General features: G+C 40.0%; 54 protein-coding genes, 5 tRNA genes and 1 pseudogene. 22 read left to right on the top strand and 38 right to left on the bottom strand.

The window, feature by feature from the left end; genetic code table 11:
- Nucleotides 1–35: 35 nt before the first annotated feature.
- On the bottom strand, nucleotides 36–1,451 hold the full coding sequence (locus tag N475_RS09010; protein WP_063357147.1) for a sodium:solute symporter family transporter: 1,416 nt from the start codon (nucleotides 1,449–1,451) through the stop codon (nucleotides 36–38).
- Nucleotides 1,452–2,530: 1,079 nt separating this feature from the next.
- On the opposite strand from N475_RS09010, the gene N475_RS25950 reads away from it, so the two are divergent.
- Nucleotides 2,531–2,782 (top strand): hypothetical protein, encoded by a 252-nt coding sequence (locus N475_RS25950; RefSeq protein ID WP_196765604.1) that lies wholly within the window; start codon nucleotides 2,531–2,533, stop codon nucleotides 2,780–2,782.
- A gap of 234 nt (nucleotides 2,783–3,016) precedes the next feature.
- On the opposite strand, the gene N475_RS09005 is transcribed toward N475_RS25950, so the two are convergent.
- From N475_RS09005 to trhO, 3 genes are all read right to left on the bottom strand, one after another.
- Complete coding sequence (locus tag N475_RS09005; protein WP_063365081.1) at nucleotides 3,017–3,859, bottom strand: LytR/AlgR family response regulator transcription factor; 843 nt, start codon at nucleotides 3,857–3,859, stop codon at nucleotides 3,017–3,019.
- 14 nt (nucleotides 3,860–3,873) lie between these two features.
- The gene (locus N475_RS09000) at nucleotides 3,874–4,980 is read right to left on the bottom strand and encodes a sensor histidine kinase (protein ID WP_063365080.1); all 1,107 of its coding nucleotides are present in this window, start codon (nucleotides 4,978–4,980) and stop codon (nucleotides 3,874–3,876) included.
- A gap of 252 nt (nucleotides 4,981–5,232) precedes the next feature.
- Nucleotides 5,233–6,219 (bottom strand): oxygen-dependent tRNA uridine(34) hydroxylase TrhO, encoded by a 987-nt coding sequence (gene trhO, locus N475_RS08995; RefSeq protein WP_063365079.1) that lies wholly within the window; start codon nucleotides 6,217–6,219, stop codon nucleotides 5,233–5,235.
- A gap of 265 nt (nucleotides 6,220–6,484) precedes the next feature.
- On the opposite strand from trhO, the gene N475_RS08990 reads away from it, so the two are divergent.
- Both N475_RS08990 and N475_RS08985 read left to right on the top strand, forming a co-directional pair.
- Nucleotides 6,485–7,813 carry a DEAD/DEAH box helicase gene (locus tag N475_RS08990; protein ID WP_063365078.1) on the top strand — a complete coding sequence of 443 codons (1,329 nt, stop codon included), beginning with the start codon at nucleotides 6,485–6,487 and terminating at the stop codon, nucleotides 7,811–7,813.
- A gap of 3 nt (nucleotides 7,814–7,816) precedes the next feature.
- Nucleotides 7,817–8,644 carry a CvfB family protein gene (locus N475_RS08985; RefSeq protein ID WP_063357152.1) on the top strand — a complete coding sequence of 276 codons (828 nt, stop codon included), beginning with the start codon at nucleotides 7,817–7,819 and terminating at the stop codon, nucleotides 8,642–8,644.
- Nucleotides 8,645–8,693: 49 nt separating this feature from the next.
- Here N475_RS08985 and N475_RS08980 read toward each other — a convergent pair whose 3' ends face one another.
- The 9 genes from N475_RS08980 to hutH form a co-directional block, all read right to left on the bottom strand.
- Complete coding sequence (locus N475_RS08980) at nucleotides 8,694–9,797, bottom strand: serine hydrolase domain-containing protein (protein WP_063365077.1); 1,104 nt, start codon at nucleotides 9,795–9,797, stop codon at nucleotides 8,694–8,696.
- Between the two features lie 209 nt (nucleotides 9,798–10,006).
- Complete coding sequence (locus N475_RS08975; RefSeq protein ID WP_063357154.1) at nucleotides 10,007–10,429, bottom strand: hypothetical protein; 423 nt, start codon at nucleotides 10,427–10,429, stop codon at nucleotides 10,007–10,009.
- A gap of 138 nt (nucleotides 10,430–10,567) precedes the next feature.
- Complete coding sequence (locus N475_RS25430) at nucleotides 10,568–10,744, bottom strand: DUF6435 family protein (RefSeq protein WP_155732557.1); 177 nt, start codon at nucleotides 10,742–10,744, stop codon at nucleotides 10,568–10,570.
- Between the two features lie 236 nt (nucleotides 10,745–10,980).
- Entirely contained in the window at nucleotides 10,981–11,337 is a 357-nt protein-coding gene (locus N475_RS08970; RefSeq protein WP_063357155.1) for a VOC family protein, read from the bottom strand.
- A 277-nt stretch (nucleotides 11,338–11,614) separates the two neighbouring features.
- On the bottom strand, nucleotides 11,615–13,249 hold the full coding sequence (locus N475_RS08965) for a methyl-accepting chemotaxis protein (RefSeq protein WP_063357156.1): 1,635 nt from the start codon (nucleotides 13,247–13,249) through the stop codon (nucleotides 11,615–11,617).
- 468 nt (nucleotides 13,250–13,717) lie between these two features.
- On the bottom strand, nucleotides 13,718–14,332 hold the full coding sequence (locus tag N475_RS08960; RefSeq protein WP_063357157.1) for an HAD family hydrolase: 615 nt from the start codon (nucleotides 14,330–14,332) through the stop codon (nucleotides 13,718–13,720).
- 234 nt (nucleotides 14,333–14,566) lie between these two features.
- Nucleotides 14,567–14,737, bottom strand: a complete 171-nt coding sequence (locus N475_RS25425; protein WP_155730895.1) for a hypothetical protein — start codon at nucleotides 14,735–14,737, stop codon at nucleotides 14,567–14,569.
- A gap of 483 nt (nucleotides 14,738–15,220) precedes the next feature.
- Nucleotides 15,221–17,221, bottom strand: coding sequence for a urocanate hydratase (hutU, locus tag N475_RS08955; RefSeq protein WP_063357158.1), 2,001 nt, complete (start codon nucleotides 17,219–17,221; stop codon nucleotides 15,221–15,223).
- 11 nt (nucleotides 17,222–17,232) lie between these two features.
- Complete coding sequence (gene hutH / locus N475_RS08950) at nucleotides 17,233–18,732, bottom strand: histidine ammonia-lyase (RefSeq protein ID WP_063357159.1); 1,500 nt, start codon at nucleotides 18,730–18,732, stop codon at nucleotides 17,233–17,235.
- A 217-nt stretch (nucleotides 18,733–18,949) separates the two neighbouring features.
- Between hutH and N475_RS08945 the strand changes: the two genes are divergently transcribed.
- Nucleotides 18,950–19,846 (top strand): LysR family transcriptional regulator, encoded by an 897-nt coding sequence (locus N475_RS08945; RefSeq protein ID WP_063357161.1) that lies wholly within the window; start codon nucleotides 18,950–18,952, stop codon nucleotides 19,844–19,846.
- Nucleotides 19,847–19,929: 83 nt separating this feature from the next.
- Here the strand turns inward: N475_RS08945 and N475_RS08940 are convergent, their stop codons facing one another.
- The 4 genes from N475_RS08940 to N475_RS08925 form a co-directional block, all read right to left on the bottom strand.
- Nucleotides 19,930–20,322 (bottom strand): hypothetical protein, encoded by a 393-nt coding sequence (locus N475_RS08940; RefSeq protein ID WP_063365076.1) that lies wholly within the window; start codon nucleotides 20,320–20,322, stop codon nucleotides 19,930–19,932.
- A gap of 65 nt (nucleotides 20,323–20,387) precedes the next feature.
- Nucleotides 20,388–20,801: a GNAT family N-acetyltransferase gene (locus N475_RS08935; protein ID WP_063365075.1), complete on the bottom strand. Its 414-nt coding sequence runs from the start codon at nucleotides 20,799–20,801 to the stop codon at nucleotides 20,388–20,390.
- 215 nt (nucleotides 20,802–21,016) lie between these two features.
- Nucleotides 21,017–21,472 carry a hypothetical protein gene (locus N475_RS08930; RefSeq protein WP_063357164.1) on the bottom strand — a complete coding sequence of 152 codons (456 nt, stop codon included), beginning with the start codon at nucleotides 21,470–21,472 and terminating at the stop codon, nucleotides 21,017–21,019.
- A 530-nt stretch (nucleotides 21,473–22,002) separates the two neighbouring features.
- Complete coding sequence (locus N475_RS08925) at nucleotides 22,003–22,464, bottom strand: pyridoxamine 5'-phosphate oxidase family protein (protein WP_063365074.1); 462 nt, start codon at nucleotides 22,462–22,464, stop codon at nucleotides 22,003–22,005.
- A 370-nt stretch (nucleotides 22,465–22,834) separates the two neighbouring features.
- On the opposite strand from N475_RS08925, the gene N475_RS08920 reads away from it, so the two are divergent.
- Nucleotides 22,835–24,007, top strand: a complete 1,173-nt coding sequence (locus tag N475_RS08920) for a beta-propeller fold lactonase family protein (RefSeq protein ID WP_063365073.1) — start codon at nucleotides 22,835–22,837, stop codon at nucleotides 24,005–24,007.
- Between the two features lie 9 nt (nucleotides 24,008–24,016).
- Here the strand turns inward: N475_RS08920 and N475_RS08915 are convergent, their stop codons facing one another.
- Together N475_RS08915 and N475_RS08910 are read right to left on the bottom strand one after the other, a co-directional pair.
- Nucleotides 24,017–24,730, bottom strand: a complete 714-nt coding sequence (locus N475_RS08915) for an alpha/beta fold hydrolase (RefSeq protein ID WP_063365072.1) — start codon at nucleotides 24,728–24,730, stop codon at nucleotides 24,017–24,019.
- A 44-nt stretch (nucleotides 24,731–24,774) separates the two neighbouring features.
- On the bottom strand, nucleotides 24,775–25,479 hold the full coding sequence (locus N475_RS08910) for a hypothetical protein (protein ID WP_155732556.1): 705 nt from the start codon (nucleotides 25,477–25,479) through the stop codon (nucleotides 24,775–24,777).
- Between the two features lie 825 nt (nucleotides 25,480–26,304).
- Here N475_RS08910 and N475_RS08905 point away from each other — a divergent pair.
- Nucleotides 26,305–27,111 carry a hypothetical protein gene (locus N475_RS08905; protein WP_063357169.1) on the top strand — a complete coding sequence of 269 codons (807 nt, stop codon included), beginning with the start codon at nucleotides 26,305–26,307 and terminating at the stop codon, nucleotides 27,109–27,111.
- Between the two features lie 176 nt (nucleotides 27,112–27,287).
- On the opposite strand, the gene N475_RS08900 is transcribed toward N475_RS08905, so the two are convergent.
- A complete protein-coding gene (locus N475_RS08900) occupies nucleotides 27,288–28,529 on the bottom strand; it encodes an amidohydrolase family protein (RefSeq protein WP_063357170.1) in 1,242 nt (413 codons plus the stop codon).
- 10 nt (nucleotides 28,530–28,539) lie between these two features.
- Nucleotides 28,540–29,925 carry an amidohydrolase gene (locus N475_RS08895; RefSeq protein ID WP_063357171.1) on the bottom strand — a complete coding sequence of 462 codons (1,386 nt, stop codon included), beginning with the start codon at nucleotides 29,923–29,925 and terminating at the stop codon, nucleotides 28,540–28,542.
- 456 nt (nucleotides 29,926–30,381) lie between these two features.
- Between N475_RS08895 and N475_RS08890 the strand changes: the two genes are divergently transcribed.
- Nucleotides 30,382–30,735, top strand: a complete 354-nt coding sequence (locus tag N475_RS08890; RefSeq protein WP_063357172.1) for a DUF3718 domain-containing protein — start codon at nucleotides 30,382–30,384, stop codon at nucleotides 30,733–30,735.
- A 65-nt stretch (nucleotides 30,736–30,800) separates the two neighbouring features.
- On the opposite strand, the gene N475_RS08885 is transcribed toward N475_RS08890, so the two are convergent.
- On the bottom strand, nucleotides 30,801–31,493 hold the full coding sequence (locus N475_RS08885; RefSeq protein WP_063357173.1) for a hypothetical protein: 693 nt from the start codon (nucleotides 31,491–31,493) through the stop codon (nucleotides 30,801–30,803).
- Nucleotides 31,494–31,622: 129 nt separating this feature from the next.
- Between N475_RS08885 and N475_RS08880 the strand changes: the two genes are divergently transcribed.
- Together N475_RS08880 and N475_RS08875 are read left to right on the top strand one after the other, a co-directional pair.
- Nucleotides 31,623–32,477 carry a fructosamine kinase family protein gene (locus N475_RS08880; protein ID WP_063357174.1) on the top strand — a complete coding sequence of 285 codons (855 nt, stop codon included), beginning with the start codon at nucleotides 31,623–31,625 and terminating at the stop codon, nucleotides 32,475–32,477.
- Between the two features lie 77 nt (nucleotides 32,478–32,554).
- Entirely contained in the window at nucleotides 32,555–32,758 is a 204-nt protein-coding gene (locus tag N475_RS08875) for a CPXCG motif-containing cysteine-rich protein (RefSeq protein WP_063357175.1), read from the top strand.
- Here N475_RS08875 and N475_RS08870 read toward each other — a convergent pair.
- The gene (locus N475_RS08870; RefSeq protein ID WP_063357176.1) at nucleotides 32,755–33,396 is read right to left on the bottom strand and encodes a riboflavin synthase; all 642 of its coding nucleotides are present in this window, start codon (nucleotides 33,394–33,396) and stop codon (nucleotides 32,755–32,757) included. The genes N475_RS08875 and N475_RS08870 overlap by 4 nt on opposite strands.
- 137 nt (nucleotides 33,397–33,533) lie before the next feature.
- On the opposite strand from N475_RS08870, the gene N475_RS08865 reads away from it, so the two are divergent.
- The 6 genes from N475_RS08865 (at nucleotide 33,534) to N475_RS08840 (ending at nucleotide 36,333) form a co-directional block, all read left to right on the top strand.
- Nucleotides 33,534–34,892 carry an MATE family efflux transporter gene (locus tag N475_RS08865; RefSeq protein ID WP_063357177.1) on the top strand — a complete coding sequence of 453 codons (1,359 nt, stop codon included), beginning with the start codon at nucleotides 33,534–33,536 and terminating at the stop codon, nucleotides 34,890–34,892.
- Nucleotides 34,864–35,847: a DUF3080 family protein gene (locus N475_RS08860; protein ID WP_063357178.1), complete on the top strand. Its 984-nt coding sequence runs from the start codon at nucleotides 34,864–34,866 to the stop codon at nucleotides 35,845–35,847. Before N475_RS08865 ends, N475_RS08860 begins: the two co-directional genes overlap by 29 nt.
- A 102-nt stretch (nucleotides 35,848–35,949) precedes the next feature.
- Nucleotides 35,950–36,026 (top strand) — tRNA-Val (locus tag N475_RS08855).
- A gap of 29 nt (nucleotides 36,027–36,055) precedes the next feature.
- Nucleotides 36,056–36,132, top strand: a tRNA-Val gene (locus tag N475_RS08850).
- Between the two features lie 31 nt (nucleotides 36,133–36,163).
- A tRNA-Val gene (locus N475_RS08845) sits at nucleotides 36,164–36,240 on the top strand.
- A 16-nt stretch (nucleotides 36,241–36,256) separates the two neighbouring features.
- Nucleotides 36,257–36,333: transfer RNA gene (locus N475_RS08840), tRNA-Val, on the top strand.
- Between the two features lie 90 nt (nucleotides 36,334–36,423).
- Here N475_RS08840 and N475_RS08835 read toward each other — a convergent pair.
- Nucleotides 36,424–36,789, bottom strand: a complete 366-nt coding sequence (locus N475_RS08835) for a hypothetical protein (protein ID WP_063365070.1) — start codon at nucleotides 36,787–36,789, stop codon at nucleotides 36,424–36,426.
- Nucleotides 36,759–36,995, bottom strand: coding sequence for a hypothetical protein (locus N475_RS08830; RefSeq protein WP_063365069.1), 237 nt, complete (start codon nucleotides 36,993–36,995; stop codon nucleotides 36,759–36,761). Before N475_RS08830 ends, N475_RS08835 begins: the two co-directional genes overlap by 31 nt.
- A gap of 218 nt (nucleotides 36,996–37,213) precedes the next feature.
- On the opposite strand from N475_RS08830, the gene N475_RS08825 reads away from it, so the two are divergent.
- From N475_RS08825 to N475_RS08815, 3 genes and pseudogenes are all read left to right on the top strand, one after another.
- Nucleotides 37,214–39,433, top strand: coding sequence for an amidohydrolase (locus tag N475_RS08825; protein WP_063365068.1), 2,220 nt, complete (start codon nucleotides 37,214–37,216; stop codon nucleotides 39,431–39,433).
- A 77-nt stretch (nucleotides 39,434–39,510) separates the two neighbouring features.
- On the top strand, nucleotides 39,511–39,825 hold the full coding sequence (locus N475_RS08820) for a hypothetical protein (RefSeq protein WP_063357181.1): 315 nt from the start codon (nucleotides 39,511–39,513) through the stop codon (nucleotides 39,823–39,825).
- 433 nt (nucleotides 39,826–40,258) lie between these two features.
- Nucleotides 40,259–40,522: pseudogene (locus N475_RS08815) on the top strand (hypothetical protein); the annotation flags it as partial.
- A 41-nt stretch (nucleotides 40,523–40,563) separates the two neighbouring features.
- On the opposite strand, the gene bioD reads toward N475_RS08815, so the two are convergent.
- Genes bioD through bioB form a run of 4 tightly spaced genes read right to left on the bottom strand, consistent with a single transcriptional unit; the run spans nucleotide 40,564 to nucleotide 44,167 of the window.
- On the bottom strand, nucleotides 40,564–41,241 hold the full coding sequence (gene bioD, locus N475_RS08810) for a dethiobiotin synthase (protein ID WP_063357183.1): 678 nt from the start codon (nucleotides 41,239–41,241) through the stop codon (nucleotides 40,564–40,566).
- On the bottom strand, nucleotides 41,241–41,993 hold the full coding sequence (locus N475_RS08805) for a methyltransferase domain-containing protein (RefSeq protein WP_063357184.1): 753 nt from the start codon (nucleotides 41,991–41,993) through the stop codon (nucleotides 41,241–41,243). Before N475_RS08805 ends, bioD begins: the two co-directional genes overlap by 1 nt.
- A complete protein-coding gene (locus N475_RS08800) occupies nucleotides 41,990–43,123 on the bottom strand; it encodes an aminotransferase class I/II-fold pyridoxal phosphate-dependent enzyme (protein WP_063357185.1) in 1,134 nt (377 codons plus the stop codon). The genes N475_RS08805 and N475_RS08800 overlap by 4 nt, the downstream gene beginning before the upstream one ends.
- Nucleotides 43,124–44,167 carry a biotin synthase BioB gene (gene bioB, locus N475_RS08795; protein ID WP_063357186.1) on the bottom strand — a complete coding sequence of 348 codons (1,044 nt, stop codon included), beginning with the start codon at nucleotides 44,165–44,167 and terminating at the stop codon, nucleotides 43,124–43,126.
- Nucleotides 44,168–44,281: 114 nt separating this feature from the next.
- Here bioB and bioA point away from each other — a divergent pair, with 114 nt between their 5' ends.
- Nucleotides 44,282–45,571 (top strand): adenosylmethionine--8-amino-7-oxononanoate transaminase, encoded by a 1,290-nt coding sequence (gene bioA / locus N475_RS08790; protein ID WP_063357187.1) that lies wholly within the window; start codon nucleotides 44,282–44,284, stop codon nucleotides 45,569–45,571.
- Nucleotides 45,572–45,792: 221 nt separating this feature from the next.
- The gene (locus N475_RS08785) at nucleotides 45,793–47,130 is read left to right on the top strand and encodes a KamA family radical SAM protein (RefSeq protein WP_063357188.1); all 1,338 of its coding nucleotides are present in this window, start codon (nucleotides 45,793–45,795) and stop codon (nucleotides 47,128–47,130) included.
- Nucleotides 47,131–47,162: 32 nt separating this feature from the next.
- On the opposite strand, the gene N475_RS08780 is transcribed toward N475_RS08785, so the two are convergent.
- Complete coding sequence (locus N475_RS08780; protein ID WP_063357189.1) at nucleotides 47,163–47,597, bottom strand: AAA family ATPase; 435 nt, start codon at nucleotides 47,595–47,597, stop codon at nucleotides 47,163–47,165.
- 349 nt (nucleotides 47,598–47,946) lie between these two features.
- Between N475_RS08780 and asnS the strand changes: the two genes are divergently transcribed.
- Nucleotides 47,947–49,344 (top strand): asparagine--tRNA ligase, encoded by a 1,398-nt coding sequence (gene asnS / locus N475_RS08775; protein ID WP_063365067.1) that lies wholly within the window; start codon nucleotides 47,947–47,949, stop codon nucleotides 49,342–49,344.
- Between the two features lie 81 nt (nucleotides 49,345–49,425).
- Here asnS and N475_RS08770 read toward each other — a convergent pair whose 3' ends face one another.
- The 5 genes from N475_RS08770 to N475_RS08750 all read right to left on the bottom strand — a co-directional run bounded on the left by N475_RS08770 (nucleotide 49,426) and on the right by N475_RS08750 (nucleotide 53,759).
- Nucleotides 49,426–50,649, bottom strand: a complete 1,224-nt coding sequence (locus tag N475_RS08770) for a glycoside hydrolase family 18 protein (RefSeq protein WP_063357191.1) — start codon at nucleotides 50,647–50,649, stop codon at nucleotides 49,426–49,428.
- A 171-nt stretch (nucleotides 50,650–50,820) separates the two neighbouring features.
- Nucleotides 50,821–51,240, bottom strand: a complete 420-nt coding sequence (locus tag N475_RS08765) for a globin family protein (RefSeq protein WP_063357192.1) — start codon at nucleotides 51,238–51,240, stop codon at nucleotides 50,821–50,823.
- 313 nt (nucleotides 51,241–51,553) lie between these two features.
- The gene (locus tag N475_RS08760; protein WP_063357193.1) at nucleotides 51,554–52,138 is read right to left on the bottom strand and encodes a cytochrome P460 family protein; all 585 of its coding nucleotides are present in this window, start codon (nucleotides 52,136–52,138) and stop codon (nucleotides 51,554–51,556) included.
- Nucleotides 52,139–52,148: 10 nt separating this feature from the next.
- Entirely contained in the window at nucleotides 52,149–52,757 is a 609-nt protein-coding gene (locus N475_RS08755) for a cupredoxin domain-containing protein (RefSeq protein WP_063357194.1), read from the bottom strand.
- A gap of 9 nt (nucleotides 52,758–52,766) precedes the next feature.
- Nucleotides 52,767–53,759, bottom strand: a complete 993-nt coding sequence (locus N475_RS08750) for a cytochrome-c peroxidase (protein ID WP_063357195.1) — start codon at nucleotides 53,757–53,759, stop codon at nucleotides 52,767–52,769.
- Between the two features lie 196 nt (nucleotides 53,760–53,955).
- On the opposite strand from N475_RS08750, the gene N475_RS08745 reads away from it, so the two are divergent.
- On the top strand, nucleotides 53,956–56,373 hold the full coding sequence (locus N475_RS08745) for a methyl-accepting chemotaxis protein (RefSeq protein ID WP_063365066.1): 2,418 nt from the start codon (nucleotides 53,956–53,958) through the stop codon (nucleotides 56,371–56,373).
- A gap of 63 nt (nucleotides 56,374–56,436) precedes the next feature.
- Here the strand turns inward: N475_RS08745 and bamJ are convergent, their stop codons facing one another.
- From bamJ to N475_RS08730, 3 genes are all read right to left on the bottom strand, one after another.
- Nucleotides 56,437–57,054 carry a BamJ family beta-barrel-assembly machinery protein gene (gene bamJ, locus N475_RS08740; protein WP_063357197.1) on the bottom strand — a complete coding sequence of 206 codons (618 nt, stop codon included), beginning with the start codon at nucleotides 57,052–57,054 and terminating at the stop codon, nucleotides 56,437–56,439.
- Nucleotides 57,055–57,161: 107 nt separating this feature from the next.
- On the bottom strand, nucleotides 57,162–57,530 hold the full coding sequence (locus N475_RS08735; RefSeq protein WP_063357198.1) for a hypothetical protein: 369 nt from the start codon (nucleotides 57,528–57,530) through the stop codon (nucleotides 57,162–57,164).
- A gap of 50 nt (nucleotides 57,531–57,580) precedes the next feature.
- A tRNA-Ser gene (locus N475_RS08730) sits at nucleotides 57,581–57,671 on the bottom strand.

Raw genomic sequence — 57,671 nt, 5'->3', positions numbered from 1 at the left:
TAATGAGAAGTAAAAGCTGTTCGGATATATACATACTATTTACCGCATTGGCTGTGCCATTCAAACATAATGGGTTTAAATCGCATAAAGTACTGACAAACCAAAAGTGAAATAAAGCAAGAACTTAGTGCAGCGGTATAAAAACCAATTTGAAAGTAACAGATCAAACCAGTAATTGTACCCATTACCATCGCGATAAAAGCGCCACGACCCGATAGACTCTTACCATACAAACCATAAATAATTGGCCAAATCGTTGATGCAACAAACGCTCCGGTAAAGTTAAGTAACGCGCCAAGCGTTGCCAATTTGGGCAAACAAATCAGCCAAGTAATCACACCTAGCAAAATAATCATGGCCTTATTAAATGCCATGGTCTGCTGACTAGATGCATTCTTCATGAGTGTATTTTTATATACATCATTTGAAATTAAGTCTGCTGTTGCAGCTAATAAGGAATCCATGCTCGAAGCAAGCGCTGAAAAAATAATAATAAACACCAAAATTGCCCCTGATGCTCCAAGCACATTTGCTGCAACTAGTGGGCCGACCATATCTGGCGATTCAGGGAAAATACCAAGTGAGTAGGCTGATAGCGCAATAAATCCGGTTACAATTGGTATCGGGAACCACAATAAGCCTGAAACCAAGAACGATTTTTTGCCAACACCTTGTTTAAATGCGAATGCTCTGGACCACCAAACATTTGAATGAAATATTTCACCAATACCAAAGAAGATATTATTAAAGAAAAACATAATTGCAGCTGGAAAAAGCAAATTAAGTAATTCTGGTTGGTGCTGTTGAACATCTTGGTAGACATTTTCAAAACCAGCTTGGTTAATGCACGCATAAGCGATATATACAACGCCAGATATAATGATAATAGTTTGCGCAAAATCCGTTGCGATTACCGCTCTAAGACCCCCTAATAGCGTATAAGCGACACAAACAAAAATAATCACTGTCATGCCTGTGTGATAACTAACAGGGCTTAAACTTGATAATAGTATTCCGCCAGCCATTCCCAAACTAATAAGCCACCCAAGCGCATAACATAACGAAATAATGAGAAAGGCGATCCAAGCCGCTTTACCATATCGTGTAAATATAAAGTCACCGCTAGTGTACCCAGTTGGTAATAGCTGCTTAATTTTATTAGCCAGTGGCGCGAATAAGATCAGCCCCAAAGCGGCCATACTGTAACCAAGCATCCCCCACACTCCAAATTGGAAGGTTAATTGTGGAGCTACTAATGTGGTATTGCTGGTAACCCAAGTTGCCATCGCCGTAGCAGTCGCTAAAGCAAAGCCAACATTGCGCCCGGCTAAAACAAACTCATCGTGAGATTTAGAACCTTTGCCAAGGTACCACCCCCACAGTATCCAAAGTATCGAAAAGGCGGTTAATATAACGATCGTTGTATGAAAATCTATTTGAGTGGATGTCATGCTAACGCTTATACCTTCGAATACTAATTATAAGAACACAAAACAATACAAAACCTAGAGCAAAGAAAACTACAGAATTGACAAGAGGGTAATGCTGCACAGTAAAACGCAGGGTAGCCCCTTTACCAGCCTCATTATTGAAAAATTGTATTGTGTATTTACCGTTTGGTAACCCTGAAAGAGTGAGGTGACTTTGATCGCTCATTCGACCTGAATTTACAACCTTCCCTGCATTTATTAGACGAAAAATTTCACAATGGCCGCCACAGTCTTCATGGGGTATAGCAAAACTGCCATACCCTTCTTTTAATTCATCAGCTTTGGTTAGGTGTGCTGAAAACAGGCATAAAAATAAGATAACTAATTTGATAGCGCTTAACGACTCTATTACTTTGTATTCTAATTAAATTAGCATCGGTTTGAGTACTAATCAATCGATTACCTTCTAAATTGTAAATGCACGGTGTTAAATTTGTTTTATTTATGTGCATAGAACAGAGCCACTCTTTACATTTGAACGTATTGGCCGCTAATCGTTCTTAGCAGTCTGTCTGGTGAAGTCTAAATTATTCATCAAAGCTTTAAGACCTGATATATACAAGTTTGTCGTACTTTAATTACCATGTGATTCTGTCGTAGGTGCTAATTACAACTTTCACCAGAAGCAACAGGCCTGTAAAGAGATAGGAATTGAAATCATCTTTGCCAGTTTTCCTCAAGGAAAAGGTCGTATTGAAGGTGTCTTCGATACTCTGCAAGTCAGATTGACACCCTGACGACTTAACAATATTACTGAATATAACGGGCGCAACTAGCTGCTTCCAACACGTCTTCACCCCGCAGTTCTGGCGTAAAAATTCTGATTGTAAAATCAATCTAGAACATCAGACAGCGAATATACGCCTGTATCACGATACACCAATCTTGATGAAACCTGCATCTCCAAGGTCTACCGGAAAACCCGCAACAACCATACGTTTAGTTTCAGGGGAGAATTCTACTTCACCGACTCACCGCTTAAGCACGTAATCGCATACCAGAAAATTGAAATTCGTACGGATAAAAACAAGCGGTTCTATGTGCACTTCGCCGAACGAAAACTACAGTTAACCGAAGTCAGGGAGCGTGAAGTATTGGCACAGGCTGAAAAGCTAGAAAATGTGGCAGAAGCTTCCCGTCTAAGTAGTGTCTCCCACAATACTAGTTACCGCCATCATGAACGGATAAAACAAGGCGGAGTAAAGTCGTTGAAAAGTGAGCAAATGCAAGTTCTTAACCACAGAGCCTTACTGTCAGAGCCATTAAGGAAGTTGTCATCGAATTCTCCTTAGTTAACCCACACATGGAACAATCCAATGTATCACGGCTACTTAAGCCTGAAAGAAACTTCGACATACGTGCTAGCTGCGCGCGCAATATCTGGCTAAGGATAAATATCAATACCACTTCGTTACGGTTAGCAAAACTTAGTGAAGCTCGGTAACATTGATAGTGTGATTATGTCAAAACCGCTTGTTATTTATGCCGTCAGTATCCCTTCACAATCATAACAGTACACATTATGGCTACAAAAATGTATCTCCCACCCGAGATCTCAACAATGACTTCAATGTGTCACTATAATTCCGACTCACTTTGAGCCTGATATCCCCCCCTAAATCCAACATCGATTCATTGTTCTTTAGTGTGGTAAAGCTTTTCACAAAATTCACATTTACTAAGGTCGATTTATGGATACGTGCAAACGTACCATTATCAAGCTCTTCACTGAGTCGTTTGAGCGTGATCCTGACAATATAGTTTTCCTTATCTGTATGAATACACATATAATCCCCAGCGGCATCAACCCACATAATCTCATCCACGCATAAGAAAACTTGCTCATTGTCATGATTTTTAATCAGTAATTCATGTCTTGGTTTTTCTGGAAATGGCGCACTTTCTTTATCTAACCACTCTTGCAGCTGCGAGATACTTAACCCTGAAGACTCACCTAGTGCTTTTAAGAGTTTAGCTTTCTCTTCACTTTTTTGGGTATGCTTAGAGTCGGCAAGCGAATGACGTATTCTGTCTACCGATTTTTTAAGCCTACCAAGGTTCACAGGCTTCATTAAATAGTCCAACGCATTGAGTTCAAAGGCTTCTATGGCATAGTCACTATATGCACTTACAAACACGACTAATGGCATTGTGTCTGACTGCAAACCTTGAACGACTTCAAGCCCACTGAGCCCGGGCAACCTTAAGTCGATAAACAACACATCTGGCTGATGCTCATGACACAAACGAATTGCATCGTCACCGTCAAACCCTTCTCCCACTATCTGAATATCAGATATGTTTTCAAGTCGCAGCCGTAACCCCTCTATTGCTAAAGGTTCATCATCAACCAGTACCGCAGTAATCATATTATTTCCAATTCTTATTTTACTTTCACAAAAGGTATCACAATCGTGACGCGTGTTTTTGTATTGCCATCTTCCACACTCAGCTGGCACGGCGTACTAAAAAAGGTTTCTAAGCGCTCCTTGGTATTGCTTAAACCTATCCCAAAACCTTTTTCATTAGAGCTATTTGATGCCCCGCCTTCGTTTTCTACAAAGATCCGTAAATGCTCATCTTGCTTGATCACCCGAATATCTATTACGTTTTGTTTTTTTCTTGCTTCAACGCCATACTTAATCGCGTTCTCTACGATCGGCTGCAAAACCAAAGGTGGAATTTTGGCCGGCCTAGCCTCGTCGCTAACTTCAAAATTTACCTTGAGGCGTTCACCAAACCGCACCTTCTCAATACTCAAATACAAATCAAGCAGCTCTAGTTCTTTGCCAAGATGGCTGGCATCTGACGTGTCATGCTGAAGTGAAGCTCGAAAGAAATCGCAGAGTTTATCCAGCATTTCCTGCGCCAAATCATTTTCACTTTTCATAATCAAAGTAGAAATGGCATTCATTGTATTAAACATAAAGTGGGGATTTAACTGGTATCTCAACATTTGCAGTTGAGCATCTTTAGCCGCAGTCTGGGCCCTGAGCAACATTTCATGCTCTTTTTGTAAGCGCGCGTTGTATAACATAATGAAGAATATCGCTGTCCACACAAACATGGTAGAAACCGAAAACAAAAACCAGCCGCCAAATTCGAGCATATTAAGCTCTTGGTACCATACTTGGTTGTACACAATTGTTTTGTATGAGGCCAATTTAATTATATTAAACATCAAACCTAGTACTGCAGCACTGACGAAGCTCGTTATCAAAGTACGCTTGAGCGGCCAGTGCACAATACGCCTTATAATCGACCACTGTATAAATGACAGAACAAAGCCACAGCTTACCTCTACAGACAAATTCAACAGTTGCCCTTTTAAGTTAAAGTCGCTGTCATCAAACTGAGGATGAATAATAGAAATATAAACAACCACAGTGTAACCAAGCCAACCAAGGATCTGTAGTGACCAAAATTGATGACTTTGTTTTGAAAAAGCTTGGAGTGAAATTGTTAATTCTGACTGGGTCTGCGCATTCATTATTGTTGTACGGTATAAACTTATCCTACGTCAGTATAAGCGCACATTTCCTAGAACCCCAAATCAGCAACAACATTTTTGAGCATGCTCATATTTATTTCTTGAGAAGAAAGCTGAGTTTTAATCCATTGAATTTACTTGGCTTTGTAAGGGTAGAAATAGGAATAGGTATTGAACCACACAAACAAAAACGCCCTCGGCCAATATAACCGAGGGCGTTAAAACCGAATAATTTTTAAAAGCTAGGGCAAATTAAGCTGATTGCTTACGCTGCGCATCTTTTTGAGCTTGCTTTTGCTCTTTGCGTTGACGAAGCGCTTCTTGTGCTTCATGACCAATATGACCTTCACCACGCTCTTTTGCTAGCTCCATTTGCTTCTGGCGCTCAGCAAAACGGGCTTTTTGCTCTTCAGTCACATTGTCGTAGCAGTGGTGACAAGAAACCCCTTCCATGTACTGCTCTAACTTCATTTCTTCTTCAGTGATAGGCATGCGGCACGCGTGACACTGCTCGTAAGAGCCTTTGTTTAGGTCATGATCAACCGCTACACGGTTATCAAATACAAAGCACTCACCTTCCCACATCGTTTCTTCTTTTGGCACGTCTTCTAGGTATTTAAGAATACCACCTTCAAGGTGGTACACCTCTTCAAAGCCTTGCTCTTTCATATAAGCGGTAGACTTTTCACAGCGAATACCGCCAGTACAGAACATTGCTACTTTTTTATTCTTCTTAGGGTCTAGGTTTTTTTCAGCCCATTCAGGGAATTCACGGAAAGTTTTAGTTTTTGGGTCAACCGCATTTTTAAATGTGCCGATTTCAATTTCGTAATCGTTACGTGTATCAACTAATACCACTTCTGGATCAGAGATTAGTGCATTCCAATCCTCTGGCTTAACATAAGTACCAACCACTTTCTTAGGGTCAATACCATGCACACCCATGGTCACAATCTCTTTTTTCAACTTTACCTTAGTACGGTAGAACGGACATGTTTCGTCAAAAGACTCTTTATAAACAATGTTGTCCAAACCAGGTTGCTTGTCCAACCATGCAAGTAACGCATCGATACCTTCGCGTTTCGCCGCCACAGTACCGTTAATACCTTCTTCCGCAAGTAGCAAAGTACCACGTACCTCGTTCTCTTCCATAACTTGCAATAAAGGTTGACGGATCTGCTCAAAGTTAGGCAACAAAACGAACTTATACATTGCACAAACAACATAAGGTTTAGTCATAATAATTCTCTTTTATAAGCTTTAAAACAACCTACACTTAAACACGACGCGTAGGCACAAACCGAATCGTAAATCCGGCGCTGAGGCGTGTATTTTACGGATTTATAAAACAAATGCAAAACACGCAGAATCAAGTGCTGAGTTTTTATTCCAAGTGATTAAAACAAAAGCAAAAACAATTTTAAACTGAGATTTATATAGTGCCTTTGTCTGGCTCTTTGCTATAATGGCGCGTTTTTTAGAATAATGACTGGAGAAAGTAACTTTGAGATTTTCCGAACTCGGCCTTGACCTTCGCTTTGAAAAGCAACTACAACATCAGGGAATTAATGAGCCTACTGAAATTCAAGCACATGCCATCCCTACCGCTTTAGCAGGCCACGATGTTTTTGCACAGTCAAAAACCGGTTCAGGAAAGACCTTAGCGTTTTTGTTACCTGCTGTGCAGCGTGTAATGAAGCAAAAAGCGCTGAGCAAACGAGACCCTCGTGTACTCATCGTTGCCCCTACTCGCGAGTTGGCCAATCAGGTATTTGCGCAGTGCCGCTTGTTAATTGCCGGTACCTCAATGACAGCTACCAAAGTACTTGGCGGCGAGAACTTTAACGACCAAGTTAAAGCACTACGTAAAAATCCGCATTTTGTTATTGGCACACCAGGTCGAATTACCGACCATTTAGAACAACAGTCATTACATCTAGCTGGCCTTGAGCTACTTATTTTTGACGAAGCCGACCGTATGTTAGACCTTGGCTTCGATAAACAGCTAAACGCTATCAACAGTCAAGCTGACCACCGCCTGCGTCAAACTATGGTATTTTCTGCGACGCTAGAACATGCCCAAGTAGAGCTTACAGCAAAAGCGCTGTTAAAATCTCCTAAAAAGATCCTACTCAGTGGCAGCAATGAAAAGCATGAAGACATTCAGCAGGCACTGTATTTTGCAGACCATCTTGATCACAAAGAAGCATTACTTAAACATTTTGTGCAACAGGACGAGGTTGGACAGTGCATTATCTTTACTGCAACCCGTCAAGATACAACACGCTTGAGTGACTTACTTAACGAAATGGGCATTAAAGCCATTGGTTTAGCTGGTGACTTAGCTCAGAACAAACGTCTTGATATTATGGATGCGTTTAGCCGCGGTATTTATAAAGTGCTAGTCACAACAGACGTTGCTTCTAGAGGCCTTGATCTGTTAAATGTCACTCACGTAATTAACTTTGATTTACCAAAACAAGCGGAAGAATATGTACACCGTATCGGTCGTACAGGTCGCGCGGGCTTTAAAGGCACCGCCGCTTCTTTAGTTGGTCCAAAAGACTGGAAGAGCTATCAAGCAATTGCGCAGTATTTAAAAGAAAAGCTCACCTTTCATACCGTGGAAGGTCTTGAAGGTAAATTCAAAGGCTTTAAAGAAAAACCTAAAAAGCCAGTCTACAAAGGTAAAAAACCAACCACTGGTAAAAAGACTGAACAAAAGCGTAAGTTTACTAAAAAGCCTAAAGCGCCTAAAAAACCTATCGCAGCACCATTTGATGTAGATGGTAATGCACCACTTCGCAGAAAACCAAAGCCAGCTGAGGAGTAAGCCATGCTAGGTACAAAGCAATTTTTAATGATTGAAGAGATCAGCGCTGAAGGCGCATACCTAGACGGTAAAGAACTAGGTGATGTATTTTTGCCACTCGACGAAAAGCCTGAGTATTTAGAAGAAGGCGATAATGTTGAAGTGTTTATCTATTCAGATAACCAAGGGCACCCTTGTGCTACGACAAAAGCACCATTGGCTCAAGTTGGTGAATTTGCCTTACTTCGTGTAAAACAGATTAATAAAGTGGGCGCGTTTATGGACCTGGGCATAGCTAAAGATGTACTTGCGCCTTACAACGAGCAAAAGCCAAAAATGCGTGAAGGCTATAGCTATCTTGTAAAGCTTTACTTAGACAATGCCAGCAAACGTTTATGCGCTTCGAGCAACCTAAATAAGTTTGTTAATAAAACACCTGCTAATTACGAGAAAAACCAAGAAGTCGATTTAATCGTGGCTGCTAAAACAGATCTTGGCTACAAAGTGGTTATTAATGAAACGCACTTTGGTATGGTGTTTTTTAACACGGTATTCAAGCGTATGTACATTGGCCAGCGTATGAAAGGTTATGTTAAGCAAGTACGTGAAGGCGACAAAATCGACGTGCTGCTCGAAAAACCGGGTATAGAAAAAATTTCTGGATTAGGTGAGCAAATTCTTGCAAAGCTAGAAGAAAACAATGGCTTTTTACCACTGGGTGACAAGTCAGACCCACAACAAATAAAGCAAGCCTTCTCTACCAGTAAAGCCAACTTTAAAAAAGCCATTGGTGGTTTATTTAAACAAGGTAAAATTGACATAGAAGCAACGTCTATTTCCCTTCGCAAGTAATAGAATTGGGTGATTAGAGCTGGTTTCTCAAATCACCCGACAACCCTAATTAAAGCTTAAATCCTTCAATGTAATGCGCTGCAATATCATCCACAAATTGAATTGGTAGTGCGCCAACCAAGTTTGTTAGCACAACAATTGAAACATTGCTTTGTGGATAATGGATCATGGTTACGGCATTCCCGCCACTTGCGCTCACCGCAGAATGGCGCTCTCGGTCTAACACTTGCCAGCCAATAGCATAGCCATTTTCTAATCTGTTAAACCCCTGTATTTCGCCGCTTTCTAATTGCACCGGAGTCCAAAGCATACCAAGGTTCTTTACCAACTTTTTAGATTGCAATGCGATTAGGTATTGAGCCAATTCTGTTGCTGTTGAGTTCATTCCGGCAGCGGTTCTCATCATATATGAAAAATTTCCATAAATATTAATGAAACGTTTTTCGCTTTCCTCGAAAAGATATTGCCTAGCTTGGTTTTTAATTACCGGAGTCATATATTCAAACCCCGCTGCCGCCGTCAGGCTCATACCAACTGGGTTCAGTTGATGCTGGGTTATAAAATTGACAAAATTACCATCAACATATTTATCAATGATTTTGCCAACAATAACATAGCCTGTTTGATTATAATCAAAACGGGAATTAACAGCAGATACCATGGGTAACGTTTGTACCTTTTCCCAAGCAGCTTTTGGGTTACCTCTTACAATTAAATCAATATAATGACCACTTAAGATTTTTGGCAAACCCGATGTATGAGCCATTAGGTGTTTGATTTTAATCTTGTGCCACGACTTGGGTAGCTCTGGAAGGTGTTGACCAATTTCATCGTCTAGTGTTAACACGCCTTTTTCCACCAACTGAACCAGCGCAACGCCAGTAAATGCTTTTGTCATAGAGTTGATCGAAAAAACAGTGTCGTTTTTCACTTTGATATCATCTTGTAGGTTTGCAAAGCCGTAACTCTGAGCCTTAACAATCTTGTTATTTTGTACTACGGCCAGCTGCAAGCCAGGTATATTACCCTTCGCCATTGACTTTTTTATGAGTAGGTCAACTTCGTCGGCACTGGCGAGCCAAGTTGTAAAAAGGCATGTAACAGTAAAAAAAGAGAGAGTGAGTTTTTGAAGCAGGCCAAAACGTGTTTTCATAGTTATTCTTATTTTTAGAATTTTTAATTTGCTAGATTAACTGCAGAAACAACTCATTTAGTCACTGTCTAGCAAGAAATGGATATTCAAGCCAAACGATACCAAAAGTTGAGAGGTGTGAAAATAAAATAAGGTGAGTAATGAGCTTAAGTCAAAATTACTCGGTAACTTAAGCCCACTGCTTGTATTTTGTTGTGACAGCTTAAAAATTAGATCTCTTGGATCTGGTCAAGCGAGTCAATAGTAATGTGTGTTTGGAAGTAGTATTTACTTGTTTTCTTGCCTCTAGAGAAAAAGGCTATTTTCTCTCTTTTAGCTTCCCCTGTTACTTCGACTTTTTTACCAATAAAGTATACGTTTGGGGTTAACCCCTCTTTTCGAATAAACTCTTTGACCACTTCAGGTGTTAACGCAATTGTAATGGACCTTCGATCTCTATAGTCTTCTTGCGTATTCAAAAAAACTTCGCCTCGAATTTTGTCACCGGCCTTAATTTCAAATTGAAATGTGCCTTGAACGCCGTTTGGAGCATTTTCTTCAGTTGCTGCTATCAAATCCATTGTTTGATCCAGATTATAAGTCGAGCTACATGCACCAAGCAGTAGCGTTGACGCCAATACTAGATATTTCATTTTATGAGTCCTTTTATTTATATTGTGTCCCCGTATAATATACATTGATAAACTATTTTCCATAACCCATTCATTTAAATTTAATATTTGGTAATTAATAGGCAAATAAATAGGCTTAGCTCTTAGGAGCTCACTGCGCTATTTATTATTACTTTCAATTTGTTCGATGCGTTGCCAAACTGACTCAGTTTCTGCAGTCAACATTGCGTACCCGCGAATGTCACCATTTCTTTGCGCATGCATTGCTTTTTCTAACAAAATCCCATGCTCTTTTTTTAGCTTTTTGGTAGGGTCGGATTTAAAAATACCAAACATATATTTGTCCTCAGAAGATTAGTCAAAGACATAAACGTATTGAGGCGTAAAAAAGATTAGAGTATGAAAAAATTTTGCGATGCATGTTTTCAAAACAACTTACCCGAATTTCATCCCGATGACCGATTGATGGTAAGTTAGAACACCGTAACATCATATGAAAGCAATGCCTTGCCCCGCTTTATAGTAAACCCGTTGCAAAGCAAAGCCATAACATTAGAAATGTGTAACGTCTCCTAGCTGTTTTCTGACCAAACTGCGAATTCGTTGCCACTTGGCTCTTTAAAATGAAAACGGCAGCCGCCAGGGAAATCAAAAATGGGTTTTACAATCTCTCCACCGTGCTCTTCGACTTTGGCAAGTGTTGCCTTTATATCGTTACTATAGAAGACCAATAGGGCCCCGCCATTACTCGCTACAGTACACATATCTGCCCGATAAAAGCCACCATCTAACCCTTGGTTAGAGAATGCGGTGTACTCTGGTCCATAATCCACAAACTCCCAACTAAAAACGGTTGAGAAAAATGATTTTGTCGCCGCTAGATTTATCGCGGCAAACTCTACATAATTTAACTTTTCATGCTGGTTCATTTTACGCCTTTTATTCTTGTTATGATCTTTGAGTCATGGTTGATAATACCGATGTCTATTATTTAAAGAAATACTAAATCTGTAACTCATGATAGCGATTTTTGGTCAAAGAAAATACTTAGATTTTATCGTTTTTGAACTACTAGAAAGACACTAGCAGATAACAAAACCCAGCATTAATTAATACGCGCTTGTTTTACCTCTGCCTTCACGGCTCCAATAACAATCACAGCGGGCTTACAGATAAAATTTATTATGGATGCTTTGCAGTTTAGCTTCAATCTAGTTTAAACCCACCCACAGCTTGCCTTAATCTGTTTGCGCTCGCCATTGCTTGCTCAGCGACTGACTCGTTTTCAACTGCCGTGTCAAAGTTTTCACGTGTTCCCTCTGACATATGAGTTAAATTATTACTGATATCATCTGTAACTTTACTCTGCTCTTCTGTTGCCGTCGCTGTTTGCATCGCCATATCTGACACTCGTTGAGAGGCCGTTGCAATCTGACTCAAAGACTCGAGCGTTTGCGCTGAACATTCGACTGTAGACTGAGTCGATTCATTGCCTTTTTCTATAGAGGTAACTGCTTGGCCAACACCTTGTTGTAAGTTAGCTATCATTTCTTGAATATTTTCGGTTGACTGCTGAGTCTTGCTAGCAAGCGTCCTAACTTCATCAGCAACAACTGCAAATCCCCTTCCTTGCTCTCCCGCCCTTGCCGCTTCAATCGCGGCATTAAGTGCAAGTAGGTTAGTTTGCTCTGCTATTCCACGTATTACGTCTAATACCGAAGTAATATTGGTCGAGTCTTCAGATACTTTAGAAATAGTTTGAGAAGCATTAGCAATGATGTCTGAAAGATGATTTATTTCGGACACAGTTTTGTTTGTAACTTTTGAGCCTTCGTCAGTAAGTTGGTTCACATCAGAGAGATCTTGTGCCGTTAAACTTGCATTTTCTGCAACTTCTTTAATCGCATAAGACATCTCATTAACTGCGGTTACTATGACTTCTATCGCCTGCAATTGATTAGAACAAGTATCATGAATGCTCTTAGAACCTTTTTCGAGTGCTTCGACTCCGTTTGTAACTGCCATCGACTCATTGACAATGGTTCTAATTAAGTCTGACAACCCCGCCACAAAGTTATCAAACTCTCTGGCAACATCCCCTAATTCGTCTTCACGAGTTGAGTTAATTCGCTTTGTTAAGTCTCCATCTCCCTGGCTCATATCCCTAAGTTGATAGGCCAAGTCATTTAACGCATCTGCCATTTTTTTCGGTGCAACCAGTCCGATTGCTATAATTGTACAGATGACAATCGCGCTGAAAATTAATATAACGATTAGAGTACTATTCACTTCGCTAATAGATTCAGAGCTGACTTGCTCACTAATACTGTCCGCTGACTCACCAGCCACATTAAAATAATCACGTAACGCGTTAAAGCTCTGAGTCGCACTTCCTTCACTTTGCAAAATGGCTGCGTTTATATTACCTTGCCTTACAAAATCAAAGACCTTTTGAGAATCGGCTAGCCAAGTACGATATTGGTTATCAAAACCTCTAAGCGGTGATAGTGCACTAGGATAGTCCGACATAAGGTCTCTGTATTTGTTCATTCTATCGAGTGCTTGCTTCGCATTCTCTTGGTGATCCGCATAAAGATTCTGATAATTTTTATCTATATTGGTTGCAAACAGTAAGTGTTGCTCTGCTGCGAGTGCTTGATATAAATCTCTATCAGCGTTGATAACAGCAGAAATGGCTGGATTGAACTTATTACCAACTTCATTCAAACTGCTCTCTGTTTTGGAAATAAGGTACAAATTGATTAGAACAACAACTACGAAGAATATGGATATCGCAATGAATAGAAAAGAATATTTAACCTGCAGACTCTTGAAGCTCATATAAGACCACTCTAGTTCTCACCCTCTTACAACTATAGTAATCAATATCTAGCTTTTTGCATTGTTGATTTATCATCCAATATAATTTTGTATTACTCGTATTTTTATATGAATTGTTTCGCCAAAATGCCGAAGGCCCATAAGCGCTAAGCTTTCCACAGTTTAAAACAATACGCTAGAAATAATAAAACAGCTACAAGCCTATGATTTATTGCTTTGTTTAGATTTACTAACCAGCCAATAAACCTTTCTTTTGCACTTGCTACACTTAGCATACGGAGCGGACTATTGTAGAGAATGCCAAACAAAAACCCATGAAACAGGTAAAATCAGTAATAGCAACGTGTCATCAAAGAAATCCTGTTTTAAATCAACACCTTAATAAAAGGAAACAAAAATAGTGCCCCAGTTTTGACAGTGCCTAAAAACAGGGTAACTAGCATGCACTATTTATCGCTCGTTATCTGGCTAAAATTTAAGCCCAAAAGTTTTAAGCGCACTTTCACATTGCTTAGCATCTGTAAATTGAATCGCTTCAATGCCCATCGCTTTAGCACCTGCAACATTTGGGGCCATATCATCTATAAATACGGTTTCGCTTGCGGTTAGGCTAAATTGAGTTAATAACGCATCATATATGGCAGGCTGTGGCTTCAATACTCCAAGATCGGCCGATACAATTGTGCCTTCAAATAAAGGCCAAAATTGGTAAGTTGATTTCAAAAAATCGACTATTTCATGGACATTATCGGTTAGCGCGTAAACTTTATAGCCTGCTTTTTTAACTCGTTCGATCAAAGCTACGGAGTTATAGACTGGTATTAAAGAATGCTTAATGTAATGGAACAAGCGCTCGCAATCATCTTGGCTCAAATCAAGCGCCTTTTGGTACCTAAGTTTTGTTTCTGCCTCTGTCGTCAAGCCTTTGTTTAAATCTAGCCAAATTTCAGAGTGAAATACGCTCTCGACTAATTCAGAGTGAAGGCGTGTCTTACCAAATGTCATGCATATAATGTCTTCTGGGGACCAGCGAACCACAACATTCCCTATATCAAATACAACATTTTTAATCACTGTTTCCATTTAAATTCCTTTTGAATAATTGGCTTACTGAGGTACTCATCGATACTACTTTACATACCATAATCCTGCCACAAGAAATAAGTATGAATGCGAGTATTTACGCTTCAAATTAGTTTGGATTTTCTAGGTGGTTCTTTGTAGACAAAGCTAAGTTCAGGCAAGGAGCATATACGATAGTAGGCCAATTAAGGCCTACAACAACAAGGGTTAAGGACTGTTAGTAGTGTTGATATTTTAGCAGTCGTCCGAGTAACACTGCCAAGAAACAGGACACTTAACAGTGGGTAGACAACCTAAAGAGTCTAGGCCTTGACCACCACCTACTTGTGGAGTTTGCTGTAAGTTAAGCGACTTATTTGAAGTGCTTAGGTTTTTCACTTTCTTTTTACTAAGTTTAAGTAACATCTTAATTTCCTTTGGTTAGTTACATTCAACAAGGCAACTTTACCAGGTTTTTATATTCACTCAAGATCTTTTTACTGAAATATTTATTTAAATCAAGCAATGTTTGAGAATTAAACAGTCAGTATAATTTAGTTATTTAGCATTAAATATATTATAAATGTTTTCATTTTGAACAGTTTTAACATTCATATATCTTATTTCGTCAGTTTTAGCTCAACATCGGCATAAGCTCTTGCAATAAAACAAACGTTATTGAAAGTGCAACAGGGAATTTTTTTTAGTTATTTCGATATCAAAAGTTTGGTTGGAAGGTTACTTAGCTGGCTAGTAGCCTATTTGAGGGCAGCAAACCAATTTGGAATGTCATCACCCTATTCATTAATATTGAATAAGGTTTGCTCTCGATTTTATATTACAAAGGGGTGATCTAATGACAAGAGGGAAAAGCTGAGCATTATTTATGCCCAGCTTTTTTGCAATGACTTATAGAGATAGGCCTTTTAAAAGTGCATCATCAACATTGTTAGCCAATGTTACTTTTAACTTAGGTGTTCTCTCCATTTCACGTTTGATTGCGAAATTAGCTTCTTCGTTGCGCGCCCAACTACGGCGTGCAATACCATTGTTCACATCAAATAATAACATTGACTTGAGACGACGCTCAGCATCACTTGAACCATCAAGCAACATACCAAAGCCACCGTTAATTACTTCACCCCAACCAACACCGCCACCATTGTGGATTGAAACCCAAGTAGCGCCACGGAAGCTATCACCAATTACGTTATGAATAGCCATATCCGCCGTGAAGCGACTGCCATCGTAAATGTTTGACGTTTCTCTGAACGGTGAGTCCGTACCACTTACATCATGGTGGTCACGACCTAGCACTACAGGACCAATCTCACCGCGCTCAATCGCATCATTGAAAGCTTTCGCAATTTTCATGCGGCCTTCTGCATCTGCATATAAAATACGTGCTTGTGAACCAACAACTAGCTTGTTTTGCTTCGCATCGTTGATCCAAGTAATGTTATCTTGCATTTGCTGCTGAATTTCTTCAGGTGATTCTGCCATGATTTCTTCAAGAACTTTTGCGGCAATTGCATCTGTTTTGTCTAGATCGTCAGGCTTACCAGATGTACAAACCCAGCGGAATGGACCAAAGCCATAGTCAAAACACATCGGGCCAAGGATATCTTGTACATATGAAGGATATTTAAAGTCGATACCATTTTCTGCCATAACATCGCCACCAGCGCGTGATGACTCTAGCAAGAATGCATTTCCATAATCAAAGAAATACGTACCTTTGGCTGTGTGCTTATTTACAGCGTCAGCATGACGCTTAAGCGTTGCTTGTACTTTTTCTTTGAATACTTCTGGCTCTTCACGGATCAGTCGGTTTGACTCTTCGTAGCTAATATCAACTGGGTAATAACCACCTGACCAAGGATTGTGTAATGATGTTTGGTCAGAGCCTAAATGGATGAAGATATCTTCTGCTAGGAAAGATTCCCATACATCAACCACGTTACCAATAAATGCGATTGAAACGACTTCTTCTCCAGCTTGTGCTTTTTTAACACGCGCAACAAGATCAGGCATGTTGTCTACTAGCTCATCGACCCAGCCCTGCTCATGGCGTTTAATTGCTGCTTTTGGATTTACTTCAGCACATACGGTAATACAGTTAGCAATATTACCGGCTTTAGGTTGAGCACCACTCATACCACCAAGGCCCGCAGTTAAGAAGATCTTACCTTTTGGACTTTCGCCTTTCTCTAGCACTTTGCGGAATGCGTTCATAACGGTAATTGTCGTGCCATGTACAATGCCCTGAGGACCAATGTACATGAAAGAACCAGCAGTCATTTGACCATATTGAGTTACACCAAGTGCGTTGAACTTTTCCCAATCGTCTGGCTGAGAATAGTTCGGGATCATCATACCATTTGTAACAACAACACGAGGAGCGTCTTTCGAAGATGGGAATAACCCCATTGGGTGGCCAGAATACATGTGAAGCGTTTGGTCTTCTTCCATCTCACTTAAGTATTTCATAGCAAGTAGGTATTGTGCCCAGTTTTGGAAAACCGCACCATTACCACCATAAGTGATTAATTCTTCAGGGTGTTGTGCTACTGCAGGGTCTAGATTATTGTCAATCATTAACATGATTGCTGCAGCTTGTTCGCATTTAGCTGGGTAATCCGAAATTGAGCGCGCTTTAAGTTCGTAGTTAGGCTTAAAACGGTACATATAAATACGACCGAAGTCTTTTAATTCTTTCGCAAACTCAGCCGCTAACTCGTTATGCCACTCTTTTGGGAAGTAACGTAAGGCATTTCTGATTGCTAACTGCTTTTCGTCAGCACTTAGGATATCTTTACGCTTTGGCGCGCGATTTGCGCCTGCCGGATAAGGCTTTGCTTCAGGTAATTCGCTAGGGATGCCCTGCTTTATTATTTCTTGAAAATTCATGTCGGATTTCCTTAGTTCACTGTAACCGTAAATGCTTGTGACTTAACAAACTCAACCATCGCATCGATATCTGGCTTAAGTAGTCTGTCTTCTTCAAGTTTCGCGACCTTTGTACGGATCAAGGCGTGATTCTGTTCAATAATCTCTGAACAAGAATTTGGCCTTCTAAAATCAACTGCTTGAGCTGCGTACATCAATTCAATCGCGAATATTTTTTCAAGGTTACCCAAGATTTGATTGAATTTACGGCCTGAAATACTACCCATTGAAACATGATCTTCTTGGCCCATCGACGTTGGTACACTGTCCGCTGATGGAGGGAAGCAAAGTGATTTGTTTTCAGTAACCAACGCAGCGGTTGTATACTGCGGGATCATCATGCCCGAGTTAAGACCACCTGATGTTGTTAGTAGTCGAGGTAAACCGTGCAAACCTTCAAGTAGTAAGTAACAACGGCGATCTGAAATGTTACCAAGCTCTGCGGCTGCTATCGATGCGTAATCAAGCACCATCGCCAAAGGCTGACCGTGGAAACTACCACCCGAAATGGCTTCTTCTTCACTGATCACAATTGGGTTGTCTGTTACTGAGTTCATTTCAGTTTCAGCAAGTTCTTTTAAGTGGTTGTATGCGTTACGAGATGCACCATGAACTTGTGGAATACACCTTAGAGAGTATGGGTCTTGTACACGGTCACACTCTTCGTGATCAGCCATGTTTTGAGAATCTTTGAAAAGAAGGCGCATACGCTTTGCGACAGCAATATTTCCTTCAAACGCGCGAATAGCATGAAGCTCTTCACGGAATGGCTGCTCACTACCTTGCATCCCCTCAATACTCATAGCACCAGCAACATCTGCTAGATCAAGCAAGTAGCGCATTTTAGTCAGGCCGGTTATGGCATGAGATAAAATAAACTGAGTACCATTAATCAGTGCAAGGCCTTCTTTTGAATCAAGGTCCATTGCTTCAAGGTTGTTGTCAGCAAGTACTTTAGCTGCAGGTTGGATTTCCTCACCTACCCAAAACTCACCCTCACCTAATAGTGGTAAAAATAAATGAGAAAGAGGCGCTAAATCACCCGATGCACCAACCGACCCCTGCTCTGGAACGACTGGAATAATATCTAGTTCAATAAACTTAAGCATGCGCTCAACTACAGCCAAGCGGATACCCGAAAAACCTTGGCTCAGTGCATGGACTTTAGTGATAAGCATCAGTTTAGAAATAGACTTGGCGATTGGATTACCAACACCAACGGCATGCGTTATAAGTAGATTTTTTTGCAGTAACTTAGTTTCTTCAGGGGAAACTTGCGTATCACACAACGGACCAAAACCGGTATTAATACCATATACTGCTTTATCAGATGCTGCCATCTTGTCTACACGTTGACGGCTCTTATTAATTTTATCTAATGCTTCTTGACAAAGTTCCGCTTTAATACTGCCATCGGCAATGCCGTTTACAATATCAAGGTTCAGACGATCAACACCATATCTAAACGTCATCTTTTTCTCCTAAATATTTGTGTTTTATGAGCAACTACGTGCTTTGATGGCGCAATGTTAGCTTGTGCAAGATGTTTTATAAATGCATAATAATCGTAATTCATTCCGGAATTATCAAACTTTAAAGTTTGACGTTTTGGAATCAAACGAAAGTTGGACAAATGATGCTCAGTAGCCTGCTTTTAAATTCGTAACTCATTATAAAAAGAGAGGACTAATGCAAGTTCATGACGTTGATTTAAGGTTGCTTAGAATTTTTGTGGCCATTGTTGAATGTGGTGGACTTTCAGCAGCTGAATCACGGCTCAATATTGGCCGCTCAACAATTAGCTCACATCTATCTGATCTCGAAGTGAGGTTGGGTATTAAGTTGTGTAAACGTGGTAGAGGTGGCTTTGAATTAACCGAACCAGGTCGTGTAACTTATCAAGCGTCACTGGAACTGCTTCAACAGTGTGAAGCTTTTGCAACTACAGTCGCAAGCTCTAAAAATGAACTCTCCGGTCGTGTAACTATTGCGACTATTGATACCATGGTAAGTGACCCTCGCTGTGGAGTGGCACGTGCTATCTCTAGGCTAAAGGCCAAGGGGGGTAACATTCAATTTGAAGTAAATGTATGTGAAGCCAGGGAAGTCGAAACGTCAGTTATAAATGGCCGGTCTCTGGTTGGACTTGGTGTAAGTCGCCATCACTTGAGAGGACTGGACTACTATCCACTGCATGATGAAACCAACTTTTTATATTGCGCCAAAGGGCACCCGTTATTTGACTGTAAAAATTCCGACGTTATTAAATTACTCAAAAAAGCTGAAGTAGTTACCAGTAACTATATGCGTGATAGAGAGACGCGAAACGATGGATTAAACTATCAAAATAGCGCTATAGCTTATCATGACGAGGGGATCGCACACTTAATTTTGTCTGGCGAATTCATCGGATATTTACCCCAGCATTATGCCAGCTACTGGGTTGATAAGGGCTTGTTTAAGGCTATTTTACCAAATAAATATTCTTATAAAATTCCAGTGGTTTTAATTACCGCAAAAAACAGTACCACCTCTCCCCTAGCCGAAGCGATTATTGAAGAATTAAAACGGAGCCATTACGCCTGACTACAAACTTAATCCATTTAAACAATCTATTGAGATTAGTCAAAAAACCAAGAAAACAATGCGCCTCCCATAGTTAACGGCAATCAATATTCGATTGCCGCGCGACCTTTGGGAGAGAATGCTGATAAGTGCGACGGCTGTATGCCTACCGCTAGTTCTTTAGGTGTTAATACCTTAATGTACGGATAGTGATGAGCTATCAGTGACTCTAATGTGGCATTTTGTTCAAATAAAATACCACGTTCTCTGATCACTCCAAATGCTACGAGTGGGCTGTAGCAATTCATGAAAATGCTGCAACTACTTCCCTTTCCTATAAAAGTAGCGCTGTAGTAATTTTTTGGATATTCATAGCCTTGAATAGTTTTGATTTGTACTTGTCCCAAACGCCCTAACATATAACAAAGTTCAGTAAATTGTTTAATATCAGTTGGCTCTACGTTATAACCCATAAACTCTTCTGGCAAGAATCTCATATTTCCCCTTACTACCTTAGCCAATTCAATAACTGCTTAAGTGCTCATTAAACTCGCCTATTGACTTACTTCAGTACTTTAAATTTTTTAGTCATCCCTTGGCTTTTCGGTGCAACTAACCTATAACCAAGTTTCTCATAAAATACAGGTTCATCTGCAATCATTGATACATAAGAACCTTCAAATACAGCCGACTCTAAATAATTATCGATAGACTCCATTACTTTTCGTCCCAATCCAGCTCCTTGAAAAGCAGGGTCCACCGCAACATCGACTATTTCAAAATTGCAGGCACCATCTCCCACTACTCTTCCCATGGCAATTAATTCGTTGTTTTCATTTCGTATACTTACACCGTACAAGGAGTTTTTTAGGCCAATTTGAGCAGCTTCTAGCGACTTGCCTGATAACCCCGCTTTTAAGCGCATTTCACAATACTCTTGGGGTGTTGGAACTAAGTTTTCAATTTTGTGTGTCATACGACTCTCCTTACAAACGTTAATGTATGATACACAAATACTGTATGTATAAACAGTTATTAAATTATCTTATTAGCTAGGGAAAAGTGTCGTAAAAAATTCAATAAAGCAGTGCCTACAGAAATCCAACGTTCTTAGGCTAATCTATAAAGGGGGAGCGCAGTAAACAACGAAAGCGGTTCGCCAATCGCAGAACCACTCTCGCCTTTAATTAATTAGTTAAGGTGACTTGCACTAGAGGAAAGTGACTCTTCAGACACTTCTATATCAAATTGTTTTAAGATTGGACCATTTCCATACCAATATGTACCGTAAGCGCATGAATTTAAGCTCTCCCAAGTGCCATCAGTGTATAGTACACGACGCGCACATGCTTCTGCATTTCCACTTGGTTGCCGGCTACTGTTGGTAAATCTACAGTATTGCCCATTGTTACAGTCCCAACGACCAGAACTGCCGTAGTAAGACCAAGTCACTTCAGCAATTGGTTTGCTAGCATTCAGCCTAAATACCACTGAAGATACCGGTGAAACAGTTGGGCTAGAACAAAAATTGGCTGACCATTCCTGAGGGGTTGGCGTACCACTAATTACACATTCCACAACCGCAGCTTGGCTTGATATGCTTGCAATACTAAGTCCAATAGCAGCAAGTATTGAATAAGTTTTCATATTAATTTCCTTTTTGATTATTGTTACTTATTAAAAACCTCAATTAAGCTTGCAGCTTTTTAAGTACCCGTCAACTTTCAAAAAATAAACGAAAAAACAAATGAAAAAACAAAATTTACTGCGAAAATCACAATACAATTACCAACATGGTTAAATTAGCAAACTGTAATTACTGAATTAAATACAAAAGTTTATGATGATTGTCATTTTATAAAGCTAAACCAGTTACAAAAGTACAACAATTTACAATGTAGCTAATTTTAGTTCAGAGTTTTAAAAAGCGATGTGGTAACCAAATCTGTTAGAAAATTTTCTATGCTATGATTTTGCTAAAAGGCCACCTCTGCAATGACAAATAATTAATTCAAATAGATATTTAAATTTAAAACCTTTATTCCAAGCTGTCATTCTAAAGTATTTAGAATTAAGCGGTGATTTTTTGTGATGATATATGAACTTTTGTGATAATACGCCAAGCTGCACCTGCGCCCTCTTTCATCACACTATCCATGTCGCTATTTCGAGTCCAATTAACGTTTATGTAAATAGTCAGAAACTTGATAAGTCTTTAATGCATTTTTAATTTGACTGTCCGTTGTGGTATCTGGAAACAAGAAATAACTGGGTGCTACTATCTTGGCTTTTGACTCGATACGGATCTCAAATATGTTTTTTACAGGGTAACTTTCATCTGCAATATCTCTAATTGCCTTTAGATATCTTTGGCCAAGATCAGACTCAATGTCTATCACGTCGGCAGTACCTTTGACTTTAAACCCTCTCTGCTCAAAAACATCCACCAGCGATACACACACATTAGAATTTACTAGAATGTTACCTTCGCTAATTGGAGATGCAATATTTGCAATCAATAAGATATCTTCACTAATTAAGGTGAAGACTTCTTTAGGAGAAACATTGGGCACTAAATCTTCACCTACTGTCGCTAACCAACACAGCACACTTTTATTTACATAGCTTTTTAAATCCATATCCGAGGCTCTCCCCATAACTCATTAAGTTCAATCTAATTCATTGCCGAGAAGCTAGCTACCTTGAATTAGTTTGTATTAGTATTTTTCATAAGGTCACGCCTTGCTCTTAACCTTAAATAGTCATTCAATCAACTACTGGCCTTTTTCGAACCACTCTAATTACTGTGCTCTTTTATACTTTACCGCTGATTTACGAGCGACGTTTATGCCTTGAGTTTTCGTTATTTTTAACTGACATACCTTTAAACCTCGTACAAAGTAAGCCTTTTAATAAGATAGCTAGTGTCTATTTTGCAAATACGCCCAAAGTGGCTTCTATTACGAATTTAGAAGTGATAATTTACAAAACAAAAAAGTGTAATATAACGTGACTAAATACCTCTATTTCTTGATTTTGTGGCCTTGGGTATTTTCTGCCAATGTTGAAGCATCAAATAGTGCTCTCAGGTTAAAGCAAGTTTTGCAAAATAACCTCCGTGGCGTAAGTGGAATTTCGAACCCAAGGGACATAGCGATTGCCCAAAAACGAGGCATGGTGTTGGTAGTTAGCGGGGATGATGATGCTCTGACTGTTTTTAGCGCAGATGAAGATTTTAAATTATCACTCTCTCAAAGCTTTTCTGATAAAAACTTCCCAGAACTGAGGTTAAAAGGCGCATCAAGTGTAAGTTACTCAAAAAGACATCATAGCGCTTATACCACATCGTTTTATAGCGGCGCACTTACCTCGTTTTCTTATAAAGACGAAGCACAGCTTTTACCAACGACAACTCTTTCAGATAACATAAATCACAACCTTGTTTTCAAGTCATTCGATTCTATAAAAACACAAGACTCCCTTGGCTTATTAGGGGCTTGGAGTTCAGTCATTACTAATGATGGACAGTATTTATTGACGGCTAGCTACCAAAGCAATACTGTTTCTGTTTTCAGCCTTGCTCCAAAGGGAGTGGCGTCGTTCAAAACAAAGTTGCTACCAAATCATGATTGGGGACACCCCACTTCTATAGAGCAGACTGCGGACAGTAACACTATTTTTGTAGCTGGGTTCGAGAGCAACCAAATCTTTATTTTAAATAGAACATCTGACCATCATTTCGTTTTAAAGCAAACACTCTCACATCCGACACTACTTAATCCACAAAAACTCTCAGTGTCTCGCAATGGCGAGTACTTATTTGTTGCAGCAGCCAAAAGTAAATCGCTTATTATTTATAAACAAGATGCAGATGGTCAGTACCTCCACCACCAAAGCATTTTAAATGATCAACTCCCTTCTGGTGGATTAAATGGAGCATGCTGTATTGCAATGTCATTAGACGAAAGCTTATTGTTTATCAGTGGAGAAGCTGACAAAGGGATTTTGATATTTAATAAATCAAAAGAGACCGATCAAATTACGTACCAGCGACATATCAAGTCAATCGGGGGGATTGCGATAGAAAACGTGTCTGTGTTAAAAACAACTGATGATGGTAAACATTTAATGGTTGGCACCGGGAAGAACAACCAGCTATTAATTTTAGAAATAGTTGAATGATATTTAAAGTCAAATGTTATTGACAGGCCGACTCACCCAATTCAACAACAAGCGAACAAATTCAGCCTCCTGCTCTATTGGTAACATATGACCGCTGCCCGGTGTGATACAGATTTCGCAGTTCGGGAGGCTTTCAAAAACATCGTCAAACCAGTCGGTGTTCACAAGTACGTCACTTTCGCTATACCAAAAAAACAGCGGAATTTTCATAGAGAGTAATCTTGCCTTTAAACAATGTCGCTCTGAAGTATGCGTGTATAGGCTTATAAACTCTTCACCACCTAGATCACGATCCATCTCTTGAAGTAAATCTATATTTTTTTGATTCACATTATTAGCGTCTAATAACAACCTTGCTCTGCTAGCACTCAACCCACCGTACCCAAAGTTTTTGATAAAGGCGAGCGTTTGGTTTCTTTGCTTTAGTTCATTTTCTGATAACTTCGTGGGGCTATTTGAGATAATAAATAATCTACTTACCTTATTTGGATACAAGGTGCTAAAATAGCCAGCAATATACCCACCTAACGAAAACCCCAACAAATTAACTCTCTCTTCAGTGATTGACTCATTGAGGAGTCTACAGATTTCATCAAATGAGCAATTATTTGGAATTTTTAGATGAATAAGCTCTACTTTTACGCTCAATGTCGATTTTGCAGCCCCCCAAAGCTTATGGTTGCACATTGTGCCTGCAATTACGTATATCCGTTTTCGCTCCATTACACGCTCCCTATGATTAAGACAATGAATAGATCAGCTATATATTATTTAACAGTATTAAAGGTATTTTTGGCAGACTCAATACGGGTTACCAAAGTGTTGACATAACTCCGACTCAAAATCACAAAGGAGATAAGAAGAGCATATGCACACAAGTCTGCAAGTATCTGAATTAAATAATTACTATACATGTTTTTGATAGACCAAAGTGAAATGTTTACAGTAAACATTGTATGTAACATAAGCAGTAAAGTAGGGTTTAACAAAGAACCGCTGTCCACACTAAAAATTTTTGTCGGTGAGAATTGGGTACTACAATGCTTATAAAGCCAAAACTGAAAGTAGAAAATTGCAATTAAAGGCATTGGGGTATAGTCGTAAAGCGTATTTACTCTATTCGCGGCCAATAAAACAAGCGCAGTAACAAAGGGAGTAAAGTGCATAAGTAAACGTTTAAAGTACATTACTTTGCGTGAAACCGATAAAATATACCCCATACATAACGGCCCGAGCAATAAAGGTGATGCACTAATAAATACCAATATATAATCTGGAACTATAATTGGTAGCACCCCCTCATTATCACCTATTATCAGACCTAAAGGCCCTAAAATAAGCATCCAATAAATTGCAAACTCAACTGCAGTTTTAATTGTGAGACCTTGTTGAATCATTATATGAGATGTTGTTATTAAAAAGGAGACTACTATGCTCAGTAGATAACACAATAATAGTAAATCTATTGCCAAAATATGCTCCTCTAAGTAAATGTGTACGTCAATTCAATGGGTCTTATGGCCTCACTAAAGTAACCATGTGTTTGTACAAGTTAAAGCGCCCATTTGTAGGGACGCTGACATTGCGACTTGCCATTAGAAAGCCCACTCTTTTTTAGCAAATCTCAAAGTTTTTTTAAAGCGCCTTCTTCAAGCTAAGTTAGCATCACTTAGACTCAGATCAAAAAAACATATCGAAATTTCAATCTTTATTAATTCGTTTTTTACATCAATAAAGGGGGTTCTTGTGCTTAAATCTAGGTTCGATAAAATAATTACTTTTTCGTTTGATTAAACATAGAACAACATTCTAAAAATCGATGACTCTTTTCAAAAGCAAATCGCCTCACACAACCAAAAGAAATTACTAATCAAAACACCTAAAACAACACTATACGAAATTAAAAATCATTCATAACAAATAATAACGCGATTATTAAAATATAATATTCAAATACTTTGAAATAAATTACTTCCCTCAAAAGTTAAAAACGCCTTTGCAATTTGAAAAACAATAATAAAATCAACGCTCTTAATTGGGGTTTACATGAGGGTTTTTACTGGTTAGCTTAAAAAGCAGTTATCCACTTTATAAAGAGGATAAAGACAAGCTAATCAAATTTACTACATTTTATACTGATTGGTTTATTTAGCTATTAGTACGAATTAACTCAATGTAAGAAGTTAAATCGAACTCGATATATGAATTTATTCATCAACAGAATTCAATAAAAACTATGTGCTTTAGCACAACAACAAGGGAATATTTCCCAAAAAATGTTATCAAAGGAGTTACCAATGAAACTTAAACTACTCGCCGCACTAACAACTGGCTTGCTAGCGACATCAGCTCATGCGCAAATCGTTGTTAATGATTTAGACGGTTACAACAGAACGTCTGTTTATACTAATGGCGCTGTAGAGCGTATTGTAACGGATTCATTCAATGCGCGTACTTTTAACGCTTGGGTTTACTTTAGAGAAGGTGGCTCAGAATGTAGCAGTGGTTATATTTATGACGAAATTACAGGACAGCAGTATGGTACCGTAAATATTGGCACAGCAGGCCCAGGCGCGAGCATGGTTGATACTGTTTACTTCAACGGCACATTTAGCGATGAACAGCTGCAGCGCAATCGCGTATTAGCGTTAAACTGTCAAAACCTAGCGGGTGATCAGTACAAAGTCTATCATAAGTTTTCTGGCCTTCCGACCATAACTTGGGACACAAACCTTACTGGCGTTGGAGAATACAAAATGCCGGATTGCACAGGCGCAAGTTCTCACTGTGGTGGTCGAGGTTGGTATGAGCAAGTTAGCTATACCTCTTCACTTCATATAAACAACAAAAATGAAGACACTTATTGCACATCAACAATGAATGAAGGTTTTACTTCTCGTGTATTTAATGGTTACGACAGTACACCACTGTTCCACACTAATCATTTCGCATTAGAAAATGAAGTTTATAACTTCACTGGACCTGCATTTAGACAAGTAGTCACATGCCATAGCCCTGTTGGCCAAGTTCAACGCACTCAAGTTTGGGTTGTCTATGGTGAAAATGACATAACCTTAGAAGTTGACCACACAACTTATAAGTAATTAACCGAAAACTGAGAAGTTGCACTTCTCATATTGTACGAGTCTCTTTTGCCCAGTTACTCGCTTGTTCTAGCTTATTGAGTAAAAAGTGCGATTTAAGCTCACTTACTAAATAACATAGAATACAAAAAAGGCACCAGTATTGGTGCCTTTTCCATTACAGTTACTGCACTGAACTATTTCGTATAGGCTCTGGGCATATTCGAGTCAGTCGTGTAACGCTCGCGCAGTTTATCATGACGAGATTCAGTCGTTACTTGTTCACCGTTAATCCATATTTTATCGATGCGAGTACTAAACTCGAACGGATCAGCAGTCCAAAGAACAACGTCGGCACGTTCTCCTTTTGCAATTTTACCACCTTCAATACCAAAAGCATCAGCAACATTTACTGTCATCGCTTTTAATGCACCGTCATGTGTCATACCATTTGCGACTGCAATACCAGCATCAAAGCGCATTTGGTAAACATTGTGGCTACCGTCACCTGATACATTTAATATCACTTTCACGCCAGCTTTCTCTAGCTCACCAGCATTGCCAAGATGCGCATGCAGTGCATCAAAACCTGTAGGCAAGTTTGAAATCGCACTAACAATCACAGGTACTTCAGCTTTTGCCAGCTGCTCTTTTACAAGTACCGCATCATCTGCACCACTGATAATCAAGTTCAGGCCGAATTTTTCTTTCAATGCCAGTAACTCAAGAAGCTGAGAAGCTCTAGACGCGTAAGCTACTACTGGTAGTTCTCCTTTAAGAACTTGCGTTAGTAACTTCTCTTCTGATGACGGATCAGCATCTTTCTTCTTGTCTTTCTTTGATTTTAGCTTCTTTTCTTGCTCAGCTAGTTTCTTTGTAAAAGACTGCAAAGCAGCTGCTCGAGATGCGTCACCGCTTGCGGCGCCCAAGTCAACAATTAGTGCTGTTTTGCGATCTGTAACACTGCCGAACTCACCTGATAAATCAGCGACAAATGCAAGTCCCATAAACACACCACTTTCACCCCAAGGCAGAGATGGCACGCTAATATTTTGCGTCACACCACCCTTTCTCGCATAAGGGATCAAGCTTGAGCGAGGGTTAAAAGCTGAGCTAGGATCGAATTCGATACCTGATTTATCATAAGCATCAACTGAACGTGATACGGCACCTACTTCAACAAGACCAAGGTGGTTCATGGAACCAATCAATCCTGGCGTCATTACTTTACCATTTGCATCGATAGTCACATCCGCCTCAAAAGATTGAGGGTTAATCGACTTGATCTTGCCGCCTTCCATTACCACTGTAGCATTTTCCAATACACCTTGATCTGTATGTGTATGAACTGTCACGTTAGTAATTGCAGTAATTTGAGCGAATGCTGCTGAAGAGCCAAGCAATGCACCAGTTAGTATAGATAATTTAAACTTGTTCATTGTCACTCTCCTAGCGCTGGCCTAACATAAAATCACTAACAGCTTGGTATTTACTGTCTTGGCGATCATAGACTTTAGCACCATCGATAAATACTTTCTCTGCTTTTGAGTACACACTAAATGGGCTTTGGTCCCAAATTACTACGTCAGCTTGCTTACCTGCAGAAAGCGAACCAGTTAGCTCCTCTACACCCAGCGACTTGGCCGCATTGTAAGTGATCCATTTGATCGCATGTTCTTCTTTGATATCAAAGCCAGCTTCATTCGCAGAATACATTACTTTTGCAGCTTCATGGTTTAAGCGTTGAATCGTTGTATCAGAATCAGAGTGGATAACTGCGCAAGAGTTTTTCGCAGCGTCAACAATCGCCACATTTTCTAGTGACATGTCATACGCTTCCATTTTAAAGCCCCACCAATCAGGCCAAAGTGCAGCACAGTTACCGTTTTCACCTAATAGATCAGCAATCTTGTATGCCTCGACGCCATGGTGGAATGTACCAGCATGGTAATCAAACTCTTTAGAAAGGTCGATCATCATCGCCATTTCTTCAGCTTTATAACAGTGGTTATGGATTAAAATTTCACCATCCAGCACACCACGTAATGTGTCTAACTTAATGTCACGATGCGGTGCATCTGGATTTAGACCCGCTGCATATTCAGCCTCGTATTGTTCCCAAGCGCGTTTATATTCAGTGGCTTCAATCCACGCCTCGCGGTACCCGGCCATGTTACCCATACGCGTTTTAGGTGCAACGCCCTGACCGCCATATACACGTTTCGGGTTTTCACCACACGCCATTTTTAGACCATATGGTGCACTTGGAAACTTCATACCTTGCATTGTATCTGAAGGCACATTTTTCAATGTAACAGCACGACCACCAAATAAATTGGCAGAGCCCGGCAAAATTTGAAGTGACGTAATACCACCTTCTCGAGCGCGGTTGAAGCCAGGATCCTGTGGCCATACTGAGTGCTCAACCCAAACCTGAGCAGTATTAGGGTTAATCATTTCATTGCCGTCTTGGTGTGATTCTACACCAGGGTTCGGGTACGCACCTAAATGAGAGTGGTTGTCAATGATACCTGGCGTGACCCACTTACCTGCAGCGTCGATTGTTGTATCAGCTGAAACAGACAGGTCTTTGCCAACTTGGCTAATTTTGCCATCAACAATATATACATCGGCATCGTTAATACGTTCACCAGTGCCTGTCAGCACCGTGGCGTTTGTGATTAATGTACTTGAAGTAGAGTGAGGCTTATAAGTACTTGGATATGGGTTTTTCTCGATTGTGACTTTATCTTTTTGAGGGCCAGAGTCTTGCTGACACCCAATAAGAGCTGTGCTTAGAGCAAGCACGATCACAGAGGGTTTAAATATTTGCATTTTTTTCTCTCTGTAGTTTTTATGTGACTGTAGCTAAAATTCACAAAATTTTCGATATAAAAACCTCAAAATGCAATAAATTATGATGAATAACTGAAAATTCTCAACATTGTTTAAGAAAAGAACACAATATACAAAGCCAATGCTGAAATTTTAGACATACTTTCACATACTCAGACACACTTTTGAAATAGGTTTTAATGAATAAATGAAAAGATGGTAAAACCGTTAAAACAATACGTTGATTATTTGCTAATCAAAAAAAACATGAAATTTATTTTCCCCTGTCAGTCATAATTGCCATTCATATTTCTTTTAAATATTAATTGGTTACAACCTGTACGTAACGAATACACAAATCCTTACATTCCCACAATTTTCAATTACAGCATTTTTTTCATAAAGCGCCAATACTGAGGGGGAGTCGCACAAAACACCAAAATTTGGAGAACTAAAATGAAAGCTTTATTGACTGCTGTTGCACTAGTTGGACTTGCATCTACTGCTCACCAAACTCAAGCTGTTGAATTTGTCGCCGCTGACGATAGTATTGCAACAAATCTGTGTATGGCCTTTGCGTCTAACCGACCACATATCATGCTGGAAGAATTGCGAGGAAAACAATCTCTGAAAAAGAATATTGCAAATAAACTACACTGTAACGATATGGATTTAGAGGAATTTGCCGAAACTTATAGCCTCACTCGCAACGCCAAGTTTATGAACATTGAATTGGACACTAAAACATCCATCAAAGACTTAACCACTCAAAAAGCGCCTGCTACGGTTGTTTTATCGGGTTCTAAATAATGAATGTTATTAGACACAAAACAGAAAAGTGCGCATTATTCTAACTGAAAATGCGCACAATTTTGTTATAAGAAACTAGCGATTAAACCAAACAGACCACCAAATACGCCGCCCCACACGACTAACCAGCCTAAATGAGTATGAATCATATTTTGAACAATGTTTTTTACCATCACTGGAGTCAATTCATTCAAACGTTCATCTACTGCATGCTCAATTGCTCCCCTGATTGAGTCAAGTGATTGACCATTAGTCAAAACGCCAGATACTTTCTCTTTAAATTCAGGCTCTTCACTGATCTCTTTGAGAGCTTCTTTCATTTTGTCAGTGAATGTATCACGCATTGGTTCTATAGCTTCTTTACCGCCTACCATTGCAAGCATTGCTCCAAACTGCGAGCCTTCAATCACTTGTACTAATTTGTTGAAAGCAATTGATAGATCAGCTTGCTCAATAACTGGGTTTAAATCTAAATCAATTTGATTTTTTGAAGCAAAGCTTTGCAACTTATCCTGATTGAAAAATTCATCTAAAATCAGTTCCTTAATGGCGACTTTAAACTCTTTAAACTTGATTGTGATGACACCCGAACCATATAACCCAGGTACTTTTTCAAACAACATATGTACAGCAAGCCAGTTAGTGACCGCACCCGACAAAGCAAACATCCCCATCGTCAACACTAAGTCGTTTTCACCTAACCATCCGCCAAGCACAACAGCCACAGCTAATAAGTTTGTAACTACACTTTTATTCAATGTGGTAATTCCAATACAATTTAAAAACTGCTGCTATTCTATTAGATTTAAATTTGCACTCAAGTATTTGTGTTATAGCTAAAATCGTCCATAGTTAGGAGTAAGCGCTTTGGCACAGTTGGACAGACTATGTGGAATCTTGTAAATCAATACATCAGTGATGCAATTCATGACCATTTTGAATTTACTCGAAAAACCCAACTACCCTGCAATTCTAAATCCAAAACCTTCAAAATCGAAAATGACAAACACAGTTTTCTTGTCAAAGTAGATCATGTGAGCGCCCTTGAGCGCTACGAATGCGAAGCACAAAATCACACATTATTGATCAGAGACAGTGACTTTTTAGTTGCCGACCCCATTACCATAGGTTCGAGCCTTGAGTACTGTTTTATCGTATTTGAATGGCTGCATACACAACCAGATCAAGAAAACTGGTATGACTGCGGAAAAACACTTGCGAAGATGCACACTCGCCATGAACAAGAAATGTTTGGTCTTGAACAAGACAACTACTTATTAGGATTAGCTCAACCAAATCAATGGCACAAAAAGTGGTCCGTATTTTTCGCCGAAGAGCGAATAGCATGGCAATTACAGCTCCTGCAGGAAAAGAACATTGCGCTCGTCGATATTGATCAATTTGTTGAACAGCTAAAGCCTTTACTCAATCATCCTCTTCAACCTTCTCTATTACACGGTTATTTTTGGCGTGGAAACATTGCTTTTGCCAACAAAAAGCCCTGTGTATATTCCCCGGCTTGTTACTATGGAGATAGAGAGGTAGATATAGCCAATAGTGAGTTGTTTGCTGCTCTACCAGATGCGTTTTACACAGGCTACACTGATACCTACCCTTTAGAGCCTAGCTATCAGCAACGTAAACCTATCTACCAACTCTATACGCTATTATGCCACGCTAACCTGTTTGCAGGCGACTATATACTCCAATCTCAGAAGCAAATCGAAGCACTGTTAAAATAGCTGTCACTCAGCGGTAATAATTGCAATTAATGCTATAATAGAGAAAGGAATGACAGAGCGGTTGTTGGAGAAAAACCATGAAACAGCTGTATCACCAACGCATTAGCTGCCCTCACTGTGGTCATCACATCTTTGTGGATTTAGATACCAGTGAAGGCGATCAAGATTACTATGAAGATTGCGCGGCTTGTTGCAACCCGATTCACCTTAACATGCATATTGACGAAGCCATCAATAAATTGGAATTGAGAATCGACAGCGACGACGAACAAATATTTTAATCGATGCGATTTAGCGTGTTTTTTCTTAAATAGTGTTCGACAGTATTTACGATTGTGTAAGTTTGCTGGTCGACTTCAATATTGAGCTTATCGCCCATTTTCGTGCGGCCAATATTGGTGATTGATAGGGTTTCTGGAATTAAGTGTAACCAAAAACCGTCTTCGTCTACTTGCCCTACTGTTAAGCTGGCACCGTTTACCGATATAAACCCTTTGTAAAATACATATTTTGACCAATCTTTGGCGAGTACCAGCTTAATTTTAACGTTTTCAGCTGTTCTTACAATTTGGTCAACAGTCGCCATATCATGAATATGGCCAGAAACGATATGTCCACCAAGTTCAGTACCAAAGGTGACTGATCTTTCAAAATTAACTTTGTCACCACATTTAAGGTTGCCAAGGTTAGTGAGCTTAAGTGATTCATCAATAACATCAAAACTAACTTGGCCTACTACATCTGAGCGACTCGTTTCGAACTGTACTACCGTCAAACAACAGCCATTTACTGCGATACTCGCTCCAATAGTTAATTGCTGCAGGTACTCATTACCCACAGACAAAACCAAGCGCATCACGCCTTCATTTAAAAGAGTACCAACCACTGACGCTTGAGTTTGAACAATACCAGTAAACATGTTTTTTCCGAGAATAAAATTATGCGCCTAGTTTACCCTAACCAATTCCTGCCTGAAACAATATGAAACAAGTTATTTCATAGATAAAAAGCTAAAACTTCAATAGAATACATTTTTTCAGAATTACCGAGTTTTTTATGAAGTTCGAACTTTGGGAAGCCAAAAGACTTGTGCGACTGGCAACGCCAGTTTTCCTTGCTCAAGTGACATTGGTACTAATGTCTGTTGTCGACACCATGATGGCGGGACAAGTAAGCCCAAGTGATTTAGCCGCTCTATCCATTGCCACTGGCGTGATGAACCCGCTAATGTTTTCTTTGCAATCAATTCTACTGGCAATCACTAGCCTCGTTGCGCATAGTTATGGTGCTAAAGATCAAAGCAGTATAAAACGCTTTTTTCAGCAAGGCTTATACCTCGCGGTGGCTCTGTCCAGTTTGGGGTTTGTCGCGAGTTATTTTACGCCAGGCCTATTCGCAAGTATTGGTACAGAGCCGCATATTGCGCAACTCGCACAAGATTACATTGATTATGTAAAATATGGGCTCGTTGCATTTTTGGTGTTCTCAGTATACCGAAATGTAACTGAAGGTATGGGCAATACCAAAGTGGCATTTTACATCGGCGTATTAGGTCTGTGCATTAATGTCGTTGCCAACTACATTTTTATCTACGGCAAGCTAGGTATGCCGGCACTTGGAGGCGCGGGCTGCGGTGTTGCTACTAGTATTGTTATTTGGACTATGGCAATCACTCAAATTTGCTACAGCCTCAAAAGCAAAACAATAAATGGAAAGTGGTTATTAAGTGACTTTATGAGACCACATAAAGAAACATTGCTACAAATTTTTAAATTAGGCTTACCCATTTCGTTCGCTACTTTTTTTGAAGTGACTTTGTTTGCTTGTATTCCTTTATTTATTGCTGATCTAGGCGCTGTTGCTGTTTCAGGGCACCAAGTTGCGGCTAGCGTTACAATGATTCTATTTATGCTACCTTTGAGTTTATCAATGGCAATTGGTATTCGAATAGGCAATATCAGTGGTCAAAATGACGTACCGAAACTAGTTAATAGTACGTTTACTAGCTTTATGCTAGCTATAGTTATTGCAGCATTTGTTGCACTTGCTACCTACATTGTGAGAGATGACATTAGTTGGCTATACACTCAAGAAAAAGAAGTAGCATTGCTTGCCTCGAGTATTATTGTACTTGCTTGTGTATATCAACTACCCGATGCGCTGCAAGTTGCAGCAAATGGTGTGTTAAGAGGTTTAAGGTACACTAAACCAATCACCGGAGTGACATTTTTCTCCTATTGGATAATCGGCTTTACTTTGGGTTACGTATTAGCAAAAACAGATTTAATTGTTCCAGCAATGGGACCCACTGGCTTTTGGGTAGGCATTATCGTTGGATTGTCAGTCGCTGCCATATTACTTATTTACTTCGTTAGGAGAAAGCTCGTTGAAATGCAAGCTACTAGTAGCGCTTAGTATATTTTCACTGGGGTGCACACCTGCCCCCAGTGATTTGAACAAAGAGTATAGCCAACGTCTGGCAAACGTTTTGGAAACTGATGCGCCCGATATAACAAAGCCCACATTCAACAAGCTACCTATATCTCCCCTACCTGCATCCAAATACAAGATATCAGTCATTGATTTAGCAAAGCTTGGTCATTGCCGTGTTGCAACACATATAGCAAGCCACAACAATCAGTTAGGAAAACTAGCGAAACCCAGTGAGGTGTTTAAATACAACGTAAACTTTGTAAGGTATGCGCAAGAGTGCATTAAACACAAAGACACAGACTCAGATGTACGAGAAATACTAACCAAAGCGCATGCACAAAAAAAGGCGGACCTTCCAGCCACTCTGGCACATGTATTTACCAACGAGAAAGAGCTAACGCAGTTCCTTTCTTTGACCTTTAATGAGATTACTTACGACACAAGTAACACAGAGATCAAAGCTCAGGAAGCGCTTTCGACACTTTCCAAGCTCACCAATAGCTTGAACTCCCCACATCTAATAGAAGAACAAAGCCTGACCACCGCACTGGAAAAGCTCAACAACAATCACTACGTTCAATCTCTATTGACCAGCACCAAAAAACAGATAGCGTGGAATAGGAGCAGCACTAAATGGTTGAATCAGTTTTCTCTAGAGAACACAGTGTGTCCTGAAGGGAAAAATAAGAATAAAGCTAAGGTCCTAAATAACGTATTCCAAAAGTACTACATTCAAGATGTTCAGGCTTATCAATCAAAGTTGACTCAACGTCTACACTCAATCGAGCCGTATTTTAAAACCTTTTCACAAACGTTTGGATCAGATACATACCCAAACCCCATAAGCCCCTTACTTAAAGAACTAAAACAATCTGCGAAACAACATGTATTTTGGTGGCAAAGGTTCTACAAAGTGTGCAAAGTAAAACCATTGTGATCAAAAAAAACTCAGACAAACAAAAATTTAGCAAAGATACTTGATCCTAAGTTCAGAGCACTATATATTAGCCGCCGTTGCACAGAAACACTGTGTATTAGTACGACCGTAGCTCAGTTGGTTAGAGCACCACCTTGACATGGTGGGGGTCGGTGGTTCGAATCCACTCGGTCGTACCAATTTAACAATATTAGATTACAAATATAATACGACCGTAGCTCAGTTGGTTAGAGCACTACCTTGACATGGTAGGGGTCGGTGGTTCGAATCCACTCGGTCGTACCAATCTAATCTTGTTAAATTATTAAATTTTTATACGACCGTAGCTCAGTTGGTTAGAGCACCACCTTGACATGGTGGGGGTCGGTGGTTCGAATCCACTCGGTCGTACCAAACATTTTATCTTTATACAACCGTAGCTCAGTTGGTTAGAGCACTACCTTGACATGGTAGGGGTCGGTGGTTCGAATCCACTCGGTTGTACCATAAATGCATAACCCCTACTTTCTCTATTTATCATCTACACTGAATTTCCCATAATAAAAACGCTTGTGAATTAAGCCCAATGACATTTTTTTAATCATTTTTTCCAACCAACTCCAAGGGTTCCAATAACCTTATATCAATGCCTGTGTATTCTTCGAAATTTGCTTCATTCATATGATACCAGACAGGTGTTGTATTCTCAGAAAAGCGCACTACGGCGAACTCATGTTCAAAGTGTTTATCGCCAATACCTTTAGGCCAATGATCTACCCAAATTAGCTGATTTTCTCGTTCGACTTTTTCATCTTGCTCTTTCCCTGTATTTAATTTTAAGTAGTACTTTAATCCCTTGAGTACCAAAGCGCCTGCTATTGCCCATGCTTTGCTTGTTTTATTATCGGCAATAAACGTCTCAACGGCGGATATTACTGAGCTTTTGGCGAGTTGAGCATCCATTTGTTCAACAAAGAAGCGGTTTTTTTAATATCAGTATAAATATGCTCGATCCTATTTGTTGTCGACGTCCCTGTATTTTCGGGTAAAGCTGTACAAATACCAATGTGCCTATCATTATTATCGATAAAGATTCGTATACGGCATTGTCCAGCAGAGTTTTTCCAAAACCCTTCATATTCATATAAAAAATCTTCAATTTTACGCATTATCTTGTTTCCTTTGCATAACTCATCTATGTCTAATTCTGAGTCAAGTGTTCTTAATTTTGATTTTTGACTAAGGCTACTTATAAAAAATGAAACCCCAGCTCTTAAATTTTAAGCCCCGAAATTGAGACGTAATAGTCTGTAATACCCTTTTGTCCCCACTCCTCTAGGATGTTAAAAGCCCACAATCAACGAATTAATTATGAAAGGAGTTCATCATGAACTACACATTAAAGTTACCTCTGGTTATGGCGGCACTCATGCTGTCAGCATGTAGTAGTTACAACGACCGGCAAACTACCCACAACGACACTCAAAAGTACCTAGTTATTAATGGGGGAACGATAATAACAATGCAAGACGGTATGCTTTCAAAGAACCCAAAGCATATCTATGGAAAAGATTACTCAGTACTGGTAAAGAACAATAAAATCGAAGCCATTGGAAAAACAACAGAAGTCGTTAACAGTATCCCTCAAGGTAGTCAAATCGACTACTTTGATTTGAACGGTCAGACATTATTACCTGGTTTCATTGAACCCCATGCTCATTTACAAATCACAGTTGCAGGTGCACAGTTCGCGGATTTAATGCCCTGCCTTCCTGATAAGTACCAATCCATATATGAAAAAGGCTATGGTGTGCTTTTCAAAGAAAATGAAATTGATGGTAAGACCAAGCCATGCTTACTTTACCTTGAAGATGCATTGAATGCTTTAGCTTACCAAGGAAACCAAAGTAACGTTGCACCATGGTACATTGGCAACGGGCTGGATCCATCTCGAATGCAATTCAATACAGACACTGACCTAACAGAAAATGCTGAATTCTTAGCCTACCCAGCCAAATACATCGAACAAGTAAAACCTTTGAAAACGAATCCTGTCTTTATTTTGGATCAATCCGGCCATCTCGCCTATGTAAATCAGCAAGCATTTAAAACTGCGGGAATTTGTGGCACCAAATTTGATATTACACCTCAACAATTTGAGAACAAGACGGGTATGCAGCCAAGTAAAGAGCAAGTGGATTTTATTACTCAAAACCAAGGAAAACAGATCCTTTGCGGTGGTACTAAAGTAGAAATGGTCGAATCACAGAATTTGGCTAAATTTCAATTTGGCTTTCCAGATGGTGATTGGCAAATTGCGGAATATGAAGAAGGTAATAACGATTACTGGGTATTCTCCGGCTTGTTAAACGAAGAATCAGCCTTTTACCCCCTACTTAACACGCTGATTGATAAAATTAAAACTCCATCAGAACAAGAAAGCGACATGCTCCATGTGCTAAACATTGCTTCTCAACAAGGAGTCACAACCTTCACCGAGGGAGGAGGTTCTAGCTATGAGATGATTAAGAGTTATCAAAACATGGCTATGTCTCCTGACATGCCGACAAGATTGAGAACGCTGTATACTTGGGATGGCAATTTGTGTAGCCCTGATACAGATATGAATAAAAACTGCCATCAAAAAGTACCTTTTGATAATGCCCAATATAAAGGTTTATTCTCTGCTGAGGGGATCAAGCTTTGGTCTGATGGTTCAACTCAGGGGTGCAGCGCTAGTTTATCCGAATCATATTCTGATACAGGGCTTTGTGAAACGGCTAAAAATGGGCACGCAAACTACACCAAGGATCAAATGGTTAAAAACCTGAGTAAATTCGCTAAAGATAATTGGTATATTCATATACATGCAAATGGCAACCAAGCTATTCAAAACTCAATTGAGACATTCAATACACTTGCCGTGAAGCATAGCAATTATAAACAGTTACCAAGCGTGCTGATCCATTCAACCGTTAATGGAACAAGTGACAGTCCAGTACATATTCCTGATTTAATTGAACAAAATCGTAATGGTAATGTGCCCAACCTATCTTCCAGCCACCTAATTGGCCACGTCGCATACTGGGGTGATTCGTTTAAAAATGAACTTGGCGACAAGCGCGCTAAACATATTAATCCAACGCATACTGAATGGGAAAAAGGGATCCCACTATCATTGCACAGCGATATGTCTATAACTCCGCTCTACCCACTGTGGTTTATGGAACAAGCTATTACAAGAAGAACTTGGAAATACCCTCATTTGAACGGAAATGGAATTCCATTAAATAAAAGTGAAAGTTTATCTCGTTACCAAGCCTTGATGGCCGTCACCATAAACCCAGCCATGCAACACAATATTGCGGATAAAGTGGGCTCGATTGAAGTAGGAAAACTAGCTGATTTTGTGGTTTTAGCTGAAAACCCAATGGACGCTAATGCCGTTAAGAATACTGACATTCACAACATACAAGTTTCATGTACATTTTTAAATGGTAAAAAAGTCAAATGGTACAAAGCTGACAACAAAGATGAAGTGCTAAACACGCCAAATTGTACGTTTGAAACCAACGTCGGTGCGAAATACATCGCCAATCTAAATTAAGTTATCAAATTTGAGAAAGTAGCCAGTGATCAACGAGGCTACTTTTCAGGCAACAATTAAAATAGGAGAATCACATAATGACAACACATAATTCCATATCCAACTTCATTGCAACTGTAGACCGAGAAAAACTCGCTAGCTTAGTTGATGCAATTAACGAACAAGATAGTTCAGGAAGCGTATTACGCGGTGCGCTCTCCCTTGAAGATGCCGATCAAACGATGCGAGATATGAATACACTACTTTCATCTGCCACTGGAGCCGCACTTGCAAAGTTTCTTGAGTCGGGCGACATCAAATACTTAGAGGCGCTTGAAAACTTAAATCACCAAGCCAAAGCTTCTACAGAACACTTTATTGAACTGTACGAGTCCGTATTGAGACAAGGCTAAGGCATAACCGCTAAATTCAAACAAACATTTGAGCTGTTGGGAGAAAATTTAATTTCGCATTTTTATCCAAGTCACCGCCTAACTAGTACCCGAAGGCCATTGAAGTAATAATGGCCTTCTTCCAAACAAAATAACAATCACAGAACATGATTCTTGATACACACAGCGAGAACCTTTTACGATTGATAACTTTTTAAGTAAGCAAGAGTGTCAAAGCTACATTGGCCATGCTGAACAATTAAGGTTCAAATCGGCTGATGTAGATATAGGGGATAAACGGGTCATTATGAATGATATTAGAAACAATGAACGTATTGATTGGATGTCAAACTGCCTCGCCGAAGTATTGTGGCAAAAGCTTAAACCGTTAAAACTTCTCCAACTTTAAAGCAAACATGCTGCTGGGCTTTCCCATAAGTTTAGGTTTTATCGTTATTTGGAAGGACAAAAGTTTAACATGCATAAGGATGGAAGGCAGAAAGTAGATGGACACCAAACAATGATGACTTTACTTATCTACTTAAATGACAATTATGATGGTGGTAGAACGACCTTTAGGCAAGACAACATAGAGGGATGCTTAAAACAGGTAAAGCCCTTCTATTTGAACATCATTTATGGCATCAAGGTGCAAAAGTATACGCTGGGTGCAAATACATACTTAGAACTGATGTCATTTTTAAAGCATAAAAATTAGAGCCAACCTCTTAGCTGGCTCTTTCTGCTTTTCATGTTGCTTTAAACACCCAACAAACTATTTAAAGCAGGGTGCACCTGCATTTTCGCTTTCTCTTCAGAGTATGGCGTCACTGCAAGCAACGGACAATTGAGTCTTTGTTTAAGCGTTTCTATGTTGGCATCATACTCCGCCATATTTGGGTCGATTTGATTTGCTATCCAACCAACACACTTTGCGCCTGACGCTTCAATAGCTTGTAACGTCAAAAAGGCATGATTTAAGCAGCCTAATTTCATACCTACAACTAATATGACTGGTAAGTTTTGCTCTGCAACCCAAGTGGACAAAAACTCTTCTTCATTGATAGGAAGCACCCAACCACCAGCACCTTCTACCAATGTAAATTCAGCCCCAAGTGTCGAGACATCAGCTAGTTTATTGGTAAGATCCTGCTTTGAAATATGCACGTCGACCCTACTCGCAGCAATATGTGGTGCTATTGGTGGAGCAAAACAAAAAGGGTTGATTTGTTCGTAGGTACCGTGAACATTTGCAGCCTCCATTAATGTCAGCGCGTCTTCATTCACTAGTTCTCCAAACGCCTCCTCTGCTCCCGCAGCAATTGGCTTGAATCCCAGGGCTTTTTTCTTTTTAGATACCAAATACTTAAGTAGTAAACTGGTAACGTATGTTTTTCCAACTTCGGTATCTGTGCCAGTAATAAAAAATTGACTCATTATTTTGTTAACTCCAAAAACGCAACTTCATAACTAACATGGGCACAATCTCCATTCATAGGATAGGACGCCAATAAAGCTTGATAGCTTTTCTTACCGACGAGCCCTCTTCTATTTTCATTTCCACTGAGCTGATTCGCGCCAATGTTTTTTACCGATTTCAAGGCCTCTTTCGGTGAATCGAACATGTCGACCAAGCAACGTTTACTGACTGAGCGAACACCAAAACCTGCATCTCGAGCGGCTTGCAATAGGTATTCAAACTCAATGAACTTATTCACATGGCAATGGGTATCGACGCCCTTCCATGCAGCGGCAATCTCTCTCAATGAACCGTCAACCACAATAGAAAGGTGAGCCCTACCATTAGACTTTAAAACTTCATGAAGCTTGCTAAGAAGTTTTGGTAAGTCACTACTCCATTGCATTGCAAAATTACTAAAAACACAATCAAACGAGCTTGGCAAAAAAGGCAAATTATCCATATCTGCACATACTTTATAAGCTTCCTTTGGTCCTTGGTAAAGCATGTTTTGGCTTAAATCTAACGCCACCAATACGTCACTTTTTTGGGATAACGCTTTATGGTGTTGCATCGGCCCTGCTCCCAAATCAAGCATGCAGCCATAATTTTTGTTCATGCTTGCCAGTAATATTTCAGCTGAACGCTTTTGTACGTTTGCATGCTTTAAATATTGAGCTGATGCCCGCGAGAATTTATCTGCGACTTGCAATTTTAGCGCGGCACTCATAGAACATCCTCCAAACACCTTACCAAGTATTCGATGTCTTCTTTCTCATGTTCAGCAGTCAAAGTTACACGTAACCTTGCCGTATTGTAAGGTACTGTCGGTGGTCTAATAGCGGTTAACCATATACCATTTTTAGCAAGCGCTTGCTGGGCTTGAAGCGTATTTTCTGCGCTTCCTAAAACTATAGGCTGAATTGCGCTTGTTGATTCTTGAAGTGGGATCCCGGCATCAAGCGCAATGCGTTTAAACAACTCAATATTAGTGTGTAAACGACTTCTTGCTTCCTCACCATCGCATAAGCGGGATAACTGTGTAGAAGCAATCTCAACCAATGCGGGGGACATTGCTGTCGAATAAGTATACTCACGATTAAACTGCAACATATAATCAATCAAGCGTTTACTCGCAAGTACCGCAGCACCTTGGCAGCCCATCGCTTTACCAAAGGTTATGACGAGTATATCGGGTTTTACCCCGCTTTCAATTGAGCCAAGACCATTGCTGCCACAAACGCCAAAACTGTGCGCATCATCGACCATCAACCAAGCTTCATGCGTTTGACAAAGATTTTCTAGCGCTTGAAGAGGCGCGCCATCACCATCCATTGAAAATATGCCTTCGCTGACAACTAACTTGTTCTCGGCATTGCTTTTTTCCAACCTAGCGCGCAAATGCCCCATATCGTTGTGATTAAATCGAATAAGCTTAGCTTTACTATTTAAGCTGCCATCGATCAGACTTGCGTGGTTTAGTTTATCTTGAAATACAGCACTGACTTGACCAACTTTTGAATCGTTGAACAATGCACTAAGAACGCTGAAATTTGCAGCAAAGCCACTAGCAAACAACAAAGCTCGCTCATACCCAAGCAGTTGACAGAGCCTTGCCTCTAACTGTCGGTGTGTTCTATGGTACCCAGTCACTAGAGCGGAACTTTTACTACCAGCACAAAATGTGGCAGAAACAGTTAAGTCTGCTAAGCCCAAATAGTCATTACTAGCAAAGTTTAAGTATTTTAAACCATCAACTTGGATATGCCTCGCCGTGGCTTTTTCTATGCAAGTGCGCTGACGCAATAATGCATCTTGCGCCCTTGCATCAAGCGCATGCTCTATAAATTCAAACGCCATTTATTTTGCTTCGTAAAACAACTCAGAAGTTGCCTTGTCAGCAATTGCTGAGTTCAAGGATGCTTCATATGCTTCATCTGAGTAGTCTTCACGCGTCTCAGGCTTCATGCCCAGCTTTTTCAGCAAGTTCATGTCAGCGTCAGCTTCTGGGTTCTCAGTTGTTAATAACTTATCACCATAGAAAATTGAGTTGGCGCCAGCAAAGAAACACATAGATTGCATTTGTTCATTCATTGCTGTTCTACCAGCAGACAGTCGAACGTAGCTCTCTGGCATCATGATACGTGCAACAGCAATCGTACGGATAAACTCAAAATGGTCTAAATCTTCCACGTCCTCTAGTGGCGTACCTGCTACCTTGACCAGCATATTGATAGGCACACTTTCTGGTTGCTTTGGTAAATTAGCCAATTGCATTAACAAACCAAAACGGTCTGCGGCTTGTTCGCCCATGCCTACAATCCCTCCTGAGCATACCTTCATGCCTGCATCACGAACATGGTCAATAGTATTTAGACGATCTTGGTATGTACGTGTCGTGATGATTTGCTCGTAATACTCAGGTGATGTATCCAAGTTGTGATTGTAGTAGTCAAGGCCAGCTTCTCGTAACGCATGCGCTTTTTCATTGTCTAGTTTGCCCAGCGTCATACATGTTTCTAAACCAAGTGCGCTAACCTCTTTTACCATTTTTTCAATGTATGGCATGTCTCTGTCTTTTGGGTCGGACCAAGCAGCACCCATACAGAAACGTGTAGCGCCCTTTTCTTTTGCTAACTTAGCCTGAGTGACTACTTTTTCAACTTCCATTAATCGCTCTCTTTCTAGGTCAGTTTTATAGTGACCTGATTGAGGGCAGTATTTACAATCTTCAGGACAAGCACCTGTTTTAATCGACAACAATGTAGAAATCTGCACTTCATTTTGTTTGAAGTTTTTACGATGCACACTTGCGGCATGAAAAAGCAGATCGTTAAAAGGCATTTCAAATAATGCTTTTACTTCATTGTGTTTCCAATCGTGACGAACGATGCCATATTCCATAACTTATTCTCTTCTTTTCTGGTTCTTTTTTCGCCAGACAATTTGACGGTGATTGGCTTAGTCTACTTCTTGCTTTACTATTGTCAACGACACAGACTAGCAAAAGGTTTACAAGTGAATAATAATCAATCGATAGATTTAGATTTTGATAGAGAGCATATCTGGCATCCATACACTTCGATGATAGATCCTCTTCCTGTTTATCCTGTTACACGCACAGATAAAAACAGAATATTTCTTGAAACCGGTGAATCGTTAGTCGATGGAATGGCTTCTTGGTGGAGTGCCCTTCACGGTTACAATCATCCAAAACTAGTTAAAGCTATGACCGATCAAGCAACGACCATGAGTCATGTTATGTTTGGCGGTATAACTCATGGCCCAGCAGTAAATCTGTGTAAAAAGCTTGTTGAGATCACACCAAAACCACTACAAAAAGTGTTTTTGGCAGATAGCGGGTCAGTCAGTGTTGAAGTCGCTATCAAAATGGCGTTGCAGTATTGGCTAAGTCAGGGGCTCAGCAACAAAACAAAGTTAATGACGGCAAAAAAAGGTTATCATGGAGATACGTTTGCGGCGATGAGTGTGTGTGACCCTGTAAACTCAATGCACAGTATGTATCAGGGCTTCTTACCTGAGCATATATTTGTCGATGCCCCACAATCTGGTTTTAGCCAACCGCAAAGTAAAACTGAACTTGCAGCATTAGAAAGCGCGTTTCAGCAACATCATCAAGATCTCGCCGCTTTTATCATTGAACCCATAGTCCAAAATGCAGGTGGAATGAACTTTTACAATGCAGAGTATTTAAAAGCATTGAGAACACTATGCGACAAATATGATGTACTTCTAATTCTCGATGAAATAGCCACAGGGTTCGGTCGTACCGGTAAGATGTTTGCCTGTGAACATGCTGACATTGCACCAGATATACTTTGCATAGGTAAAGCGCTCACGGGTGGTTGTATGACCTTATCTGCCACGCTGACAACCGAACAAGTTGCACTGGGTATAAGCCGCGGAGAAGCCAAAGTCCTGATGCACGGCCCCACTTTTATGGGTAATCCACTCGCATGTGCCACTGCACTTGCTAGCCTTGAACTTCTGCAAGAAACAGACTGGCAAGCAAATGTTGGAAGAATTAACCATGCCATGCAAAGCTTACACCGCTGTGCAACACTGGATGTGGTTAAAGAAGTGAGAACCCTTGGCGCAATTGGGGTTGTTGAGTTATTTGAAACAGTAGATGTCGCTAAGATACAAAAGTTTTTTATTGAGAAAGGCCTATGGATCCGACCTTTTGGAAAGCTGATTTACATCATGCCACCTTATGTCACGCCAGACGAAGATATTGAGAAACTTAGTGTGGGGATCTATGACGCAATTGAGCAAAAAGCCTATTAGATAGACTACCTTCCGGTGCGAGACATACCTTGCATCGGATTTTACTTCTTTCGACTTTCAGAAAACGATTAAATTTCTCTCTAGTCTGTATATAATCCAAGCACATACAAAGAAAAGTATCACTTTTTCAGTATCTTTGATGATTTGTACCTGAATTTACTTCAAGTTTTTGCTACAATACGCCTCTTATTTTTAATCTAGCAAGCCGAGAAGTAGTAAGTATGCAACAATCCGTTCAATTGCAGCCGGCAGAGGCCTATCAACCACCTCGCTTTACTGTGTATCAACACCGTCAAATTGATAAAATCGAGCAGCTTGACAAACTGCCAGAGCACCTTCGCTTTCAAATGAAGGTGGTTGCTAATGTTTTTCCTTTCCGTGTGAACAATTACGTTATTGACGAATTGATTGACTGGGACAAGGTACCAAATGATCCTGTATTCCAGCTCACCTTTCCACAGCGTGGCATGCTTGATGATGAATCTTATGATGAAATGGCAGCGTTGTTAAAGCGTGACCATACGCCAGAAGAAGTATTTGAGCTTGCTACTAAGCTCAGACAAAAGCTAAACCCGCATCCAGCTGGTCAAATGGACAAAAACGTACCTTCTTTTGAAGGTGAAAACGTGGCGGGTGTGCAGCACAAGTATAAAGAAACTGTATTATTCTTCCCTGCACAAGGCCAATACTGCCACTCATACTGCACCTTCTGCTTCCGTTGGGCTCAGTTTGTTGGTAAAGCAACACGCTTCAATAACAATGACGAAGAGTTATTGCACAGATATTTAGAAGAACACACAGAAGTGACTGACCTTCTAATGACCGGTGGCGATCCAATGGTAATGCGTACAGTTAAACTGCGTAAGTACCTTGAGGCATTAAAAGAGCCAAGATTTGATCATATTCGTACTATTCGTATAGGTACTAAATCTTTGACATTTTGGCCGTTTAGATATGTAACTGACCCGGACGCGGAAGACTTATTAGCGTTAATTAAAGAACTAGTTGATGCGGGCAAACATGTATCTTTCATGGCTCATGTAAACCATAAACAAGAATTACGTACCGATGTTGCTAAAGAAGCCATCAAACTTATTCGTAAGACTGGCGCTCAAATCCGAACTCAAGCACCACTACTTAACCACTTGAATACAGATCCAAACATGTGGGCTGAAATGTGGAAAGAACAAACTCAGATGGGTATGATCCCTTACTACATGTTCATCGAACGTGACACAGGTGCTAAACGCTATTTTGAGCTACCTCTTCACAAGACTTGGGAAATCTTCAAAGATGCTTACAAACAAGTTTCAGGTGTGAGCAGAACCGTTCGTGGACCGTCAATGAGTGCGGGCCCTGGTAAAGTTGAAATCTCGGGTGTAACAGAAATTGCGGGCGAGAAAGTATTTGCACTGCGCTTTATTCAAGCTCGTAACCCTGAGTGGGTACAACGTCCATTCTTCGCAAAGTTTGATGAGAATGCGCATTGGCTAGACGATTTGAAACCAGCCTTTGGTGAAGAGAAGTTCTTCTGGCAGGAAGAATACGAAGCAATGTAATGCAAAAAAAAGCCGACTCTAGAGTCGGCTTTTTACCATTCAAATATATGAGCCATTTTACTAATCGTCTTTAGTGCCACACCATGTACATTACGCTTGGCGTATAAATGTTGCATCGACTTGTCTTTCACTTCACCGACTATCACTTCTTTTACCTGATAGCCCATCGCTTGAGCAGCGCTGGTATAGGCGATAAACTCCCACTTCTTAATGTTCGTGTTATCCGCAATGACTAATGGTATCCCTTGCGCTAGTGCATTAATGAATCTAGCCAAGTTCAAATTGTGATACTGAGATAGTTTTGATTTATTAAACTCGTAACATCCGTCTTCGTCAGTAAAATAATCATCTGTTGAACATATAGTAAATTGGGAGTCATCTCCCGCAACGAGTTCATCAGCAAGTGTTTGAGCATAATGTGTTTTACCAGAACCTGGCAAACCTCTGAGAATAAAAGCTTGTTTCATTTAATGAAATTTCATTCCGACTATTTTTCTAATTAACTGGGCTATAATGCCATAAAAATGCCCTTTCGCACAGTCTCTTAAGTGCTCAATAACAAAGCAGTTGAGGATTTAAAAAGCATTTTAAAGAATTTTTTTGACATAACCTTAAATTGGTAGTTTTTTTATGTAGCTATCAGGGGTAAGATACGGATTACGTGACTTCACACACTAACAAGCGAATTTCGTTAAATAAAAGCAAGTCACAGCAGAATTTGCGCGCAGCACATTGAATTATGTTTCTGAGTGCATATATAGATAAAAACAAGTTGGGCACAATGGCCCTTACATAATTAATCATTTTGGAGTAAAGATGAGCCACATAGCGATAACGGAGCTACTAGCAGGCACCGTTGCGGTAGACAGCCAAGTTACGATCAAAGGCTGGATCCGTACACGACGCGATTCAAAAGCGGGTATTTCATTTCTTGCCGTCCACGACGGTTCTTGTTTTGACCCTATTCAAGCAGTAGTGCCTAATTCGCTTAATAATTATGAAGAAGTAACTCGTCTTACTGCAGGCTGTTCTGTCGCTGTAACTGGTATACTTGTAGAGTCACAGGGTAAAGGCCAAAGCTTTGAGCTTCAAGCAAACTCTGTTGAAGTACTGGGCTGGGTAGAAAATCCAGACACATACCCTATGGCTGCAAAGCGCCATTCAATCGAATATCTACGCGAGCACGCACACCTACGCCCTCGCACAAACGTAATAGGCGCGGTAACTCGTGTTCGTAACTGTTTATCTCAAGCTATTCACAGATTCTTCCATGAACAAGGTTACATGTGGATCAGCACGCCTATCATCACAGCGAGTGACTGTGAAGGTGCAGGCGAGATGTTCCGTGTATCTACATTGGATATGAATAACTTACCGCGTACTGATAAGGGCGATGTAGATTACAATGAAGATTTCTTTGGAAAAGAAGCTTTCTTAACGGTATCTGGCCAATTGAATGGTGAGACATATGCAAGTGCAATGTCAAAGATTTACACTTTCGGTCCAACATTCCGCGCTGAAAACTCGAACACATCTCGTCACCTAGCTGAGTTCTGGATGGTTGAACCAGAAGTCGCATTTGCTGACTTAAATGACATCGCCGGCCTAGCTGAAAGCATGCTTAAATATGTATTTAAAGCCGTGCTTGAAGAGCGTCGTGATGACATGGAGTTCTTTGCTCAGCGTATCAATAAAGAAGCTATCTCTCGCTTAGAGAACTTTGTAGATAAAGACTTTGCACAAGTTGACTACACTGATGCAATTGAGATCTTAAAAGCGTCTGGCAAAAAGTTTGAATATGACGTTGAATGGGGCGTTGATCTTCAATCAGAGCACGAACGTTACTTAGCTGAAGAACATTTTAAAGCGCCAGTAGTTATTAAAAACTACCCTCGTGACATTAAAGCATTCTACATGCGTCAAAACGAAGATGGTAAAACAGTTGCTGCAATGGATGTCGTTGCGCCTGGCATAGGTGAAATCATTGGTGGTTCTCAGCGTGAAGAACGCCTAGACGTATTAGATGCTCGCCTAGAAGAAATGGGCTTAAATAAAGAAGATTACAGCTGGTATAGAGATCTTCGTAAATACGGTTCTGTTCCTCACTCGGGCTTTGGCCTAGGGTTCGAACGTCTAGTTGCATATGTAACAGGTATGGGTAACGTTCGTGACGTTATTGCATTCCCGCGTACAAAAGGTAGCGCAACATACTAATTTGAAAGCGATTTCAATTAAAAAAGCCCCTTCATAGGGGCTTTTTTACTGGTATTTCTGAATTCCAAGAAAACGAGAAGACTATAAGTTATTACTCAACACATAATTTTGACATGAACCCAGCTCAGTATATCTGTGCGCATGTCCCAATGTTTGAGGAGCAACTCCGTGCAAAGGACCGCCGTTTACACGCCAATTTTTACCTTCAAAGCTTACTACATCACCAGTACTATAAACACTAGGGTATGGCTGCCACTCCTCCGCACATGGTTGGCATTTAGGTAACTCATTTGCAATCACATCTAACAATTTAAAGCCTTCATCCCGTGAGTCTTGGTGCAATTCCCAAATGAAAATACCAGGATAACCGTTCTCAGAAACGAAGTCTGTCTTGGTTTTTAAGAGCTCTGGTGTCTCCCAAAAATGAACATAATTGTCCAACTCATAAGTGCCTTGGTTATAGTCGACTCCTTCCCCCTTTACCATTGTTTCTACAATTTCTCGAGCTGTAAGCGTCTTTACAGGACCACTGCTTAATGGGAAAGACTTGTTGTAAAAAGGGATCCCTAAACTTGTTTTGGATACTTCATACTTGGTGATCATGCTCTGACTCCATTCAGCTGGGTGAACTAATCCACCATGAATATATTCCCAAGCTGCATGGTGGTTCTTTGGCGAGCCGCCCCAACCACCTGTATAGTCGTAAGCCATAAAACGAATAATATCCGCATACTCATCTAAATCTTTGTGGAAGTTAATTCCCGACCAACCACCAGCTTGCACATCAACCGATACCTCTAGATTTTGGGGTAACTTTTCTCTGAGTTCTTTCACCAAGTTCAGTAGATAACCACTTTCAACCGGATTTGGCTGATTGTATGTACTCCAATCTTCCCAATCGACATCAATACCATCTAAGTTATGTAACTTTGCATAGGCAACTAAATTGTCTACTAGATTACTTCTAGCTACGGCGTCCATAGACAAGAAATCCACACCAGCACCGCCAACTGAAATCATGACGCCGGTATTGTTAGCATGGGCATGTTCAACGATATCGTCGATATAACGATCGGCTTCAGTCGTATCTAGAGAGCCATCTGCACGTGGGTATGCAAATGCAACAATGATATGCGTTAGTTGGTCTGTAGCTAAATCTTTTACATCCAGATCACCACCAGCTGGATAGTCCCAAGTTGAATAAAACCCTTCGACTCTAGGACAGTAGTCTGCTGCTAGCGCGTTAATACTTACAGCACTAAAACTCATCGCAGCAATAGCGGCTAAATAACTTTTTTTGAACATAACCTTCTCCATGTTGTATAGAAATTAAATTCCCTTTTTTAATAACATGATTAAAATGCTTGTTATATTGAATTTTTGTAAAGGTTATAGGCTCCCACAGATTATGTGTTAATCCATTTTTGAGCAATAAAATATATAAGTTAATTCGAGGGGGATTATTCTATAAACAAGTCATTCGCTTTTAAACGCATGACTTTTCATCACAGTGGCAACCAATCTAATAACATCAACCCATGCTTGTCTCAGCTCTGGATTCCAGTCATCGCCAAGGCCCTTTTTCAATGTGTATAAAAGCGCATTTCCCACTGGTGTAAAATGAGATGCTTTGACACCATAATTAACGTGCCTTTCAGCAAGCTTCTGTAAAACAGGAACTAAACTATCTAAATCATCTAGAGACCTAACGGCTACTTTGAGTGTCGCCATGAGTTTTTGTCCTTGGCTCTTCATGCTGCTTTTGAAAAGTGCTTTCAAAGATGGGTCATAATGAAAAAGGGTATTATAAAAAATCTCTGCAGCTTGCTCAGCAATTGGCTCTACTTTAGTGAAGCTGTCTTGTACTAATTGCTTTTGTCTTGCGGTAATACTCATAAGAAACACCCCATTCTAAAGACCATACACATACTCTAGTCCGTAATCCTCCCCTCTGCTAATAATTGTGTAAGATTAAATATTTAATTGCTGATTCAATCAATAATTCGGCCTGCATAATGAAAAATTCTAATTGAGAAATGATTTCAAGAGGCTTTTGGCCAAGCCTCTAAGCTAATTAAGGAAGAATTGGTAAACGATATTTAAACTAACAAGGTGTCAACAAACATTTAATTCGTCAAAAGTGACAAGCTTTAATAAAAATAGACAGCACCGAGTGTTGTTATCAAAGTCAAGAACTCAGTACTTCACTCTACTTTTTCCTCGAGTAAAAGTTCGCAAATATGAAGTCTCTTTCTGCGATGCTGGCGTGACAATTAGAACATGTATGTTTAATGGTTGGCTCACTCCCTTTCCCTGCCAGAATAATATTGCCGAGCTTGTCAAATTGAACATACTCCCAGTCACCATAACCATCAGAATAGCCTTTTTGACGCTTTATCATCATAGTAATGGTTAAAGCATCGTGGGGTGCACCGGATTGAGAGGAAAAGTTTTCTTTTAAAACAACGGTACCCGGCTTGTACATCTTAAAGTTGGGCTCAGCTAATTCTTCCTCCTCTTCTTCTTCGTCATAGTCCTGATAATATCTAAGGTATTCGAGGTAATTGTTTTCGTAAACTCTTACATCTTTATTAAGAAAAACGACAATAAATTGCTGCCAGTGCAATCCAGAGTGTTCAAACCCTGTTACTCGATGCCAATCTGTCCGGTAATCTTTGAGCGCTTCCTTGTATTTATCGGGTACTTTGAACGGATATACCTTAAAAGGATCTGCACTTACAGAGCTCGTACCAAAAAAAGCGCTGATACAAAGACTTGCTAAAATATGTTTCATTTCTTAAGCCTTATTTAAGAGCCAATTTTAGAGTCGCACGTTTTTTACCTTTGTACATCACATCAACACTGGTTTCTTGTCCTGGAGCAAGCTTTAGCTCCACAGGCTCATACTTGGGAATTTGCAGCACAAACTCGCTATGTGTACCCACATCTAAGTTAATTGAATAAACTTTTTGCTTTTTGCTGAACGGTATCACCTGGTAAGCATCAGATTGAACATTGGCAATGTAGCTGCGCATTTTTGGATGAATTTTACAGCCAATACGTGTTAGTGTGTTATCAGCCCAATCCGCTGACACTTTTGTCGTTTGGCCCTGATTCATAAGCCCAACATCGAATTTAACGCCCGAATTTGGGTCATTTGCGAAAATATTGTGCTGAAATTCATCTGAATTTTTAAATGTAATTTCGCCCTTTGGTCCGATAACCACTGCTTTCTTATCAAATACTTTATTCGATTGATCTAGCTCTGCTTTTTGTGGCCCAACACCTCCTTTAGCATACACAACCCCTACAAATGATGGTCTTTTAACAAACTCTAACTCGCCTGTCAGCATAGCCGCGTTAGTTGAGAATACTGAACCTAGTCCAATCATTAACATTGCGTACTTTTTCATATCTACTCCTTAATTCGGTAAAATTGGTCTTTCGATTACTACTGGATCAGTCAAAGCTGCCATAAACGCAATCAAGTCTGCTTTTTCTTGTGGATTTAAATTGAGGGGCAAAATGAGCGGACTGACATTCTTTGCATTTACCGCGCCCATGTCATAATGATCTATTACCTCTTCTAAGCTTCCTAATGAACCATCATGCATGTAAGGTGCGCTCATTATGATGTTTCTGAGGCCAGGTGTTTTAAAGGCGCCCTTTAACTCCTTATTTTTATCAATTGCATAGCGTCCTTCATCGCCACTTTGAATACCGATGTTATGAAAGCTATCATCGGTAAAGTTTGCGCCATCATGACATTTAATACACCGCGCTTTTCCCACAAAAAGCTGTAACCCTCTAACTGCTGACATAGACATGGCTTCTTTTTGCCCCGCAAGATATTTGTCAAAAGCCGAGTCATCACTAACAATGGTCATTTCAAAGGCGGCGATTGCTTTACCCACATTTTCGAATGTCATATCACCATAAAGCGCTTTAAATTCTTTTTTGTAAAATGGCACTTTGTTTAGCCTGTCCAATACATCTTTTGGCGTCATTTGCATTTCAACATCTGACACCAACGGACCCAACGCTTGCTCTTGCAAAGAACCCGCTCTACCATCCCAAAAAAAGATGCCTGACCAAGCTAAGTTATAAAGGTGAGGTGCATTGCGACCAAGTATATCTCCGCCACTGCCTATCCCTTTTGCTACTCCATCACTAAAGCCCAACTCTGGATTGTGGCAAGTTGCACAGGATTGGTTTTGGTGCTTTGATAGTCGATTATCAAAAAATAGCATCTTGCCTAATTTAACTTCTCTGTCCGATGGTTCTTCTTCATCTATATATTCGATGTCATCTACATCTGGTGTTGCCAAATTGCCGAAAACAGGCATATCTTTGGCAAATATCTGAGTGCTAAATATTAAAGGTAAAGCGGCTAAAACCGACTTCTTACAATCCATTACTCGTCCCCCGAAACAGTTTGTTTACACATATAAAATTTAATGACTAAACTTTGACCTTATCGAAGGATTGACTATATTTGTCAATAAATCAAAAAATTAGCCCCTTTTAATAAAAGTTTCGCAAAACAGGTAAACGCATTCATTTGACTTTAATTAAGATAGCTAATACCAACTCTGAGACACTCATAAAAACATGATGATTTCTAGATTTGTTCCAGGTATCGCTGCGCAAATGCTATTGGCTTTTGGTGTAATAACATCACTCGGGATATTCAGTAATTTTTTTGTTTATCTAAGCACTGGCACTCTCGCGCAAAACTTCACCCACGTTTCTTCTGTTTCAATTCCTTTGGTTAATGTTAATTCAGATCTCAAAATGAATATTTTGGACTCTTTGATTACATTGGAAGAGCAAATAATAACTGGGAATAACAACACTGCGAAAAGTAGTGCAATTCAGAGAAGAGACTCGGCTTGGCGAGACATTGATGATGACTTTGCCAAGCTTAGCCAATTTTCGAAAGAAACAGGCTTTGATGAAACGAAGCTTAGAAAAATAGAGACACATCTTCAAAAACTGAAATACGAGCAGAAAGTGATATCCGATATCGCAAACACCCTCGATAACGAGCCTGCTGTTAAACTGCTTGTCACAGAGGCTATACCATTGGCAGAGTCTATGGTTGCCCTTCTTGCACAAATAATTGAAATTGAGAAAGAGGAAGATGTAGATGAAGACAGGTTTGAACTCTTCAAGTTGCTGGTTGACTCAGAAGTCAGTTTCGCAACTGCAATATCGGAATTAAGAGCCTTTTTATTAACACGCGAACAAAAAAACATAGATGGATTTGATCAAGCATGGTTTCAAAATAGCGACGCATTCGTTTCGATTTTAGATGACTACGAAGACCTTTTTACTGATGAACAATTAGAACTTTGGAATGCGTATAGCGAAGAACGGGAAAAACTGGCACCAATCACTATTCGAGCCTTCGAAAAGCAAGCGAGTGAAGAGTCAAACTTTGCTAACAATCATCTTAGAACGGTTATCAAACCACTTACAGCGATGATATTTAGTGAACTTCAAGCAATGAACAGACACGTTACAGACGTGACTGAGCAAGGTATTGATGACACGCAGAATGCACTCTCTGATATGTTTATCGTGCTGGCTATAAGCTCCATCCTCACCATAATCATTGCAGGTACGATAAGCGTTGTATTTAGTAACAAGCTCAAAATGCGCGTTCAGTCTCTGCTTTCACGTGCTAAAAATATTTCGGTTGGGGACTTTAAAACCCAAACTGATTATTTCGTTATTCGATCAAACGATGAACTTAACCAGCTCTCAGAAAGCTTTAATCATATGACCCTTTCTTTGTCTTCCACAATTTCAACAGTAAGAAGACAGTCTAGACAGGTGGGGCATTCAGCGCACCAAGTTGCTGCAATTGCCACTGAAATAAGTACCGTAGCTAAAAATGAAAATTCGAGCTACTCGGAAGTTATGCGCGTAATTGAATCATTTATGGATCTTTTGGTTGAGTCTGGGCAGGCTATAGAGCAAAGCCAAGGCGTTTTAGAGCAAGCCAAGACACAAGCAGACACGGGTATTCAGGCGGTAAACAGTAATTTGGACGAAATGAATAAAACGGTGGATGTAGTTACACTTGCTTCTGAAGGAGTAGAAGAGCTTAAAACGGCTAGTGAAGAAATTGAGTCCGTCACAGATGCTATTTCAACTGTTGCAGATCAAACTGCGCTAATTGCACTCAATGCTGCAATTGAGGCCGCTCGTGCAGGTGAACAAGGCCGTGGTTTCGCCGTTGTTGCTGATGAAGTTCGGAATCTAGCGCAAAGAACAGCTAACTCCACTGATGAAATCAGAAACGTTATTTCACAACTTACCAACAAAGTAGGTGATGTCATTCGACTGATGACAGATATTATTCACCAAGTAGATGTGAGTAAGGCTCGTTCAGATGAAAGTGGTCAAGCTCTTAGAGCAATGACAACCACAATAGACAGTATTATTGATTCCAATGACCAAATTGCCCATCGTTCAGACGAGCAAAGCAACCAGATGCTCGAAATGCAGATAAAGCTTCAGCATTTGTTTTCTTCTCTGCAACAAAATGCCGAAAAGGCTCAAATGGTCTCCATGATTGGAGGTGATTTGTATCAGACCTCTGAGCTTGTTAATAGCTTAATGGATGGCTTCCATTTTGACGAAGATAATGATTTAGTTAAGAAAAAGCACGAAAAAAGGCGCTCTGACCGACTTGAAGCTAAAGTCAAAATTAAAATATCACAAGATGATAAAGACTATTCGACAATTACTAGAGAGCTAAGCTGTGTTGGATGTGGGATACGCCTAAGCAGACAGCTCAACCAAGAGTTAGATATCGATTCAGCAGTTATGTTGGTAATGTATTTACCGAAAAAAAATTATAAAGAGTATATGGCTCAAGCGCCGATGAAAATAACAGCTCGGGTCGTGCGCAAAGAAGATAGAGACAGTGAATATACGTATTATGGACTCGAATTTTCGGCAAAAGGAGCGGATCAAAAGGATGCCCTATCTGAGCTCTACGAGTTTTTTGATCAGTAACCATGCTTAAAAAAATACCCAGCCTAAGCTGGGTATCAATATTAATTAAAATCGAGCTTTTAATTAAAGGATTTCTAGTAACTCAACATCAAAGATTAGCGTTGAGTAAGGCGCGATTGAAGCACCCGCACCACGCTCGCCATATGCAAGGTCGTGAGGGATGTATAGACGCCATTTTGAACCAGTTGTCATAAGCTGTAGAGCTTCAGTCCAGCCTTTGATTACACCATTTACTGGGAATTCAGCTGGTTGGCCACGGTCATATGAGCTATCGAATACAGTACCGTTGATTAGTGTTCCGTGGTAATGTACACGCACTGTAGAATCAGCAGCTGGCTTATCGCCTTCGCCTGCAGTAATTACTTCGTACTGTAAACCTGACTCAGTCACAGTTACTTCTGCACGTTTAGCGTTTTCTTCTAAGAAGGCAGTACCTTCTGCAGCAAGTACTTTAGCTTCTTCTTCACGACGAGCTTGGATCTCGCTGTTAATTTTTTCAAAAGCAGCTTGGATCTCAGGGATCTCAACGCGGAATTCACCACCAGTATAGGCATCTTTCATGCCTTCAAATACTGCGTTTAAATCAAGACCTTCAAAAGGGTTTGCTTTTAATTGCTCGCCCATTTGTAGACCGATACCGTAACTCGCTTTACCTGCGTCCGTATTGAATAAATCTGACATATCAAATTCACTTTATTTATCAGCTTAAAAGGACGCGCAGTGTAGCACAGAGAAATCGTAACTTATAGGGCGCCGCTCAAAACGGCACACTATAAATTGAAAAGAAATTAAGATTGCTGTTCTTGATGTCGAGATTTAAGTTCTTTTACAAGAAAAGTAGCGAAAGGCAGAGAAAGCACCAAGCCAATTAAAAGTTCATTACTATAACCAGCTAGTTTATCGCCAAAAAATACGCCGAAGCCTACAATGCCAAATAATGAAATAACAATTGATGCTAAGAAAGGCCATAACTTTTCATATTTTGTCACAAGGTGACCAATTAGTGCGTTATAAAAAAACGTATAAAGTAGCGTTTGCCATAAGGTTGGCTCAGACTGTCCGTCAATTGACATAATGACGGCCATTTGCAAACCACTTAAATAGAAAAAGCTAAAGACAATCCATAGTGAACAATGTTTAACAACATTTTGAGCCATTGAACTCTCCTAACGAAAAAAACCGCCATTAGGCGGTTTTGGGAATGAGGTGGCGGAGAGATAGGGATTTGAACCCTAGATACGCTATTAACGTATGCCGGTTTTCAAGACCGGTGCTTTCAACCACTCAGCCATCTCTCC

Source organism: Pseudoalteromonas luteoviolacea DSM 6061, from assembly GCF_001625655.1.
In the GTDB taxonomy this organism is placed as follows: Bacteria; Pseudomonadota; Gammaproteobacteria; order Enterobacterales; family Alteromonadaceae; genus Pseudoalteromonas; species Pseudoalteromonas luteoviolacea.
Note: the sequence above shows the minus strand (reverse complement) of the source record. Positions and strands in the feature narration are given on the sequence as shown.

Bases quoted from the DNA above. Each gene is read 5' to 3' on its own strand.
- N475_RS08930 (WP_063357164.1), bottom strand. From the start codon at position 21,472: ATGAAAACTTATTCAATACTTGCTGCTATTGGACTTAGTATTGCAAGC.
- N475_RS08765 (WP_063357192.1), bottom strand. From the start codon at position 51,240: ATGAGTATTACCGCAAGACAAAAGCAATTAGTACAAGACAGCTTCACT.
- hutU (WP_063357158.1), bottom strand. From the start codon at position 17,221: ATGAATTTTCAAGAAATAATAAAGCAGGGCATCCCTAGCGAATTACCT.
- N475_RS08830 (WP_063365069.1), bottom strand. From the start codon at position 36,995: ATGCGTAAAATTGAAGATTTTTTATATGAATATGAAGGGTTTTGGAAA.
- N475_RS08935 (WP_063365075.1), bottom strand. From the start codon at position 20,801: ATGACACACAAAATTGAAAACTTAGTTCCAACACCCCAAGAGTATTGT.
- N475_RS08800 (WP_063357185.1), bottom strand. From the start codon at position 43,123: ATGGCGTTTGAATTTATAGAGCATGCGCTTGATGCAAGGGCGCAAGAT.
- N475_RS08755 (WP_063357194.1), bottom strand. From the start codon at position 52,757: ATGAAAAAGTACGCAATGTTAATGATTGGACTAGGTTCAGTATTCTCA.
- N475_RS08770 (WP_063357191.1), bottom strand. From the start codon at position 50,649: ATGTTCAAAAAAAGTTATTTAGCCGCTATTGCTGCGATGAGTTTTAGT.
- trhO (WP_063365079.1), bottom strand. From the start codon at position 6,219: ATGACTAAACCTTATGTTGTTTGTGCAATGTATAAGTTCGTTTTGTTG.
- asnS (WP_063365067.1), top strand. From the start codon at position 47,947: ATGAGCCACATAGCGATAACGGAGCTACTAGCAGGCACCGTTGCGGTA.
- N475_RS08735 (WP_063357198.1), bottom strand. From the start codon at position 57,530: ATGGCTCAAAATGTTGTTAAACATTGTTCACTATGGATTGTCTTTAGC.
- N475_RS08905 (WP_063357169.1), top strand. From the start codon at position 26,305: ATGAAACTTAAACTACTCGCCGCACTAACAACTGGCTTGCTAGCGACA.
- N475_RS08805 (WP_063357184.1), bottom strand. From the start codon at position 41,993: ATGAGTGCCGCGCTAAAATTGCAAGTCGCAGATAAATTCTCGCGGGCA.
- N475_RS08915 (WP_063365072.1), bottom strand. From the start codon at position 24,730: ATGGAGCGAAAACGGATATACGTAATTGCAGGCACAATGTGCAACCAT.
- N475_RS08975 (WP_063357154.1), bottom strand. From the start codon at position 10,429: ATGAAATATCTAGTATTGGCGTCAACGCTACTGCTTGGTGCATGTAGC.
- N475_RS08835 (WP_063365070.1), bottom strand. From the start codon at position 36,789: ATGGATGCTCAACTCGCCAAAAGCTCAGTAATATCCGCCGTTGAGACG.
- N475_RS08890 (WP_063357172.1), top strand. From the start codon at position 30,382: ATGAAAGCTTTATTGACTGCTGTTGCACTAGTTGGACTTGCATCTACT.
- hutH (WP_063357159.1), bottom strand. From the start codon at position 18,732: ATGACGTTTAGATATGGTGTTGATCGTCTGAACCTTGATATTGTAAAC.
- N475_RS09005 (WP_063365081.1), bottom strand. From the start codon at position 3,859: ATGATTACTGCGGTACTGGTTGATGATGAACCTTTAGCAATAGAGGGG.
- bamJ (WP_063357197.1), bottom strand. From the start codon at position 57,054: ATGTCAGATTTATTCAATACGGACGCAGGTAAAGCGAGTTACGGTATC.
- N475_RS08895 (WP_063357171.1), bottom strand. From the start codon at position 29,925: ATGCAAATATTTAAACCCTCTGTGATCGTGCTTGCTCTAAGCACAGCT.
- N475_RS08960 (WP_063357157.1), bottom strand. From the start codon at position 14,332: ATGGAAACAGTGATTAAAAATGTTGTATTTGATATAGGGAATGTTGTG.
- N475_RS08880 (WP_063357174.1), top strand. From the start codon at position 31,623: ATGTGGAATCTTGTAAATCAATACATCAGTGATGCAATTCATGACCAT.
- bioD (WP_063357183.1), bottom strand. From the start codon at position 41,241: ATGAGTCAATTTTTTATTACTGGCACAGATACCGAAGTTGGAAAAACA.
- N475_RS25430 (WP_155732557.1), bottom strand. From the start codon at position 10,744: ATGTTTGGTATTTTTAAATCCGACCCTACCAAAAAGCTAAAAAAAGAG.
- N475_RS09010 (WP_063357147.1), bottom strand. From the start codon at position 1,451: ATGACATCCACTCAAATAGATTTTCATACAACGATCGTTATATTAACC.
- N475_RS08785 (WP_063357188.1), top strand. From the start codon at position 45,793: ATGCAACAATCCGTTCAATTGCAGCCGGCAGAGGCCTATCAACCACCT.
- N475_RS08865 (WP_063357177.1), top strand. From the start codon at position 33,534: ATGAAGTTCGAACTTTGGGAAGCCAAAAGACTTGTGCGACTGGCAACG.
- N475_RS08875 (WP_063357175.1), top strand. From the start codon at position 32,555: ATGAAACAGCTGTATCACCAACGCATTAGCTGCCCTCACTGTGGTCAT.
- N475_RS08780 (WP_063357189.1), bottom strand. From the start codon at position 47,597: ATGAAACAAGCTTTTATTCTCAGAGGTTTGCCAGGTTCTGGTAAAACA.
- N475_RS25425 (WP_155730895.1), bottom strand. From the start codon at position 14,737: ATGTTACTTAAACTTAGTAAAAAGAAAGTGAAAAACCTAAGCACTTCA.
- N475_RS08760 (WP_063357193.1), bottom strand. From the start codon at position 52,138: ATGAAACATATTTTAGCAAGTCTTTGTATCAGCGCTTTTTTTGGTACG.
- N475_RS08750 (WP_063357195.1), bottom strand. From the start codon at position 53,759: ATGGATTGTAAGAAGTCGGTTTTAGCCGCTTTACCTTTAATATTTAGC.
- N475_RS09000 (WP_063365080.1), bottom strand. From the start codon at position 4,980: ATGAATGCGCAGACCCAGTCAGAATTAACAATTTCACTCCAAGCTTTT.
- N475_RS08820 (WP_063357181.1), top strand. From the start codon at position 39,511: ATGACAACACATAATTCCATATCCAACTTCATTGCAACTGTAGACCGA.
- N475_RS08980 (WP_063365077.1), bottom strand. From the start codon at position 9,797: ATGAAAACACGTTTTGGCCTGCTTCAAAAACTCACTCTCTCTTTTTTT.
- N475_RS08745 (WP_063365066.1), top strand. From the start codon at position 53,956: ATGATGATTTCTAGATTTGTTCCAGGTATCGCTGCGCAAATGCTATTG.
- N475_RS08900 (WP_063357170.1), bottom strand. From the start codon at position 28,529: ATGAACAAGTTTAAATTATCTATACTAACTGGTGCATTGCTTGGCTCT.
- N475_RS08945 (WP_063357161.1), top strand. From the start codon at position 18,950: ATGCAAGTTCATGACGTTGATTTAAGGTTGCTTAGAATTTTTGTGGCC.
- N475_RS08870 (WP_063357176.1), bottom strand. From the start codon at position 33,396: ATGTTTACTGGTATTGTTCAAACTCAAGCGTCAGTGGTTGGTACTCTT.
- bioB (WP_063357186.1), bottom strand. From the start codon at position 44,167: ATGGAATATGGCATCGTTCGTCACGATTGGAAACACAATGAAGTAAAA.
- N475_RS08940 (WP_063365076.1), bottom strand. From the start codon at position 20,322: ATGAGATTCTTGCCAGAAGAGTTTATGGGTTATAACGTAGAGCCAACT.
- N475_RS08925 (WP_063365074.1), bottom strand. From the start codon at position 22,464: ATGGATTTAAAAAGCTATGTAAATAAAAGTGTGCTGTGTTGGTTAGCG.
- N475_RS08970 (WP_063357155.1), bottom strand. From the start codon at position 11,337: ATGAACCAGCATGAAAAGTTAAATTATGTAGAGTTTGCCGCGATAAAT.
- N475_RS08985 (WP_063357152.1), top strand. From the start codon at position 7,817: ATGCTAGGTACAAAGCAATTTTTAATGATTGAAGAGATCAGCGCTGAA.
- N475_RS08965 (WP_063357156.1), bottom strand. From the start codon at position 13,249: ATGAGCTTCAAGAGTCTGCAGGTTAAATATTCTTTTCTATTCATTGCG.
- N475_RS08825 (WP_063365068.1), top strand. From the start codon at position 37,214: ATGAACTACACATTAAAGTTACCTCTGGTTATGGCGGCACTCATGCTG.